The following is a 57,671-nucleotide window of genomic DNA, read 5'->3' on the forward strand; positions in this document are numbered from 1 at the left end:
TGGAATTTGGAATTTTAATATTTTGAAATAATTATGCGTGTTTCGGGAATGCTCTTTTATTAAAGACTAATAATATTCCGACTCCTGTAGAAATAGCCATATCGGCAACATTAAAAATGGCATTAAAAAACATAAAATGCTTTCCGCCAAAAACAGGTATCCAAGAAGGAAGATTACCTTCCCAAATTGGAAAATAAAACATATCAACCACTAAACCATGAAACCATGTTCCGTATGGTTCAGGCGAAAAAATTGTTGCCAAACTATGCGTGCTGTCGTCAAAAATTACTCCATAAAATACAGAATCAATAATATTACCAGCTGCTCCAGCAAATATTAATGCGATAGAAACAATCAAATAAGTAGAATGACGTTTTTTTATAGCATCTGAAAGCCACCATCCAATTCCGAATACAGCAAAAATTCTAAAAATTGTTAAGATTAGTTTTCCGTATTCTCCTGGTATTTTTGTTCCCCATGCCATTCCTTCATTTTCTATAAAATGAATTCTAAACCAATCAAAAATCACAACTTCTTCACCTAAAACAAAGTTTGTTTTTACATAGATTTTTGAAAGCTGATCGACAATTAAAACTAAAAATATAAGGAAATACGCTTTTCGTAATGACATTTTAAGAAATTTTGATGGGCAAAAATAGTAATTAAATCAAAAAAAACGTCCCTAAAGGAACGTTAATTCTTTGCAGTAAATCTAAACCTCATCAGTTTTCATTAAACGCAGTCCGAAAATCTACTTTTTTGCTGTTGCAGGGCTATCAGCAAAAAAATTAGAAATAGATTTAAGCAGTCCTTTTCCTTCTGCTCCTGCGGTACTTTTTTTTGCCGCAGCTTTGCTCAAATCAGATTTAAATTTTGTTCTTAACTTCTCAAATTCCTTCATTCTGCTCTCGACGTCAGAATTTACATCTTTGAATTTCAATACTTTAGCCATACTGTAAGTTTTATAAGTAAAAAAAATAAAATATTAACGATTTGATATTACAATGATACATATTTTAATTTATATTTGTTAATAAAATTAACAATTGTTTAGTTATTACATTAAAAAAATTGCCGAACCAATGTGAAATACCACCTATTTTTAACAACATCCCTAATCCTACAAAAATATGAACGAAATCACTTCTGCATTAAATGACTTTTTAACCAGCACCAAAGCAACTGCGGCTTTAATTTTAAACGGAAAAGGAAAACTCATCACCTCCCTGAATTTAGATTATGGAGACAGCGTTGCCGCTATGAGTGCAGCAATTTTATCGATGAGCGAAAAGTTTCTTCTTGATCTAGAAAAAGGACTACTCAAACAACTTTACCTAAAAACCTCCGAAGGTGTAGTTATTGGAAACAAAATCAGTGGCACAAATTTCGTCATTGTGTTTTCAAAAGAAGGAAGCAATCTTGCCTTATTAATGCGTTCAACTGACGAACTTTCATCAGAACTTAGTAAAAATTCCCTATTGAAATAACATAAATCTATTAACCACAAACCCAAAAACTATGAGCAACGATTTTTTAAACGTGTTTTTAAATGAAATGAAAACTAATGTAAATGGCTTTATTGCAGTATCTGTTACTGAAATTGAATCAGGATTAAGCTTTGGCAATTTAACTGTTGATCCGGCTTTTGATCCAGAATTAGCTGCTGCTTACAACCTAGAAGTTGTAAAAGCTAAACTAAATGCTGTAAAAGCTTTAAACTTAAATCAAGACATTGAAGATATCTTGATCACACTTTCAAATCAAATTCACGTTATTGACATTTCTCCTAACAAAAAATTCATGATTTATTTGGCTGCTGATGCACAAAAAGCAAATCTTGGAATGACAAGAGCGGTTCTAAGAAAACACAAAGCAGACTTAGAAAAAAATCTTGCTTAATTTTCATTATTCTTAAAATTAGAACTGTTCCTAAACTGGGCAGTTCTAATTTAAATACTCTTCCTTTACCACTTCAACTACAATTCTTACAAAAAATAAGTCCAAAAAGCAGCGGTGAGCTATTGTTTTGAAAATAAATTCTTTCAAAAAAGACTTAATCGCCGCATTACTCCTTCTTAAAAACATTAAACAAAAAAAACGCCCCTAAAAGGAGCGTTATTTCTTTGGATAGATATATTTATTATCTCTGCAAATTTTTAGCTTCGATACTCATTGTTGCATGAGGAACGATTTTAAGCCTTTCTTTGCTGATTAATTTACCTGTTACTTTGCAAATACCATATGTTTTGTTTTCAACACGGAATAACGCGTTTTTTAAATCGCGAATGAACTTTTCTTGTCTGATAGCCAACTGAGAGTTTGCTTCTTTAGACATTGTTTCACTTCCTTCTTCAAAAGCTTTAAAAGTTGGAGAAGTATCGTCTGTTCCGTTATTCAAATCATTCATATAGGCACTTTTGATCAAGTCAAGATCTTCTTGTGCTTTTTTTATTTTGCTTTGTATTATTTCTTTGAACTCCGCCAAATCAGCGTCAGAGTATCTTGTAATTTCATCTATCATGGTATTTATCTTATTTTGAAATTAATATCACTGTTTTAATATCATCAAACTCAATTTCTGTGCCGTTTTCTAAAGCGTCTACAAAAACCAAGTCGTCTGTTAATGTCTCAGACTTAATATAGTCTTCATTTTTCAAAATAGCTTCTTCTAAAAGTCCATTTCGTTTAATTTGAACTTTGATCTTATCAGTAACTTCAAATCCTGAATCTTTACGGATATTCTGAATTCTATTTACTAATTCTCTCGCGATTCCTTCATTTTTCAATTCTTCAGATATTGTAATGTCAAGCGCAACTGTAATTCCATTTGAATTTGCAACCAGCCAACCTTCGATATCTTGCGATGTTATTTCGACGTCTTCTAGTGATAAAGTTACATTATTTCCAGAAATAACAATATCCAGCGTTCCCTGCTTATCTAACTGATTAATTTGTTCTGCTGAAAAAGCTTGTATTTCTTTGGAAATCAGACCCATATCTTTTCCAAAACGTGGTCCTAATGCCTTAAAATTAGGCTTAATTTGTTTCACTAAAATACCTGAATCATCATCTAAAAGTACGATTTCTTTCACGTTTACTTCAGCTTTTACAAGCTCAGATATAGCTTCAATTTCAGCTCTCTGATTCTCGTCAAGTACTGGTATCATTACCTTTTGCAGCGGTTGACGCACTTTAATCATTTCCTTTTTACGAAGTGATAAAACCAATGATGATATGGTTTGCGCCTTCTGCATTTTGCTTTCTAACGTTTTATTAACAAAGTTTTCGACAAATTTCGGGAATTCAGCCAAGTGAACACTGGCAAATTCCTCAGTTTGCGTTGAGCTTGTCAAATCTCGGTACAATTTATCCATGAAAAAAGGAGCGACCGGAGCGCTTAATTTGCTTATCGTCAATAAACAAGTATAAAGCGTTTGGTAAGCTGCGATTTTATCATGAGCATATTCACCTTTCCAGAAACGACGACGACATAAACGAACGTACCAGTTACTCAAATTCTCCTGAACGAATTCAGAAATAGCTCTTGTAGCTTTTGTTGGCTCATAATCTTCGTAACATTCATCAACAAACTTCACTAAAGTATTCAGCTCAGATATAATCCACTGATCGATTTCTGGTCTTTCGTTTAACGGAATTTCCGCTTCAGCGTATTTAAATCCATCGATATTAGCATATAATGAGAAGAACGAATACGTGTTATATAAAGTTCCGAAGAATTTACGGCGAACCTCAGCAATTCCTTCGATATCAAATTTCAGGTTATCCCAAGGATTTGCATTTGAAATCATGTACCAACGCGTAGCATCTGGACCATATTCTGCAATTGTTTCAAAAGGATCTGTTGCATTGCCTAAACGTTTCGACATTTTTTGTCCGTTTTTATCCAAAACCAAACCATTCGAAACTACATTTTTATAGGCAACTTTATCAAAAACCAAAGTTCCAATAGCGTGTAAAGTATAAAACCATCCACGAGTTTGATCAACTCCTTCTGCAATAAAATTCGCTGGAAAATCTTTATTATCGTCAATTTTATCTTTGTTTTCAAAAGGATAATGCCATTGTGCATAAGGCATTGCTCCAGAATCGAACCAAACATCAATTAAATCGCTTTCACGTTTCATTGGCTGTCCTGAAGCTGAAACCAACGTAATTTGATCAACCACATTTTTATGCAAGTCAATTAAATCATAATTAGATTCAGACATATTTCCAATTTCAAAACCTTTGAATGGGTTTTCTTTTTGAAAACCTGCTTCGATAGATTTCTCGATCGCATTGTACAATTCTTCTACAGAACCAATAAGAACTTCTTCTTTTTTGTCTTCAGTTCTCCAAATTGGCAACGGAATTCCCCAATATCTAGAACGAGATAAGTTCCAGTCGTTAGCATTTTTAAGCCAATTTCCAAAACGTCCTTCACCAGTAGACTTAGGTTTCCAATTGATAGTTTCGTTCAGGTCGAACATTCTATCTTTTACATCGGTTACTTTAATGAACCAAGAGTCTAGAGGATAATATAATAACGGCTCATCAGTTCTCCAGCTGTGTGGATAACTGTGCACGTATTTTTCAACCTTAAAGGCTTTATTTTCTTCTTTTAATCGAATAGCAATTTCAACATCGACAGAACGCTCTGGCGCTTGTCCTGCATCATAATATTCGTTTTTCACGTATTTACCAGCAAGTTCACCTACATGCGAAGTGAATTTTCCTTGTAAATCTACTAAAGGAACAGCCGTTCCATTTTCGTCCAATACTAACATTGGCGGTACTTCCGGTTTTGCTTCTTTTGCTACTTTAGCATCATCAGCACCAAAAGTTGGAGCGGTATGTACAACTCCTGTTCCGTCTTCGGTAGTAACGAAATCTCCTGCGATTACTCTAAATGCATTTTCTGCATTTTGGTATGGCAATACGTAAGGCAATAATTGTTCGTAACGGATTTCTACTAAATCAGCTCCTTTTGCTTCGGTTAAGATTTTATATGGAAGTTTTTTATCGCCGTTTTTAACATTATCAAAATCAGCGTCGTCTTCACTTAAGAAAAATCCTTTTCCGAATTGCTTTCCAACTAAGTTTTTAGCCAAAACAACATTGATTGGCTCAAAAGTGTATTGATTGAATGTTTTTACTAAAACATAATCGATTTTTGGTCCAACTGTCAAAGCTGTATTTGATGGAAGTGTCCAAGGCGTTGTCGTCCATGCTAAGATGTGAATATCTCCAAAACCTTGTAAAAAGCTTGGAAGCGTTTCTGGCAAAGTTTTAAACTGCGCTACAATCGTAGTATCTGTAACATCTCTATAAGCTCCAGGCTGATTTACTTCGTGAGAAGATAATCCTGTTCCCGCTTTTGGAGAGTATGGCTGAATCGTGTAACCTTTGTACAACAAACCTTTATCGTAGATTTGTTTTAAAAGCCACCAAACAGATTCCATATATTTTGGTTTATAAGTTACATATGGATCTTCCATATCTACCCAATATCCCATTTTTTCGGTCAAATCATTCCATACGTCAGTATAACGCATAACGGTTTTTTTACACGCTTCGTTATATTCTTCGATAGAAATTGTCTTGCCAATATCTTCTTTTGTAATTCCTAATTCTTTCTCAGTACCTAATTCTACAGGCAAACCGTGAGTATCCCATCCGGCTTTTCTTTTTACCTGAAAACCTTTTTGAGTTTTATATCTGCAAAAAATATCTTTAATCGCACGTGCCATTACGTGGTGAATTCCCGGTAATCCATTTGCTGAAGGCGGACCTTCAAAAAATACGTAAGGTTCTGCACCTTCGCGAGTAGTTACACTCTTTTCAAATATATTTTCTTTCTTCCAAAAATCAAGAACTTCAGACGCTACAGTTGGTAAGTCAAGTCCTTTGTATTCAGTAAATTTTGTGCTCATTTTATCCTTTTCTTAAACGAGGTGCGAAAGTAAGGAATTTTGAGGGAAATAGATAAAAGATGACGGAAAAAAGACCAATAACAGGTAATTTCACGTGGATTCCGCAAAAAAAAACAGCCTTTTAGCTGATTTAAGAGAAAACTTCCTTTAAAATCTCTAAAGATTTCGGCTTTTTGAATCCATCTAAATGAAAACTATAGTAATCAATAATAATTTTTAGCAGAATTTGTCTTTCTAAAACATGAAAAACTTTTTGATCGTTATCAAATTTTAAATCGAGTAATTTTTTCAGCAAATTGGTTTCGTGCTCGGAAAGTGTATTTCCGCCTGAAAAAAGTGTAAAAACCCCATCATTCATCTCAAAATGCGGCAAATCTACCTCTGAAACATCTGGATAAAACCCTAGATATTTTGTGATTTCTAAAAGTAAAATTAAATGAAAATTCGAAATTTCATCATGATGATCCAGCCAAGTCAATGCGGTTTCTAAAAACACAAATAGTGACTCGTTTTTTTCTTCTTCTTGAATGGAATAATGAAGCATTTCTGAAAGAAACATTACCATTGTACTTTTTACAAGATCTGTGTGAATGCTTTGAAAAGGAACTGCAGTTTTTATCTCTTTGAAATTTTCTAAAGTACCTTTGTTTTTATGAATGGCTTCTATTTCTAAAATCGACAACGGCTGAAAATAAGCAATCTTCTGACTCGCTTTTCGACTTGAAAAAGCATCACGTACAAAATAAGACTTCAGTCCGTTTGAAAGCGTAAAACATTTTACGATCAGACTTTTTTCCTGAAATTTTAAAGAGGAGATTACTATTGCTTTTGTTTTGACTTGCACGAAATGATTTTAGATTTTTCAACTTTTGACTTTTGACTTTCGACTTTCAGACTATCGCCTTTCAGACTATCGAATAATCATCACTTTCTTAACTTTAGTTTCTCCTCCGTCTTGCGCCGAAATAAAAACCATATACACACCAGAGGCCACTTTATATTTACCAAAAGCGGTTGTATCCCATTCTATGGTTCCGCCTTCTGAAGTCGTTTCGAAAACAAGATTTCCTTCAATATCAGTGATTTTAATATTGGCTTTATCTAACAATCCAGCCACTTTTACAGTTCCAGAATAGGTTGGACGAACTGGATTTGGATAAACATAAACGTTACTCAAATCATCATTAGCTCCAGTTGCAACTCCTTTAAACGAAATCATTCCTTTGTTTGTCGCTATAAAAACTTCGCCAGTTGTACTGTTGATCTTAATATCATTTACCATATTACTTGGCATTGGAGAATTATTTATGGTAAAATGGTATTTGGTTTCCTGCCCATTAGGCGAAACCATAAAAATTCCAGAATCAGCCGTTCCAATCCATTTATTATTTGATCCATCTACTGCAATAGAAGTAATAAACTGTTCGTACATTAATTCCTGAGCCAAATTATCTTCCATGATAATAATTGGATTTGCTTTTAATTGGCTGTCAGATTGAAAACTTCCCACGTTCGACAAAACTCTTAATCCCTTTGTAGTTCCTATCCAAAGTTGATTTTTAGTATCTATCACTACAGATCTCACATCTGGAGCTGGTAAATTTCCTGCGTCAACTCCAAATGTCATTTTCTTAAATGTATTTGTACTCTCATTAAAAGCAATCACACCTTCGTTACTGGTCGAAATCCATTTGGTATTATTTCTATCAATAACAATATTAGCATAACTGGTTGTTTCTGCATTATTCAAAATTGAACTGGTTGCGTAACTTTGCCATTGTCCGTTGGCTTTCAAAACTTTCAATCCGTTTTTAATCCTGCTGTTTGTTATCCAGAGATTTCCAGTTTTATCGAATGCGGTTCCATTTATACGAACATCTTTATAATTTGGCCCTTCGTAAGTTATACTTTCTAAACCGCTGTTTTTTTCGTTATACAAAAAGTTAGGAATATCGTTCTCCACTCGCAGCAAACCTGAAAAAAAAGAACTTGCATAAACTTGTTTTTCATTTCTAGGATTCACAATAATTCTTGTAATAGATTTTGCATCATATACTTCAGAGTACGGAATATTCAGCCAGGCAGAAGAAGCGTATTTACTAATTCCGTAACTATCTAAATCATACGGATTATAATAGGTATCATAATCTCCGTAAACTGCCCAAAGTACATTTGGCGTAACGTCTAACGAAAAAATATTATTCCTAAAAGGTCCTGCTGGTGTACTATTTACAAAAGTTCCCGCACTGCTGAGCGAAGAAGTAACTAATCCTTTATCTTTTGTTCCGATGTATAATAAATCTCCAACTGCTGAGGCGCAAGTAAAAACCAAGCTGTTATCTAAAACCTGAGTATTTGAAATCTGACGATTTAAAACCATCTGATTATTATAAATATAAACTGCATTGGGAGTGGTAATAAACAAATTGCGGTTCACTGTCCGCATATCAGAAGAAGGCTGTGAAAGCTGTAAAAAACCAATAAAATTAATTGAATTATAGCGGTGAATATTACCCGAAGCGTTAATTGCTATTAATTCTGAATCTAAAGCTTCAACACTTGACCAATCGCCGGTATTCACAACAGTCCATTGACTAAAATCGTTTAGATTAGCATTTGTAATATCTGCTTTTCTAATTCCAGACGAAGTGGCCGCAAAAATAAATCCGTTAAAAAAAGCAGTTTGTTTAACACTTATTTCAGCACCATTATCACCTATAAAATAAGTATCTCCAAACTGTAATGCTGTTAAATTGAACTGAACAATTCCAAAATCGCAGGAAATATAGAGCAATCCGTTATGCTCCATTATATGATTGATCTTTTTAATATTTGAAGGAAGCTGTTTGTTTATTACATCAACTTTCTTAGTTATACTTCCGTCAGTTTCATTAATAATAATCATCAAACCATTTTCATAACCAATGATCGTTTTTTTGAAAGCTTCACTATGATAAACAGCAGAAATTGTCTGTCCAGAAAGACCATCGACGGTTGTTTTAGTTTTTAGTAAATTTGATGTGGTGTTTTTAAAAAACAACGCGTTTTCTGACGCAGCAAAAACTGTATTTGGTGACTCTGAAATATCTTTAATTTCATTGAAGGAAAAATAACCCTGCCATGACAATTGACTTTGAGCAAAACCAAATTGAAACAAAGTCAAAAACAAGATATAGAGCGATTTTCTGGTCATTTTTAATATATTCGGATAGACAAATATACTATAAACAAATACATTTAATTTTTGTTGATACATAAAAAAAATGCTCTCGATTCATCCTGAAAGACAAATGAGAGCATTTTTCAATTGTAATTAATCTTACACTACACCTTGTGCAAGCATAGCATCGGCAACTTTAACAAATCCGGCAATGTTAGCTCCTTTTACGTAGTTTACATAACCATCTTCTTCTGCACCGTATTTTTTACATTGGTTGTGAATTCCAACCATGATATCTTTCAATCTTAAATCTACTTCTTCGCTTGTCCAGTTTAAACGAATTGAGTTTTGTGTCATCTCTAATCCAGATGCCGCAACTCCACCAGCGTTAGCTGCTTTTCCTGGAGCAAAAAGTACTTTATTATCTAAAAACAATTTAATAGCATCTAAAGTTGAAGGCATGTTTGCCGCTTCAGTTACACATAAAACGCCATTATCAATAAGTTTTTGAGCATCTTCTCCATTCAACTCATTTTGAGTCGCACAAGGAATAGCAATATCTACTTTTACTTCCCAAGGGCTTTTTCCTTTATGGAAAACAGCATTTGGATATTTCTCCAAATATCTTTCAGCTCTGTTATCTCCACTTGCTCTCATTTCGACCATATGCTCGATTTTTTCGCCAGAGATTCCTTCTTCATCATAAATATAACCATCAGGACCAGAAATAGTAACTAGTTTACCTCCTAATTCGTTTATCTTAAGAGCCACTCCCCAAGCTACATTTCCAAATCCAGAAATAGCAACTCTTTTACCTTTAATATCATGTCCAATAGTACGAAGCATTTGATCTGTAAAGTAAACAACTCCATAACCTGTAGCTTCTGGTCTAATCAAAGAACCACCGTAAGCAATTCCTTTTCCTGTTAAAACTCCAGTAAACTCATTTCTAATTCTTTTGTATTGACCAAATAAGTAACCAATTTCTCTAGCACCAACACCAATATCTCCAGCAGGAACATCCAAATCTGGACCAATATGACGACATAATTCTGTCATAAATGATTGACAGAAACGCATGATCTCTCCATCAGATTTTCCTTCAGGATCAAAATCAGAACCACCTTTTCCACCACCCATTGGCAATGTTGTCAAACTATTTTTAAAAACTTGTTCGAAAGCTAAGAATTTCAAAACAGATAAATTTACTGTATGATGAAATCTAATTCCTCCTTTATAAGGTCCAATAGCAGAATTCATTTGAATTCTAAAACCTCTATTTACAATTATTTCTCCTTTGTCATCAACCCATGGAACTCTAAAAATTATAGATCTTTCCGGCTCAGCAATTCTAAGAAGTAAATTTTTTCCATCATACTTCTTACGTTCTGCGATAAATGGTATTACAGTTTCTGCAAATTCTCTAACCGCTTGAAGAAATTCTGGTTCATTTGGATTTTTTGACTCAACTTGAGCCATAAATTCATTTATTTTTTGTTCCATTTTTAAATAAATTATTCAAATAATAGTTTAACTTTTAATCCCTTAAATAAGAAAATACGTTTTAAGAAAACGTTTTCGTTACAACAGACAAAGATACATCAAAATGATCATGCATTGTTATTTTTTTTCGTTTTTGAAGCAGAATTGTGTTATTTCTAAACAAACAATCAAATACAATTTTACCCTTCCGAATTTACATCTAATTACCACACTTAAAGTCAGAAAATTAAGTATTTCGTTATTAATTTTCTATTAGAAGTTCATAATATTTTGAATAGATCACGTTTTTTATATATTTGCGCGATATTTGAAAGCCTCAAAAATGTGTAAGAACCTATATTTCATTATTTTCGCCTTGTTTGGCATCTCAACAATAAACGCTCAATCGTCTCTTGCGCATGAAATAGGAATCATGTTTGGTCCCGTAACTTTTCAGTCTGACTATGGTGAAAGAAATAACTTTGACACCAATGTTGGTAATACGGGTTTTAGCATTGGAATTATTCACTTTACCAACTTTTCTGCAAATAATAATGGAGAAAGTTTTTTTACAGAACATTTCAAAGTACGCACCGAGTTTTCATTCACGAAAACCAATCTGCATCATTTTGGAAAATGGGTCAGCAAAAACCCTCCAACACCAGCAGTACAAAGACTTAAAGCTATGAGTGGAAGTACAACGATGGTAAATCTTGGTCCGCAATTAGAATTTTCTCCATTCATGAAAATACACGATTACGAAAATATTCCCGGAAGTTTAAGCCCTTATGTAAGTTTAGGTTTTCTGGTAAGTTATTATTCTACTAAAACAAAATCAAGTCTAGGTGAATTGGGAGTTCCTGAAACGACACCAATAAAATACTTGACTCCTTCTGATGGCCGTGAACACGGCTATTCAAGCGAAAGTAATTTAGCTTTATCAGCAACTGCAGGCGCAGGTGTTCACTATAAACTAACCAGTATGAGTGACTTAATGCTTGAAGCCCGTTTTCAAGTCTTTAATTCTGATTGGGTTGATGGTTTAAATCCAAACAAAGACATTTACAAAGAAAACAAATCAAACGATTGGCAAGTCTGGTTTAATGTAGGATATATTTATTACTTAGACTTTTAAAGAAATTTCAAAATAAAAATCCCAAATTCCAATTTTACTCATTTTGGAATTTGGGATTTTATATGTCTAGGCTAAAGCTTGTTCTAAATCTGCAATTAAATCTTCGGCATCTTCAATACCTACACTCAATCGAACTAAATCATCTGTAATACCAACTTCGGCTCTTTTATCAGCAGGAATAGAAGCGTGTGTCATTAAAGCTGGATGATTTGCCAAAGATTCTACTCCACCCAAAGATTCAGCCAAAGTGAAAACTTTTAATTTCTCTAGAAAAGCAATAGAATCTTCTTTTTTACCTGATTTAAAAGTAAAAGAAACCATTCCGCCGAAAGCCTTCATTTGTTTCTTAGCAATTTCATGAAACGGATGACTTTTTAATCCTGGATAATAAACAGTATCAATTTTTGGATGTTTAGTTAAAAAATCCACCACTTTTTCTCCGTTTTCACAATGTCTTTGTACTCTTAATGAAAGTGTTTTGATTCCTCTTAAAACTAAAAAACTATCCATTGGTCCTAATGTAGCACCGGTTGCAAATTGTTGAAAATGCAATTGATCTCCCAAAGCTTCATCTTTTACAATTAAAGCGCCGGCAATAACGTCAGAATGTCCGCCTAAATATTTTGTAGCAGAGTGCATAACAATATCTGCTCCTAAATCAAGAGGTTTTTGCAAATAAGGTGTTGCAAAAGTATTATCAACAGCAAATAAAATTTTGTTCTCTTTTGTGATTTTGGCTACCTCTTCAATATCTGCCAATTTCATCAACGGATTTGTAGGTGTTTCTACCCAAACCAATTTCGTGTTTTCATTAATTAACGACTTCAATTTTTCAATATCTGTCATATCAACAAAATGAAACTTAATTCCAGAATCTTTATAAATACGAGAAAACATTCTGTATGTTCCTCCATATAAATCATCCATTGCTATAATTTCATCACCAGCTTTAAACGATCTCAAAATACAATCTGTCGCTGCTAAACCTGATGAAAATGCTAAACCTCGAGTACCATTTTCAATACTTGCTAAAGCATTTTCTAAAGCGCTTCGAGTTGGATTTGATGCTCGGCTGTATTCGTAATCAGCCAACGGTTTTCCTGGGCTTGTTTGAATAAAAGTTGAAGTTTGATACACCGGAGGCATAACAGCTCCCGTACTTGGATCATGATGCTGACCACCGTGAATTACCTTAGTATTGAATTTCATATCGTTATAATTTTTATATCTTTATTTACAGGACAAATTTACCGTTTAATTTATTTTATCGAGACACAACTTCTTACCTTTGTATTTAATTAACACTTATTGATATGAAACATTATTCTTTTTTAATCTTTTTGTGTTTGATTTTTATAAGCTGTAATAAAGAACTTTCATTTGAAAATGAAACGTTTGAAGAAAAATCAACTATTCCGTGCAAAAATGACTGCCCAAAAATCAGCATCGATATTCCGATAGCAAAAAATAGTTCACTAGCAGCCGATAGTATCAACAAGAAAGTTTTTGCGGTGGTAAAAGAAATCATTTATTTTGGAGATGACTCAACAAAAGTGAATGACTATAAATCATTGTCAAAATCTTTTATTACATCGTATGAAGAAATGCATCAAAAATTTCCAAATGACACTTTTGGCTGGGAAGGAAAAATAACTGGAAATATAGAATTTGAATCAGATCAAATTTTAAATATTAAGATCGATCATTATACTTTTACCGGAGGAGCTCATGGTTATCAAGGATTTCGATCTTTACTTTTTAATTTAAAAACGGGAAAAACCATTTTTAATAATCAGCTTTTTAAAAATGAAAAAGATTTTCTGGCTTTCGCCGAAAAAGAATTCAGAACCCAATATAATATTCCACAAAAATCAAATATAAATGCAACGGGATTAATGTTTGAAAATGACAAATTTCATTTACCTCAGAACATTTTCTATACAGATAAAGGTTTACTTCTGTACTATAATGCATATGAAGCAGCATCTTACGCCGACGGACCAAAAAAGATTTTATTCCCTTATGATAAAGTCAGTAAATATTTAAGGTTTCAATAATTTATGCTAACACGCTTTTAAGTTAGAGGTACTGCGGTGTGTCTCTACAGAGAAAACTTAGTGCCTTATCTACTGAACGTCGTACTTCATTTTACGCAAAACACGTAAAGCTTCTTTAAAAGACAAATACACTTGCCCAAAAGGTTTCAATAATAATTTAGCATCTATCAGTTTTTGCTTGGCTTCTTCGAAACCATTCAGATAACAAATCATAAAAGTCGAAGGAAGATTCTCCAGATCTTTTAATTCACGCTCTGATAAAGCAATGCCTTTTTGCAATTTTTGAAGCAATGCCATATTTGAATTATAAATATGATAAAGCATTTTCCTGTTGAATTCTGGAGGCTGAAAAAGTATTTCACGATCAATTTTATAGTAACCATTATCAAAAAAATGGATCGTTTGTTTCTCCAAAGGATAATAACTCGTTTTATCGTTTAACCCAAGCGGCACATACTCAGTTATTGTAAAACTATCATCGTCGTAAACAATTGTAACAACGTCTTGTGCTGAATAAAACAGCTTAATTTGTTCGTTGATTAATTCAATATCAACTCGAGATAAGAATGTTTTATCACGAGATTTTTTAGGAACACCAGCCCAGCAAATCACAAATAATTCTTTAAAAACATGATATTTAGGCGACATGTCTTTGTGCCTGAAATTCATAAAATCAATTACACCATCCAGTGTATATTGAATGCTGTTTCGGGAACTATTTTCAATTCCAATTACCGTTTCAGTATTCTGATAATTTTTCTCGATTTCACCTTCAACAGGAACAGAATTACTGCCGCGTCTCACAAAAACACTGTTGGCCGTGATAGTATGAATACCTTTTTTAAAATATGAAATTTTGCTTTTAGGTTTAATTGTGACCAATCCAATTACTTTATCTTTTGGAAGATTTGGAAACGGCACATTCTCATACTGAATTTTAGGAGGATTTTCTAAGAAAGCATTTACAAGATTTTGAATACGGCTATCATCAAAAAAGTCGTCTCCTACAATCTCATTATCATGATCTTCAACTCCAACAACGATATAAGAATTATTGGTTGGATTTGAGTTTGACAAAGCGCAAATATGCTTCAGAAACTTGCCTTTTCCTTCTCTGGAATGTAAATTCAGCTGCCTTTTTTTATCATAAAAACTGCTCTCGTCATTGTGAGCAAGTAGATTCTTTATTAAAAGGCGTTTATTGATCATATCGTTATATTATTTTCACAATTCGAGCGATAGCGAATAAGCAAAGTAATTTTACTAATTCGCACTAATTTAATCTATTAAAACTTAAAATTAAAAAAAAGACGCACTACTGTGCGCCTCTGCATTCAATTTTATTTAAATATTTTTCTTGACAATTGTTGAAGATGCCTGCGCTGTACTCATCACAACCAAATCGGCAATATTTACATGATAAGGTCTTGAAACTACAAAATGAATAATATCTGCGATATCTTCTGCCTGCAGTGGATCAAAACCTTTGTAAACGTTTGAAGCTCTTTCTGCATCTCCCTTAAAACGTACTTCGCTAAATTCCGTTTCTACCATTCCGGGATGAATGGCTCCCACTCTAATTCCAAACGGATTCAAATCAATTCGCATTCCTGCAGTAATAGCATCAACAGCATGTTTAGTTCCGCAATACACATTCCCATTCGGATAAACTTCTTTTGCAGCGGTTGAACCAATATTTATGATATGTCCGGATTGTTTTGCTGTCATTTTAGGAATTACAGCTTTTGAAACATACAAAAGTCCTTTAACATTTATATCGATCATAGCATCCCAATCGTCTAAATCTCCTGTTTGAATCGGATCTAAACCATGTGCATTTCCTGCATTGTTAATCAAAACATCAATATCTGAAAAATCTGCAGGAAGAGATTCTATTTTTTGAAGAACATCATTTTTATCACGAACATCAAAAGAAAGCGAATGTACTTCGGTAAAAGCAGAAAGTTCTTTTTCTAATTCTTCTAAACGCTCTTTACGTCTTCCGCAAAGAATAACTTTATAGTTGCTTTTTGCCAGAATTTGAGCAGTTGCTTTTCCTATTCCGCTTGTCGCACCAGTAATTAAAACTGTTTTTTTCATTATTAAATTTTGTTTTTAACACATAGAGACATCGTTTTAAAAATTCAAAAAAGGCGCTTCACTTGCATTAACAAACATAGCTATATGTAAATGCTTGTCATTTATTTTTACCTTCTTAAAAACAATAAAATTCTATGTTTCTATGTCTTTATTTTTCAAGCCAACGATTCAACTAATTTTGTCCATTTTTATTTTTCCAAATTTCCAAATTCAACACCATATTGAGCGCCGTCCAAGTTTCACCTTCTACTTCTCTTATTAGTTTTTTATCTGGATTTATATTGAACCCAACTTTTTCATAACATTTTATAGCGCCAATATTAAAATCAAAAACATTCAATTCGATATGTCGCTCTTTTCGGTTTTCAAAAATGAACTTCAACAATAAAAACACCATTTGCTCACCAACACCTCTTCCTCTTTGATTTTCATCAATAATAAGAATTCGTCCAAGTTTTGCAGAATCATCTTTAAAATAAATTTCAGAATGTCCTATCGTAGTATCATTTGAAGTATTTACAACTCTAAAAGCAATTCTATTTTTATCAGAAAGTGTTTTATCTATTTGCTCTTCCGTTAATGGAAAAGTAAATTCTGGCCCGCCAAATTGCATTAATTCTTTTGCATTTTTGATGGAATTAATCAATTCTGGATAAAACTCTTTATCGAATTTTTCTAATCGTATCATTTCAGAATTTATCTTTTAGAATATTAATTTTTAGAAGTAATTGTTTTTAACTCCAATCAAAATACTGAAACACCTCACCTTTTTCATTATTTACAAATAACAGAATTTTATCTTCACCTAATTCCGAATAATTATATCCTGTAACACTTCCCACAAAATTCAAGCTATCAATATTAATTTCTAACTCGTCTAATAATTGTTGCAAATATTCAAGTCCATATTCATCATCATATACTCCTCCTAAAGATTCATATACTTCTCTTTCATGGTCGCTATATCCGCCAGAATATTTATTACCCTGAATAAACTTACCTGTTTTTAAAAACATATCTCTAGTTAACCAATAATTAATCACTCCTTTTATATAAAAATAGTAATCAAAATCAATTTTCTCTCTTCGTTTATCCTCTGTTTTTGTAAATTCTGTTTTAGTTAAATACTTATCTTTATGTTCCTTGTAAATATCTTCAGCCTCTTTATACCGTTCAAGAGCTTTTTCAAATTTAGGCATTTGCTTGAAATCACCTTCAAACCTATACTTATCACCTACTCTTTTGAACTTGATAAAATTGTAACCAAAATTTTTATCTAAAATTTCTACTTCTGGATCGCCATTACCATATACTGTAATAAAATGCACCTTGCCAATACCTTTGTTTATCGAATCTAATTCAACTGTTAGTAGTGGAAAAAACATTGTTTTATGAAAATTTGTCGGATCTACAAAAACCTCCTCAATTGCAGGAAATAATCTAATATTTGCCATTTTATTACTATTTTAAAACTGTTATGTGTTACAAATATTATCGAGTAACACATAACAGCAAAAATATAGTTTTTTCTTACAGTAAATAAACAAGAATTAACTTAAATACTATGCGACATCGTCACCCATACTTTCAGTCCAAATTGCAAACCAGTCTTCTTTATCCATTTCCAGTTCAACCGCTTTCATTAACGCCTGAATTCTGGCAATGTTTACTGTTCCAGCAATTGGAATAACTCCTGATGGATGTTTTAAAATCCAGGCAAGTAAAAGTGTATCTGAACCAAAACCGTATTTTTGAACCAGATCCGCCAATAATTTTTTCAAACGACGCGTTTTTTTAGTGTCTTCTCTAAATACAGTTCCAAGCGGATTCCATGATAACGGACGGATTCCGTGCGTTTGCATATAATCTAAACTTCCATCAACCATTGCTTCATAATGAGTTGCCGAAAATTGTACTTGATTGTAACTCACTTCTGTTTTCTGACGAATCAATTCAGTTTGAGAACTGGTGAAATTTGAAAGTCCAAAATCAACAATTTTCCCTTCTGATTTTAATTTCTCAACAGCTTCAGCAATTTCGTCAGCCTGCATCAATGGACTTGGTCTGTGCAATAAAAACACATCAACGAAATCTGTTTTTAATTTTTTAAGAGATTCTTCGACAGACCAAATAATATATTCTTTAGAATAATCGTAATGCTTGATTTTGTTAGTACGGCTTTCAGCAATCATCTGAATTCCGCATTTTGTAATTAATTGTAGTTTTTCGCGCGAAATTTTACTGGCTTTAAAAGCCTTTCCAAAATCGGCTTCAGTGGTGTAGCCTCCATAAATATCGGCATGATCAAAAGTGGTGATTTTATTTTCGACACAAATTTGTATCATATTCTCCATCTCTTTAGTTGTTAGGTTTTTATCCCAAACTCCCCAATTCATAGTGCCCGAAATAATAGGCGATAATGCTGTTTTACTCATGGTTTTATTATATTATTTTTGCTAATATGTATGCTTTTTAAAAGCATAATCATCAAAGTTCTTAAAAATATAAAAATAGATTCACAATTCGTCCTTAAAATTAGAACTTTGGTCGAAGTTTTAACCATTCTTTAACATCTTACTTCTCAAAAAATAGTCAATTTGCACTCTCAAAATTCAGGCATAAAAATCAAGGTTTTAAAAATATTTATATGGAAGAAAATACAACGACTTTAGACATTAGAGCGATAAATGAAAAAATTGAGAGAGAAAGCGCTTTTATAGACCTTCTTACAATGGAAATGAACAAAGTTATTGTGGGTCAGAAACATATGGTCGAGCGTTTGTTGATTGGTCTTTTAGGTCAAGGACATATTTTGCTTGAAGGAGTACCTGGATTAGCAAAGACATTAGCAATAAACACTTTGTCACAAGCAGTTCAAGGATCTTTCAGCCGTATCCAGTTTACCCCTGACTTATTGCCTGCCGATGTTGTTGGAACGATGATTTACAACATCAAAGCAAACGAATTTTCTATTAAAAAAGGACCAATCTTTGCTAATTTCGTACTTGCCGATGAGATTAACCGTGCTCCTGCAAAAGTACAATCTGCTCTTTTAGAAGCGATGCAGGAAAAGCAAGTGACTATTGGTGACACCACTTTCAAACTAGACCGTCCGTTTTTAGTATTAGCGACTCAAAACCCTGTTGAACAAGAAGGAACTTATCAGCTTCCTGAAGCACAGGTTGACCGTTTTATGCTGAAAACTGTAATTGATTATCCAAAAATCGACGAAGAGCGTTTTGTAATTCGTCAAAACTTAAAAGGATCTTACGAAAAAGTAAATCCTGTAGTCTCTGTAGAACAAATTTTACGTGCGCAAGAAGCGGTTCGTGAAGTTTATATGGATGAAAAAATCGAAAAATACATCTTAGATATCATCTTTGCTACTCGTTATCCAGAGAAATACAAACTTGCCGATTTAAAACCTCTTATCAGTTTTGGAGCATCTCCACGTGGAAGTATCAATTTAGCTAATGCAGCAAAATGTTACGCTTTCATTAAACGTCGTGGATATGTAATTCCAGAAGATGTTCGTGCAGTTGTACATGATGTTTTACGTCATAGAGTTGGAATAACTTATGAAGCTGAAGCTGAAAACATTACTTCTGTAGACATTATCAACAAAATCGTAAACGAGATTGAAGTACCTTAAAAATTTGTTTCAAGTTTCAGGTTTCAAGTTGTTGCAAAACAAACTTGAAACTTTTAAACTTTAAACTTTAAACAAATAAAATGGATACAAAAGAGCTTTTAAAAAAAGTACGGAAAATAGAAATCAAAACCAAAAGACTGAGTAATCATATCTTTTCGGGAGAGTACCATTCTTCATTTAAAGGGCGCGGAATGACTTTTAGCGAGGTGCGCCAATACCAATATGGCGATGATATTCGTAATATAGATTGGAATGTTACCGCACGCTACAATGAAGCCCACGTAAAAGTTTTTGAAGAAGAACGCGAATTAACCATGGTTTTAATGGTTGATATTTCGGGCTCTGAGGGTTTTGGCTCAAAAAGTCAGTTTAAAAAAGACATCGTCACCGAAATTGCGGCAACGATGGCTTTTTCGGCTACACAAAATAATGACAAAATTGGTTTAATCCTTTTTTCTGATAATGTAGAATTGTATATTCCGCCAAAAAAAGGACGCTCGCACGTATTGAGAATCATCCGTGAGTTGATCGAGTTTGAACCAAAAAGTCAAAAAACTGATATTGCTCAAGCTTTAAAATTTTTATCGGGAACTCAGAAAAAGAAAGCAATTGTTTTTATGATTTCTGATTTCATGTCTGAAAATTATGAGCAGACTTTAAAAATTGCTTCTAAAAAACATGACATTACAGGAGTTAGAGTATATGACATACGTGAAGAAAAAATTCCAAATTTAGGAATGGTCACAATGCTTGATGCCGAAACTGGTAAAATTCAATTAGTCGATACAGGTTCAAAAACCGTGCGAATGAATTACGAGAAACATTACCTTGAAAGAGTTAATTATTTCAAAGAAATTTTTAGTAAATCTGGGGCTGGCGTTGTAAACACAAGGGTTGACGAAAATTATGTAACCAAATTATTAGGCTATTTTAAATCAAGATAAATGTAATTTTAGATTGCAGATTTTAGATTTTAGATTTTTTAAAACTGATATATTTAATCTTCTGCTAAACAATCCAAATAAAAATCCGCTCAAATCTGTGCCATCTGCGTACCATTTTTAAGCTTTCGTTTTAGACTAAAATCTGAAATCAAAAATCAAATGAAATTAAAGTTTTACATATTTTTATTTTTACTTACTTCGACTGTTTTCGCTCAGCAAAAACAAGTTGAAACAAGCATTGATACTACAAAAAATAAAATTGGAGCCGAATTTAAGCTGACACTTAAAACAACTGTTAATTCGAACTCGAAAGTAGTTTTTCCTAAACTGAAAAAAATTGGTGCTTTAGAAGTAATTCAATCGTACCCAATTGATACTGTTAAGAAAAACGACACTTACGAGTTAATCAAAAAATATGGCTTAACACAATTTGATTCAGGAAAATATGTAATTCCGAGTGTTCAGATTCTAATCGACAAAAAACCTTACTTATCAGATTCTATTAAAGTAGAAGTTGCCAATGTAAAAGTGGACACGCTGCAGCAAAAAATGTATGACATTAAAGACATTTCGACTGTTGACAACGGTATTGGCGATTGGTGGAAATATGTTTTAGCATTGATTATCATTTTAGGAATTGGTGCTTTTGTATACTGGTATGTTAAAAAACATCAGAAAAAGAAAATCGAAGAGGAAGTTTATAAAACTCCAATCGAAAAAGCAACTAGTTTATTAAACAATCTGGAACAAAAGGAATTAGTTCAAAAAGGAGAGATTAAAGAATATTATAGTGAACTAACTGATATTGCTCGTAATTATATTGAAGAAGCCATTCATATTCCTGCAATGGAAAGCACAACTTCTGAATTAATTGAGGCAATTAGAACTGCTTCTACTAAGAAGAAAATGGCTTTAACGCCAGAAACAGTTGAAAATCTAGAACGCGTATTGCGTCAGGCCGATTTAGTGAAATTTGCAAAATCTAAACCGTTGGATTTTGAAATTACTGACGACCGAAATAAAATTCAAAAAGTAATTCTAACACTGGACAATGCTATTCCAACAGAAGTTCCAGCTGAAGAAGAAGATCAATTATTAAATGAAGCTCAAAAGCAGAAACAAATTCAGCTTCAATTAAAGAAACAAAGAAACAAACGTATTGCAATTGCTGCTGGTTCAGTTGTTTTTTTACTATTTGCAACAACAACTTTCTTTATTGCAACAAAAGGATTTGCATACGTAAAAGACAATATTATTGGGCATCCGTCTAAAGAATTATTAGAAGGAGAATGGGTAAAAAGTGAATACGGAAATCCAGGCGTTATTATTGAAACTCCAAAGGTTTTAAAACGTATGGATGCTTTAAAAGCACTTCCGAAGGAAACGATGGCTTTGATAAAGGAAATGCAGCTTTTTGCTTATGGCAGTATGATTGATAATTTTTATGTTGCCGTTTCTACAACTCAATTTAAAACGCCGACTGAAATCGATTTATCAAAAGCTTTAGAAGGAAGCCTAAAAGTAATCGAACTTCAAGGAGGTCAAAACATCATCGTTAAACAAGAAGATTTCCAAACTAATCAAGGAATTCAAGGCGTAAAAGGTTACGGAACAATGAGCATTTTAAATCCAACGACTAAAACTAGCACAAAAGCATATTACGAAATCTTGTTGTTTAAACAAGATCAAGGATTACAGCAGATAGTTATTTTACACGAGGAGGGCGATACGTATGCTAACGATATCACAACCCGAATTTTAAATTCTGTTGAACTTAAAAAGGCAAGTAACTAATGAATAATAAGATCACTTTTTTAAATCCAGAATTTTTTTGGTTGTTTCTATTAATTCCAATCGCTATTGCTTGGTTTTTTTGGAAAAGAAATCAGCAGTCGGCTACATTAAAAATGAGCTCGACGGCAGGTTTTAAAAACAGCGAATCGTTATTAACAAAACTAAAACCTTTTCTATACGTTTTTAGAATCATTGCTTTATGTTCTTTAATTATTGCTCTCGCAAGACCTAGAACGGTAGATATTAGCAATCAAACAAAAACGACAAAAGGAATTGATATTGTAATGGCAATTGACGTATCTGGAAGTATGCTTGCAAAAGATTTAAAGCCAAACCGTATGGAAGCTTTAAAAAGAGTTGCTGCAGATTTTGTTGAAGAAAGACCAAACGACAGAATTGGTTTAGTTTTATATGCTTCTGAAGCGTATACTAAAACACCTGTTACAAGCGATAAACCAATTATTCTTGAGGCAATAAAAGGAATTCGATATGACACCGTTCTGCAAGACGGAACTGGAATTGGAATGGGTTTAGCAACTGCCGTAAATCGTCTTAAAGATAGTAAAGCAAAAAGCAGAGTTGTTATTTTAATGACTGATGGTGTTAATAATGCCGGTTTTATTGAACCAGAAACTGCTGCAGATATTGCCAAACAATACGGTATAAAAGTATACACGATTGGTATTGGAACAAACGGAATGGCAGAATCTCCTTATGCATACGCACCAAACGGAGGTTTTTTATTCAAAATGCAAAAGGTTGAAATCGACGAAAGATTAATGAAAAATATTGCTAGAAAAACGGATGGAACTTATTTTAGAGCAACAAGCAACGACAAGTTAGCTGAAATATACAATGCAATTAACAAATTAGAAACAACAGAAATCCAAGAATTAAAATTCTATGATTACGACGAAAAATACAGAGGTTTTGTTTTACTAGCTGCCTTTTTACTATTGTTAGAAGTTGGTTTAAGAAACACGGTTTATAGAAGCTTTATTTAAAGAAATTCGAATAAAGATCTCGATAACACAGGGATTGGAATTTTAAAAATTATATGGAATTAGACGAAAAAAAATATTTATATCTCTTATTACTACTCCCAATTGTGGCGTGTATATTTCTTTTCAATATGTATTGGAAAAGAAAAAAACAACTTGAGTTTGGTGATTTAGAAATGGTGAAGAAACTAAGCCCGGAGCGATCTGTTTTTAAACCTGTATTAAAAATATCGATCTTGCTTTTGGCATTAGCGTTCTTAATTATCGGTTTGGTAAATCCAAAAATAGGAACCAAAATGGAAACCGTAAAACGCGAAGGAATTGATATTGTTTTTGCTGTTGACGTTTCTAAAAGTATGCTTGCAGAAGACGTTGCGCCAAATCGTTTAGACAAAAGTAAACAACTCGTTTCGCAGATTATTAATTCTCTAGGAAACGACAGAATCGGTATTGTTGCTTATGCTGGAAGCGCCTTCCCAGTTTTACCAATCACATCTGATTACAGTGTTGCAAAAATGTTCTTGCAAAGCATGAGTCCTGACATGGTTTCATCACAAGGAACATCTCTTGACGAAGCAATTCGATTATCAGCTAAATATTTTGATGAAAAGAGCAAAACCAGCAAGCTTTTGATTTTAATTTCTGATGGTGAAGATCATTCCGAAGGAGCTTCACTTGCTGCTGAAGAAGCCAACAAAATAGGAATGAAAATCATTACTGTTGGTGTTGGAACAGAAAAAGGAGGAACAATTCCGTTAAAAGAAAACGGCGTAGTTCGCAGTTATCAAAAAGATCAAAACGGAGAAACTGTTATTACTAAACTTAACCAAGAAGGCTTAAAGACTATTGCAAAAGCAACAAAAGGAGGCTATGTTTACGGCGGTAATACTAAAGAGGTTTTAGAATATATCAAAAATGCTTTAAATAACATTCAAAAAACAGAGTTTGAATCTACACAAATGGCGGATTTTCAATCACAGTTTCAATGGTTCATCGGATTTGCTTTCTTATTATTGTTTATCGATATTTTCCTTTTAGAAAGAAAAACCAATTGGATTAAAGAGTTGAATTTATTTAACGAGAAAAAATAAAGATTCCGTTTAAAAGCGGGAACAAAAAATAAAAAAATTAGAATGAAAAATTTACTTCTTTATATTTTACTAACGTTTTCTTTGGCAGTTTCTGCTCAGGAAAAAGATAAGACATTGCCTAGTGCCAATGAGGAATATAAGCAGAATAAATTTGTTGATGCTGAGGCTAATTATAGAATTTCTGCATCAAAATTTCCTAAGCGCGCAGCAGCTCCTTATAATCTTGGAAACTCAATTTACAAACAAAATCAGGTTTCTGAAGCCAAATATGCTTTTGCGAATGCTATAAAAAATGCCAAAACAAGACCAGAAAAACATAAAGCTTTTCATAATCTTGGAAACGTTTTCATGAAAGAGAAAAATTATACGCAGGCAGTTGAAGCTTACAAAGAAGCTTTACGCAACGATCCTACAGACGATGAAACGCGTTATAATTATGCATTGGCGAAGCAAAAATTAAAAGAAAATCCGCCTAAAAACGATAAGAACAAAGACAAGGACAAGGATAAAAAGAACGACAAGAAAGACGATCAAAAGAAAGACGGCGACAATAAAGACAAAAAGGACGGTAAAGACGATCAGAAAAAAGACGATAAAGGAGATAAAGACAAGGATAAAAAAGACGGCAAAAACGATCCGAAGAAAGATGACAAATCTGACAATAACGGAGAACCAAAACCAATGCCGGGCGGAATCTCAAAAGAACGTGTTCAAAATTTATTAGATGCTGTAAACAATGAAGAAAAGAAAATTCAAGATAAAGTTAACGCACAAAAAGTAAAATCAAATCCTAAAAAACCGGAGAAAGACTGGTAGAATTTTTAGTTCAATCGTTTAATCGTCGAATCGTTTAGTAATAAAACGAGCAAACGAATAAACGATTTAACAGTTAAACAAACAACGATTAAAAAATTAAATGAAAAGATATTTAATTCTATTACTATTCACTTTTCAAGGGCTTTTGGCTCAAGTTCAATTTGAAGCCAGAGTAAGCAAAAATACACTTGGACTAAACGAAAGACTTCGCGTTGATTTCATCATGAATGTTGACGGAGATAATTTCGACCAGCCTTCTTTTGACGGTTTTAAACTTGTTGCGGGACCTAGTCAGCAAATAAGCCAATCGTGGGTAAACGGACGAAGTTCTTTTCAAAAAATATACTCTTACATTTTACAGCCGGCTCAAAAAGGATCGGTTATAATCAAGCAGGCTGCGATCGAATACAATGGGCAGATTTACAAAACTAATCCCATAAAAGTTACGGTAACCAATGCAGTTGCACAAGAAAGAGATCCTAACGACAGACCTCAAGGTTCTGGAAACGAATTATTGCAATTAGTTGCGGAGACTTCTAAAACAAATCCGTACTTAAACGAACCAATAACTGTAGTTTATAAACTATACTTTAACGGAATTGGTGTTACTGGTTTTAAAGAAGTTGCAAAACCTAAATACAATGATTTCTGGAATCAGAATATAGAAGTTAAACAATTGGCTATTGAAGAAGGTAATTTTCAAGGACAAAGATGCTATTTTGTTGTTTTAAAGAAAACCATTTTATATCCTCAAAAATCTGGAAAATTAACGATCGAACCTTTTTCGCTAGATATTGGTGTTCAATTACCAACAAATCGTCGTGACATGTTTGGTCAAATGATTATAACCGAAGATAATAAAATTGTCTCTGCGGGAGCAAGAACTATAAATGTAAAACCACTTCCTGAAACTGGTAAACCTGAAAGTTTTACTGGTGCAGTAGGTAAATTTAATTTTACAGTTACTCCAACAAAAACAACTTTGAAAAGTGGCGAAAGTCTTGATTTAATGGTAAGCGCGACCGGAAATGGAAACATGAAATTGTTTACTTTGCCTAAACCAGTTGTACCAAATGCATTAGAAATGTACGATCCGGTTCATGATGAAAAAGTTACAACATCATTATCTGGCATGTCTGGAAAAATATCAGACAAATACACCATAGTTCCTCAATACAAAGGGAAATATGCTATTAAACCAATGTCATTCTCTTATTTTGATCTTAGTTCTGGTTCTTATAGAACGATAACTACAAAAGAAATTATGATTGACGTTTTAGACGGTCCAACATTAGCAGAAGCAAATCCATCTACAGCTTCTAAAAATGTTATTGCAGAAAAAGAGCAGTTTAAATACAACAAAACAAAAACCATATTAGTACCAATTGCTAAAAATGATTTTTACGGTTCAAACTTGTATTATACTTTGTTATTCCTTCCTTTTGCCATTATACCAATTATTATTCTTGCTAAGAAAAGAAAAGAAGCAATAGACGGCGACATAACAGGAAACAGAATTAGAATGAACAATAAGCTTGCTAAAAAATACTTATCGCAAGCCAAGAAACAGCTTAACAACAAAGAAGCTTTCTATATCGCATTAGAAAAAGCAATGCATAATTTCTTAAAGGCGAAACTGCATATTGAAACCTCAGAAATGAGCAAGGCCAATATTCAAGAATTGCTGTTGTCTAGAAATGCAAATCCAGAAGCGGTTCAAGATTTCATTAACTTGACCGAGAACTGTGAATTTGCTCGTTATGCGCCAGCATCAAGCGCTTCTATCCAGCAAGATTATGATAAAGCAGTTTTAATTATTTCGGCACTAGAAAAGCAGATTGTTTAAATATAACATCAAACTCGAAAGGTTTTAAAACCAATTCAGGTTCAAAGAAAACAAAAATGAAAAATATAGTATATCTATTTTTATTAATCACGCAGGTCTTTTTTGCTCAAAGCGCCTTTGATAAAGGAAACGCTTTGTATCAAAAAGGACAATATCAGCAAGCAGCTGACGTTTTCGAAAGCATCGTTAAAGAAGACAAACAAGAATCTGCAGAGGTTTATTATAACCTTGCAAATTGTTATTACAAACTAAATAAAGTAGCGCCTTCTATATACAACTACGAAAAAGCATTAGTATTAAATCCTCATCATCCAGAAGCTTTAAACAACTTAAAGTTTGCTAAAAAAAGAACAATTGATGAAATTAAAGAAGTGCCAAAAGTTGGTTTCGCAAAACTAATTCAAAACTTTACTGGAATTTTTGATTATGATACTTGGGCAAAAATTTCTGTTGTCATTTCATTTGTATTCCTACTATGCTTTATTGGATACTACTTTTCGCAGCTCACAATTAGCAAAAGAATTTATTTTATTGGAATGTTTATTTTTTTAGTTGCATTACTTCTAAGTGTTTCAGCAGGAATGTCTGAGAAGAATCACTTTGACAACGATCGTCCTGCAATTGTTTTTGCAGAATTAAGCGAAGTTCGAAGCGAGCCTCAAAAAGCAGGATCTCCAGTAATTTTACTGCATGAAGGAGCAAAAGTTTATGTAATAGAAACTGTTGGAAAATGGAAAAAAATCGAATTAACAGATGGTCAAGAAGGCTGGATTGATGCTTCGACTATCAAGGAAGTGAAGTAGAATCTTTTACCTTTAAAATAAAAAAATCCCAAATTCCAATTATCATTAAATTGGAATTTGGGATTTTCATTTCACATCAAATTGATTAACAAAAATATTATTCGATCATCTCTGAATCAAATACTATTAAAGCATGGAGAAGCACTGCAGTTCGTCTCTACGAGAATTTATAAACTTTATCAGGCGTAATACAGTAATCCAATCTCACATCAGATTCAAAAATATCATCAATCTGATCTGCTGCTTCAAAAAACGAAAGCCCTATTTTAATCGTATCAGCTTTACAAGCCGCAAGGAATTTATCATAAAACCCTTTTCCATAACCTATTCGGTTTCCAAAATTATCAAAAGCTAAAAGCGGCACAAAAACCACATCAATGGTTTGAGTTGGAACCTCAAGTCCATTTACAGGTTCAGGAATATTATATTCGTTTTTTTTAATTTTAGTATTATCCGTCAATAAAAAATGAGTCATTCCACGGGTTTCAAAATCGCTTTTAGAAACCACGATTTCCTTGTCTTTTCCCGAAAGCAAATGCAGAATAAATTCCGTATCAACTTCTTTATGTTCCACAATTGGAAGAAAAACATGATAATATGTTTTATCCCAAATAGGCAATTGGATCAAATTATTGGCAATAGCCAGACTTTTTTCTTCAATATCATCTGCCGAAAGTTCTTTTCGAAGATTTTTATAATGTATGCGTAGTTCCTTTTTATTCGTCGGCATTTTCAGGTAAAGTTTTAGACATATGATAAATAGCATCACCTTCGTATACAATTGGCGAATGATTGGCGTTTATAACAAATCCTTCGTGGGGAGCTTTTACCTTTTGTTCAAATTTACCAAACGGATCTGTAATTATAGCCAAAATTGTTCCCTTAGTCACAAACTTTCCAATCAGGTTATAATCATGAAGTAAACCTGAGCATTTGGCTCTAAGCCAAACTGAATTTTTAATATAAATGGATGGCTCTTCGGCTTTTTCAACAATATGTTTAGAATCAAGCATTTTTAGGTAATGCAAAAGACGCTTCACTCCCATTACACCTTCATTTGCAATAGCATCATTTATATCGAGCGATTTCCCGCCTTCAAAAAGCAGCATTTTAATATTGGCTTTTTCGCAGGTATTTCTAAAAGAACCGTTGATATTTTTAGAATATAAAGTAAAAGGCGCATTAAAAACATCTGCCAAAATTTTCAACTCAGGATTATTCTCTGTAACTCTAATTTGCGGCGCATTAAAACGACTGGCGCCGCCTGCATGAAAATCGACCGCATAATCAATAATAGGCAAAATTTCGGCAACAATATGATAGGCAAATCGGCTTGCGAGAGATCCTTTTTTACTACCGGGGAAAACTCTGTTTAAATCCCTGCCGTCAGGAAACTCACGAGATTTATTTACAAAACCGTACATATTGATAATCGGAATACAAATAATGGTGCCTCTTGCTGGACGATTAATTTTTTTGCTGATAATCTGACGGACAACTTCAACTCCGTTTATTTCATCGCCATGAATTCCTGCCGAAAATAAAACAACAGGTCCTTCAAGTTTTGAACGGCGAACAATAACTGGAATATTAAGTTTTGTGGTAGTATGTAATCGAGCAATCTCAACATTTATGGTTCTGCTTTCTCCCGGTAGAATTGCTTCACCAAAAATCACCAAAGGCTTACTATTTTTCATATTTAATAATAAAAGCTAAATATAGAAATTATATTTTAAATTTATATCTTTGATTTTTAACACTTAAATTCTTAAACATACAATCTATTCAAAACCTAAAAAAAAGAAATGAAAAAAGTATTAATTTTATTTAGTGCATTAGCCATATTGGTTTCCTGCCAAAGTAAAGAAGAGAAAATGAAAGAAGCAGAAGCGGATGGAAATGAAGCTGTTGCTGTTAAATCAAAACTAATAGAAGGTGCAGGAAAAGCACTTCAAGAAGAAGGAAAAGAAGCTGCCAAAAGTGCATCAAAAGGAATTGGAGATGTAATAAAAGGCATAAATTCAGGAATGAGCGAAAGCATCAACACATCAAAAGTAATTTCTGATCCTGCTTTTAAAACCAATTTCGAAGAATGCAAAGCGGAGAAAATTTACGCATCTGACAGTGATAAGCAAAAGAAAGTAACGATTTATCTGATTGCTAAAAAAGACTTTAAAGGCGATATTTTACTAAAAGCTTTTGATGCTGATAAAAAAGAAATCGGAAGAAGTAAATTAGAAGTTTCTATAAAAAAAGATGATGCAAAATATGTAGATTTTTCATTTGATGAAAGAACACATTTACTGCAAACAGAATACTTTACAATTAAGTAATAGTAACACCATAAAAAAGGCGTCCGTTTCTTAAAGAAAACGGGCGTTTTTTCTTTAAGAAAACTAAAAGAATTATTTAATTTGAGCGCAAAAGTTTAAATTTGTTCTATGCAGACTCCTCTCGAACTTCAAATTCTAACTTTACCAGATAATCCGGGCGTTTATCAATATTATGATAAGGACGGAAAGATTTTATATGTTGGCAAAGCCAAAAACTTAAAAAAAAGAGTTTCATCTTATTTCAATAAAGTTCACGATACAGCCAAAACAAATGTTTTAGTTAAAAAAATCGTTACCATAAAACACATTGTGGTTCCTACTGAAACCGATGCTCTTTTATTAGAAAATAATCTAATAAAGACATTGCAGCCAAGATATAATGTCTTACTTCGTGATGATAAAAGTTATCCTTGGATTTGTATAAAAAGAGAACCTTTTTCGAGAATATTTTCGACTAGAAGAATGGTCAAAGATGGTTCTGAATATTTTGGACCTTATACAAGTTTCAAAACAGTACACACGATTCTTGATCTAATTAAAGAATTGTATCCGCTTCGAACCTGCAATTACGACTTAAGTAAATCTAATATTGATTCCGGCAAATTTAAAGTCTGCCTTGAATATCATATTGGCAATTGCAAAGGTCCTTGCGAAGGTTTAGAATCATTAGAAGAATATCAAAAACAAGTCGACGCAATCCGCGAAATCCTAAAAGGAAATTTTAAGGAAAGCATCAAAGGTTTTAAACGCTTGATGATTGAATATGCGCAGGAACTGCGTTTTGAAGAAGCTCAGAAAATAAAAGAGAAAATAGAAATCCTTGAAAATTATCAATCAAAATCAACAATCATAAATCCAAAGATTACCAATATCGATGTATTTTCGATTGTGTCTGATGAAAGCGCCGCTTTTGTGAACTTTCTACAAATTTCTCACGGATCGATTATTCGTTCGCATACGTTAGAAATGAAAAAGAAACTGGACGAAAGCGACGAGGAACTTTTAGAACTTGCTATTATTGAACTTCGGGAACGTTTTCAGCTTCTATCGAAAGAAATAATTGTTCCGTTTAAAATAGATTTAGGAGAAAACATCAAAACAACAGTTCCGCAGCTTGGCGATAAAAAACAGATTTTAGATTTATCAATTCGAAATGCAAAATTCTACCGAATTGAACAATTAAAGCAATTGCAAATTGTAGATCCTGACCGACATACAAATCGAATTATGGCGCAAATGCAAAAAGATTTACGTCTTCCGTCAGAACCTCGACATATCGAATGTTTTGATAACTCGAATATTCAGGGAACAAATCCTGTTGCTGCCTGCGTAGTATTTAAAGACGGAAAACCAAGCAAAAAAGATTATCGCCATTTTAATGTAAAAACAGTCGAAGGTCCAGATGATTTTGCCTCAATGACCGAAATTGTATATCGTCGTTACAAAAGAGTATTAGAGGAGAATGAACCGCTGCCGCAATTAATTATTATTGACGGTGGAAAAGGTCAGTTATCAGCCGCACTAAAAAGCATTGACGAATTAGGTTTACGCGGAAAAGTTGCCATTATCGGGATTGCAAAACGTTTAGAAGAACTATTTTATCCCGGAGATTCAATTCCGTTATACCTTGATAAAAAATCGGAAACACTCAAAGTGATTCAGCAATTACGAAACGAAGCGCATCGATTTGGAATTACTTTTCACAGAGACAAACGCAGCAAAGCGGCGCTCAATTCTTCAGTCGAAAGTATTCCTGGTATTGGCGAAAAAACCATGCTTACGTTAATACAACATTTTAAAAGTGTTAAAAGATTGAAATTAGCATCAGAAAAAGAAATATCTGCAGTTGTAGGGGTTTCTAAAGCCAAAAAAATTGTCGACTTTTACAAAACGAACTAGTAAATTCTTATGCGCCCAAACCAGCTGTCAATTTTAAATACTCGGTTAAAAAGATTTTTTTCCGATTCCAACAAGGGAGCTTCTTGGGCCGCTCTTTTTTGGCAGGAAAAAAAATTCTTTTCTTTCTCGCCGTTTTCTATTTCCTTCTGGAGTACGACAGCATTAATTTTTACATTTTTATTATTAACTCCACAAAAATCTTTTTCACAAGAAAATAAAAGAGACAGTATTAAAAAACCAAAAATTGGATTGGTATTAAGCGGCGGCGGTGCCAAAGGTTTTGCACATATTGGAGTTTTAAAAGTTCTTGAAGAAGCTGGAATTAAAATTGATTATATTGGCGGAACGAGTATGGGATCTGTAATTGGCGGACTTTATGCTTCTGGTTACAATGCTTCGCAAATTGATTCTATTTTCAAGAAAACGAATTTCGATGAATTAATAAACGATTATATTCCACGTTCTTCAAAAAATTTCTACGGAAAGAAAAACGACGAATTGTATGCTATTGTTTTACCGTTCAGTAATTTTAAAATTGGTATTCCTGAAGCACTTTCAAAAGGAATGTACAATTACAATTTACTGAGCAGTCTAACACGTAATGTTCGTCATGTTCGTGATTTCAACAAACTTCCAACTCCGTTTTTATGTATTGGAACTAATATTGAAACCGGCGAAGAAGTATTGCTTAACAAAGGAAATCTAGTTCAAGCAATGATGGCGAGTGCCGCATTCCCTTCGTTATTTACACCTGTCGAAATCGACGGAAATTTATTAGTAGACGGAGGTGTTGTAAACAATTATCCCATAAAAGAAGTTCGTAATCTTGGTGCCGACATTATTATTGGTGTTGATGTTCAGGATGATTTGTTGAATAGAAAAAACCTAAAGAACGCCACTCGAATCTTGGTTCAGATTACCAATCTGCAATCAATTGAAAAAATGAAAAGTAAAGTAAAAGATACTGACATTTATATCAAACCTGATATTCGTGATTATGGTGTAATTTCATTTGACAAGGGAGAAGAAATTATCCGAAAAGGAGAAGAAGCTTCTTTTGCGGTTTACGAAAAAATTAAATCGCTGGTAAACGAAGATAATTTTTATAAAAAGCCAAAACTAAAACTTGCTTCAGATACACTTCAAATTGCAAAGATAAATAGTGAGAATCTCGAAAATTATACAAAAGAATATATTCGCGGAAAACTTCGCTTCAAACCAGGAAGCACAATCACCTATGCTGATCTTAAAACTGGAATCAACAATTTAAATGCTACTCAAAACTTTAGTACTATATCCTACTGTTTAGAGCCAGACGGAGAAAACGACGATTTAGATCTTGTATTAAAAGAGAACCCAACACAGACTTATTTAAAACTTGGTCTTCATTATGATGGTTTGTACAAAAGCGGTATACTATTAAATCTTACTCATAAAAAAACATTCTTAAAAAATGACATTACTTCACTGGATGTTATTTTAGGAGATAATTTTAGATACGATTTCAACTATTATGTCGAAAACGGATTTAATATAAGTTTTGGATTTCGCTCTAGATTAAATCAGTTTAACCGAAATGTAACGACCAACATAAGTACTTTAACGGCACAAAATCCAAATGTAAACCTTATCAATGTTGATTTTATGGATATAAGCAATCAAGCTTATTTTCAAACCATCTTTGTACAGAAATTTTTAATGGGCGGCGGACTAGATTATAAATATCTTAGAATAAGCTCTCCAACTCTGGCAAATATTGATAATATTATTGACAAAAGCAGTTATTTAAGCGCATTTGCCTACTTAAAATACGATTCGTTTGATGACAAGTATTACCCAAACTCAGGATTGTATTTCTCAACAGATCTTCAAACCTACTTAGCATCTTCAGACTATACCAATACTTTTAAACCATTTTCGATGGCAAAAGCTCAGGTTTCGTATGTAAATACAATCTTCAAAAAGCTTACTTTTAAAATAGATGCCGATGCTGGTTTAACGTTTGGAAATGACAGCGTACCGTTTTTCGATTATATTTTAGGAGGATATGGTTATAACAAAATAAATAATTTCAATTATTTTTACGGCTATGATTTTCTTAGTATTGCAGGAAACAGCTTTATAAAAACTGGAATCACACTTGATTACGAGATTTTCAAGAAGAATCACGTAAATCTTTCGGCCAATTATGCCAATTTGGGCGATGATATATTTAGTACAGTCGACTGGATTTCAATGCCAAAATATTCCGGTTATGCAGTAGGTTACGGACTAGAAACCATTATTGGTCCAATTGAAATTAAACAATCATGGTCGCCAGAAATGTCAAAAAGTTTCACTTGGTTTAGTATAGGTTTTTTATTTTAATTTCGATTTTTTCGAAATATTTTATGTTATAAATAATATAATATGTAATTTTGATCAATAAAAATTACGACATTTGTTATAATGAAAACTAAATGGACAGGTTTATTAGAGTATCTTCAATTCCTTATCAAGAGAAATCCTGAATGAAGCTATCGAATTGAGATAATTAGTCAAAACTAAAGTTGACTTGATTATCTGTTCACACAATTCAAAATTTTCGAATTATCTAATTAATTTTAAAATTATCTAATTGAAAAGCCATGCCATTATATCATAAACTTGGAGATTTTCCTCAAAAGAGACACACCCAATTCGAAAAACCAAACGGAGGTTTTTACTATGAACAATTATTTGGAACCGAAGGTTTTCACGGACATTCGTCACTATCTTATCATGTTCACAGACCAACGCAGGTAAAAGAAATTTTAAATTCCTATTCGGTTGAACCAAAAATCGCAATCGGAAAAAACATAAAATCACTTCTTTTTAAAGGTTTTGAATTAAAACCTGAAAACGACTTTTTAGACAGCCGAAAAGCAATGTTGGTCAACAAAGACTGCATCATTGGTCTTGCTGCGCCAAAAGAATCGCTTCGTAATTATTTCTATAAAAATGCCGATGCCGATGAAATGCTTTTCATCCATAAAGGAAAAGGAAAATTAAGAACCATGTTAGGAAATATTCCGTTTGAATATGGTGACTATTTAATTATTCCACGTGGTATCATTTATCAAATTGATTTTGAAACAGAAGACAACCGACTATTTTATGTAGAATCTTATTCTCCATTTTATACTCCAAAACGATATAAAAACCAATCAGGTCAGCATTTAGAGCATTCTCCATTTTGTGAGCGTGATTTTATTTTGCCAAACGAATTGGAAACCTACGACGAAAAAGGAGATTTTTTAATTAAGATTAAAAAAGAAGGCATGATTCACGAAGTGGTTTATGCTACACATCCATTTGATGTTGTGGGCTGGGACGGATACAACTTCCCTTACGGATTTTCAATTCACAATTTCGAACCTATAACTGGGCGTGTTCACCAACCGCCGCCGGTACATCAAACTTTTGAAACAGCAACTTTTGTTGTTTGTTCATTCTGCCCAAGACTTTACGATTATCACCCAAAAGCCATTCCAGCACCATATAATCACAGCAATATAGATTCAGACGAAGTACTCTATTATGTTGATGGTGACTTTATGAGCCGCAACAATATCGAACAAGGTCACATCACTTTACATCCAAAAGGAATTCCGCACGGCCCAGCACCAGGTGCTATGGAACGCAGTATTGGTCATAAAGAAACTCAGGAATTAGCCGTTATGGTTGACACCTTCAGACCATTAATGGTAACTGAAGAAGCTATGGGTCTTGATGATGGTCAATACTACAAATCCTGGACGGAGTAATTTTTTAATGTGACAATATGTCAATTAGATAATTAGAAAATGGTTTTAAAACCGCACAAATGAGAAAATTCAAATAATTATTTTGTAAATTTAAACTTACAATTAAAATTGTCTAATTATCACATTTTCTAATTAACTAATTCAAAAAATGACTTTTAACGAAAAATATAAAGACAACACTCTTTTAATAAAAACCTTCAATTTTGCATAAAACATTATTGACTATACAACCGAACTTCAAGATCAAAAGAAATTCGTAATTGCAAATCAGTTATTAAAAAGTGGAACATCAATTGGAGCAAACTCAAAAGAATCACAAAACGCAGAAAGTAAAGCAGATTTTATTCATAAATTAAAAATTGCGATTAAAGAAGCTGATGAAACAGAATATTGGTTGTTTTTATGCGATGCTCATAGAGAATATCCAAATTGCAAACGTCTATTAAATGATCTTTCAGAAATTTTAAAAATTTTAAACAAAATAATATCAACATCGAAGAGGAATTAGAAAATTAGGAAATGTGTCAATTAGAAAATTAAAGCATTTCAAAAATTATCTCATTTTCTCATTATCAAATTATCTAATTATGAGCAAAGAAGTAAAATCAGTAGAATACGGATTAGAGAAAATATTTGAAGGAGCACAAGATTTCCTTCCATTATTAGGAACAGATTACGTAGAGTTTTATGTAGGGAATGCAAAACAATCTGCACATTATTATAAAACTGCCTTCGGATATCAGTCATTGGCTTATGCCGGATTAGAAACTGGAGTAAAAGACAAAGCATCTTACGTTTTAAAACAAGATAAAATCAGAATCGTTTTAACTACGCCATTAACGGCAGATTCTCCAATAAACGAACATCTTAAAAAACATGGTGACGGTGTAAAAGTTGCGGCACTTTGGGTTGAAGATGCTACAAAATCTTACGAAGAAACGATGAAACGCGGTGCACGTTCTTTTATGGAACCAACTGTCGAAGAAGATGAATTTGGTCAAGTGGTTCGTTCTGGAATTTATACGTACGGAGAAACTGTTCACATTTTTGTAGAAAGAAAAAACTACAACGGTGTTTTCTTGCCAGGTTATAAAGAATGGAAATCAGATTACAACCCAGAACCAACGGGATTAAAATATATTGATCACATGGTTGGAAATGTGGGATGGAATGAAATGAATACTTGGGTAAAATTCTACGAAGATGTTATGGGATTCGTAAACTTCTTATCTTTTGACGACAAACAAATTACTACAGAATATTCTGCATTGATGAGTAAGGTAATGTCAAACGGAAACGGAAGAATCAAATTTCCAATAAACGAACCTGCTGAAGGAAAGAAAAAATCTCAAATTGAAGAATATTTAGATTTTTATGGCGGACCTGGAATTCAGCATATCGCTATTGCTACAGATGACATTATCAAAACGGTATCACAATTAAGAGCACGCGGTGTTGAATTTTTATCAGCTCCTCCGCATACTTATTACCAAGCAATTCCTGAAAGATTAGGTGTTCATATGGATATGATGAAAGAGGATATTAACGAAATTGAAAAGTTAGCGATCATGGTCGATGCCGATGAAGATGGTTACCTTTTACAAATATTTACGAAGCCTGTTCAAGACAGACCGACACTTTTCTTCGAAATTATTCAAAGAATGGGTGCAAAAGGGTTTGGCGCAGGTAACTTTAAGGCTCTTTTTGAGTCAATTGAGAGAGAGCAGGAATTGAGAGGAACTTTGTAAAATTGCATTATTTTTACATTATGCAAAAAAATTCTCTGTAAAATGATGATTTTTATGCAAATGTTATGTTAAACTTACTATTTGCTATTTTTTTTATGCACTTTGTATCTATCTTTGCACTCGCAAATCAAGAAGGGGTGGTTTCCTTCTAATTTGATATAAATTTCATAATTTATAGTTTTTTGGTTAGTTAATAGCATAAAAACTCAGTCATTCCTTGACTGAGTTTTTTTGTTTTGGTACATTTGGAATAGAATTTGCATTTATTTACCTTTATTATGAAATGTAAAAATTGTACTATGAAAAAATTCGTCCTCATTATATTGATTCTAACGACATTTAGTTTTGACACTCAAAAAGAAGACGCTTTTGATACTGGAGAATACTTCAAATTCAGAATTCATTACGGAATTGTAAATGCTGGATACGCGACTCTTGAGATTAAAGATGCTACAATAAATAATAAAAAAGTTCATCACGCAATAGGAAAAGGCTACACAACTGGAATGTCGAAATTCTTTTTTAAAGTCGAAGATTTGTACGAAAGCTATTTTGACAAAGAAACCGGGAGCCCATATCGTTATGTTCGCAAAATTGACGAAGGCGGTTATACTAAAAACCAAGAAGGTTTTTTTAATCAGTCTGAGAACAAAGTTTTAGTGAAAGATTACAAACGAAAAACCGAAAAAACGATTGTAATCACTGACAATGTGCAAGATATTGTTTCGTCTTTTTATTATTTAAGAAACCATCCAAATATTGACAAGCTAAAATCAGGCGAAGCCATTACAATTGATATGTTTTTTGACGATGAAATCACAAAATTTAAGTTAAAATATGTAGGCCGTCAAGATATTACGACTAAATTTGGAACCGTTTCAACAATGGTCTTCAAACCTCTTGTACAAACCGGAAGAGTCTTTAAAGAAAAAGAAAGCTTAACACTCTGGATAACAGACGACGACAACAAAGTACCTATCAGAATCAAAGCAGATCTTGCCGTTGGATCTCTAAAAGCAGATCTTGATGAATATAAAGGATTGAAAAATCCGCTTAAAGTTAAAAAGAAATGAACCTAACTGATCATTCAGAATCAATTTTAAAAGAAATTGACCTTAAATTTCAAGCAATAAATCAAAAAACTGATGTTCAGTTAGAAGGTTTGCTTTGGTCAAAACCAATAACATATTGGGACTATATACAAACTGACGCTCTTTTAAATTTACAAATACAACGCACCACACTTCCTGATGAAATGGTTTTTATTATGTACCATCAGGTAAACGAATTAATCTTTAAAATGATTTTGTGGGAAATCGATCAAATTGCCGAAACACAAAACATTCAGGCTGATTTTTTCAACGAAAGACTTTCAAGAATCACACGTTATTTTGACATGCTTACAAATTCGTTCAGTATTATGGAGAACGGCATGGAAGTAGATCAATACATGAAATTTAGAAATACACTTACTCCTGCAAGCGGTTTTCAAAGTGCACAATATAGAATGATCGAATTTGCATCTACAGATGTTATTAATTTAACTGACCGCAGATACAAAGCAAACTTTGATGAAAACACAGATCTTGAAACAAGTTTTGAGCATTTGTATTGGCAAGCCGCAGGAAAAGATTACCAAACTGGCGAAAAATCTTATTTGCTAAACGAGTTTGAAAAAAAATATAAAGATCAGTTTTTAAGACAAATGACTTCGTTTAAAACGAAAAACATTTGGCAGAAATTCTCTCAACTGCCTGTTGAAGATCAGCAAAATAGTGATTTAATCGCAGCAATGCGTCACTACGATAAAACGGTAAATATTACTTGGGTAATGCAGCATTTAAATACTGCAAGAAAATACATCTTAGAGAGTGGAAAAGGAACGGGAGAAGCAACAGGCGGAAGCGACTGGCAAAAATATATGCACCCAAAATACCAACGACGCATCTTTTTTCCTAAATTGTGGACCGAAGATGAATTGTCTAACTGGGGGAACGAATAAACTACTTTAGTTTCCCAAAAAATTTAAAAGTTTGAAAAAAGCATTCGTAATTATAATAGTATTATTTTCAATATTTTCATGCAATAAAACCGCCGAAAAGGTTGAAACAAAAACTATTAAACCAAAAACCAAAAAAGTAGAATTTGGTTTTAATTATGCTGACTTCAATGTAGTTAACGATACTATCGAAAAAGGAGATTCTTTTGGCTCAATAATTCAAGGCCAAAATATTGGCGACAAACAAGTTCATAATATTGTAGAACAAGTAAAAGATTCTTTTAACGTAAGATCGATTCGCTACAATAAACCGTTTACTTTACTTAGAGCTAAAAATAAAACTAACAAATTACAAGTATTTATCTATCAGCCAGACGCATTGTCTTATTATGTAGTTGACTTAAGAGACAGCATCGCAAAAGCATATAAAAAAGTAAAACCTGTTACTTTAAAACGTAAAATTATTGGAGGCGTTTTAAAAAGCTCTTTATCTGAAACTCTTGGAAATGAGAGTGTCGAAACAGCACTTGCCAGCAGAATTACAAAAGTATTCTCTTGGTCTATTGACTTCTTTAAACTAAAAAAAGGAGATCGCTATGGATTAATTTTTACAGAACGATTTATCAATGGTAAAACTTATGATGGTGTTGAAGAACTAGAAGCTGCTTTTTTTGAATATAAAGGTAAAATCATTTATGCATTTCCATTTGAAAGAGATACGACATCAGGAAAAGTTGAATATTATGATGACGAAGGAAAAACGTTAAAAAACTTTTTCTTAAAAACACCAATCAAATTCAGCCGAATCACTTCTCGCTTTACTGCGAATAGATTCCATCCTGTACAACATACTTGGAAAGCACACAAAGGAACAGATTATGCCGCGCCAACAGGAACTCCAATTTCAACAACTGCATCTGGAGTTGTAGAAGCAACAGGATATACAGCAGGAAACGGAAATTTTGTAAAAGTAAAACACAACGGAACTTATTCTACTCAATACTTACACATGTCGCGAATTTTAGTTCGACGCGGACAGCGTGTTACACAAGGACAAACTATTGGATTAGTAGGAAGTACAGGACTTGCGACTGGACCTCACGTTTGTTACCGATTCTGGAAAAATGGCGTTCAGGTAGATGCACTTCGACTTAATTTACCAACTGGAGAATCTTTGACCGGAAGTGACAGAACTCGTTTCATGAAACAAATCGAACCTTTGAAAAGAGAATTGGACAGTATTGGTAATTTGTAAATTTATCAAATAGAAACATGAAAAACGCTCGGATTAAAGCAATTTACAATGAAACTTTTTCAGGTTTAAAACTATTTTACAGAGATACTAATCTATCCGAAAACTTAATTTCGAATTACAAAATCGGACAGATTATTCAAGAAAAAGGTTTTACAGATATGACTTCAATTGGCGGTGGTCTTTCAGGAAATTTTAGATATTTAATTGCCAGCGCTGATCCTAAAGATTTATCAAAATTCAATCCTGATTCAGCAAAAATTGGACATTTTCTATTAGATTCGATTGCTTATTTTAAAGTTTTGGACATTCAGAAAATCGGCGATAAAACACAGGTTTTTCTTTTAAACATTCCTGATACTTCGATCTCACTTTTTAAAAACTCTTCATCAAATCTTGAAGAAGAAATTATCGAAAAGGCAAGAAAAAAATTCAGCACCAAAATTAATTCACCTTTAATCCCAGAGTTACAAGCCGAAAACTGGAAAGAAAGAACAAAATCTCCAATTGGAATGAGTGATAATGGCGAACTATTTTTTGATGATTCTAAGATTAAAATAGAACCTATAAAAAGAATAGAAATTAATACAGTCGAAAAAACGATAACGGTTAACAAAAAACCATGGTGGAAGATTTGGTAAAACTTTAATTTAAAAACATCATTTTATCCAATCACAAAATCAATTAATGAAAAGAATCCTATTTGCATTCTCATCGACAATAATACTCGGATGTTCTAATCCAAAGATTTTCATTTTAAAGAATACAAATGAAAACAAATATTACGCATCAGAATTAATCGTTAATGCTTTTGAAAAAGATCAAATTGATGAATCTCCTTTAATCGTAATAAACGGAATTCCATTTAAATACGACAAACAGCAAGACACAATTTTATTACCCTTGAAAAAATCGGAGATCATAAATCTGGATTTTTTAAACAAGAACAGCAGTCGTATAATGTATAACGAAAAAGAAAATGATGGCGCTGTCATAATAACAGCAAAAATTAGAAATTGAAAGCAATAATCTCATAAAACGTTTTCGTAACTAATTGTTATATAATCCCGAACCACTGCCCTTTTAAAAGTTATTTCAGTATTTTTGTGTTTCTAAAAAAAACTAAACTTCAATAAAAATACAAATGGCTTTAAACACAACAAACCCAACTGGGACTGAAGCGTGGAAAAATCTGCAAAACCACTATAACGCAATTCACGAAACTACCATACAAGAACTTTTTCAGCAAGATAATGCTCGTGCTGCAAAATTCAACTTACAATGGAATGATTTTTTAGTTGACTATTCTAAAAACAATATCAGCCAAGAAACCATTTCGCTATTATTAGAATTAGCAAATTCTATTGGATTAAAAGACGCAATCTCTCAATATTTTGGCGGAGCAATCATCAATCAAACTGAAAATAGAGCTGTTTTACATACTGCTTTGCGTGCTCCAGAAACGGCAGTCATAAAAGTTGATGGAGAAAATGTAATTCCAGAAGTTTATGAGGTAAAAAACAAAATCAAAAACTTTACAGAAGAAGTAATTTCTGGACAAAGAAAAGGTTTTACTGGAAAAGCTTTTACTGACATTGTAAATATTGGAATTGGAGGCTCAGATCTTGGGCCTGTTATGGCTGTTGAAGCTTTACAATTTTACAAAAATCACCTAAAAACGCATTTCGTTTCAAATGTTGACGGAGATCACGTAAACGAGATAATCAAAAAATTAAACCCAGAAACTACGCTTTTCTTAATCGTTTCTAAAACTTTTACAACGCAAGAAACTTTATCAAATTCTGAAACTATTAAAGAGTGGTTTTTAAAATCAGGTTCACAAGAAGATATTGCAAAACACTTCGTAGCAGTTTCAACAAATATTCAAAAGGTAACAGAATTTGGAATTAATCCTGACAATATTTTTCCAATGTGGGATTGGGTTGGAGGAAGATTTTCTTTATGGAGTGCAGTAGGTTTGAGTATTGCCTTAGCAATTGGTTTTGATAACTACAACCAATTATTAGTTGGCGCAAATGAAATGGACGATCATTTCAAATCAACAGAATTTGACGAGAACATTCCAGTAATTTTAGGTTTATTGAGTGTTTGGTACAACAACTTCTTTGGCGCCGAAAGCGAAGCTTTGATTCCATATACACAATATTTATCAAAACTAGCTCCATACTTGCAGCAAGCAACTATGGAAAGCAACGGAAAAAGTGTTGGTCGTGACGGAAAACCTGTTAACTACCAAACTGGAACAATTATTTGGGGAGAACCAGGAACAAATTCGCAACATGCCTTCTTTCAATTAATTCACCAAGGAACAAAATTAATCCCGACGGATTTTATTGGATTCGTAAAACCACTTTACGGAAACGAGGATCATCATGATAAATTAATGTCGAACTTTTTTGCGCAAACGGAAGCATTATTAAACGGAAAAACTCCTGCACAAGTTCAAGCTGAATTTGATAAACAAGGACTTTCTGCTGAAAAAGCTGCTTACTTATTGCCTTTTAAAGTTTTTACAGGCAACAAACCAACCAATACAATCTTAATTCAAAAATTAACTCCTAAAAGCTTAGGTTCATTAATTGCCTTATACGAACATAAGATTTTCGTTCAGGGTGTAATCTGGAATATTTTCAGTTTTGACCAATGGGGAGTTGAATTAGGAAAACAACTAGCGAACTCTATTTTAGATGAAATTAATTCTAAAACAGTCAAAAATCACGACAGTTCAACTACATTTTTACTGAATCACTTTTTAAAGAACAAGTAAGAACTTAAAAATATCGAGTTTTGTAACCTCCTGAAACGCCTTAAATTAACAAAATTTAAGGCGTTTTTTCGCATAAAGAAGCCGCAAAACGGCAGTTAGTCGCAAAAATTTGCAAGTTTAGAACTACAGCACACAACACATTCTTACGATTTTAACAAAAAACCGGCAAGTAAAATCAAAAAAACGTCGTTTTATGTAAACAAAAAAGAAAAAATCATTTTAATGCGCAACAAATTTTATAAAACTTACTTTTCTTAACATTTTGATAACACTATCTGATTTAATTGTTATAATTTTGCCAAAAACAAATAACAAAAACAACAAATGAAGAAAATGAAAAATTGGTTACTTACAGGACTATTTTTTATGGTAGTTTCAACTGTATTTTCTCAGGGAAAAATTACTGGTACTATTACTGATGGTATAGTTTCATTACCAGGAGCTAATGTAGTTATCAAAGGTTCTACTACATCAACATCAACAGATTTTGATGGAAAATTTACTATTGATTCACCTACTACTGCTGGAGAATTATACATCACTTACCTAGGTTACAACAACTTAACGGTAAAATTCACAGTTTCTAAAGGAGCTACAACTAATTTAGGAAAAATTGTTTTAGAATCTGATTCTAATCAATTAGAGGAAATTGTAGTAATGGGTAAAGGAATTATCGATTTAGCTAAGGACAGAAAAACTCCTATTGCAGTTTCTACTATTAAATCAGCAGAAATTCAAGCTAAAGTTGGTACTTCAGACATTACACAAACAATGGTAAATACACCATCTGTTTACGTTGCTGGTCAAGCTGGAGGTTACGGAGATTCAAGAATCAGCGTTCGTGGATTCGCTCAAGATAACACTGCTTTCTTATTAAACGGTCAACCAATCAATGGTATGGAAGATGGTAAAGTATACTGGTCTAACTGGTCTGGTTTATCTGATATTGCAAATGCAGTACAAATCCAAAGAGGTTTAGGATCTTCAAAATTAGCAATCTCTTCTGTAGGAGGAACTGTTAACTTTATTACAAAAGCTACTGACAAAAACGAAGGTGGTTTTGTTTCTTTAGGAGTTGCAAATGATAATTACTTCAAAACTACTGCTGCTTACAACACAGGTATGAGCAAAAGCGGATGGGGAACAAGTGTAATGTTATCTCACTGGCAAGGTGATGGATACAATGATGGAACAAGAGGTGAAGGTCAAACTTACTTTATTTCTGTTGGATACAAAGCAAATGACAAACACAGTTTCAACTTCTTGTTAACTGGTGCTCCACAATGGCACGATCAAAACTTTACAAAAGCGATCAGCACTTACCTTCAATACGGAAGAAAATACAACAACAACTGGGGATTATTAAATGGTGAGTATGTTTCTGAAAGAACAAACTACTACCACAAACCAGTAATGAACCTTAACTGGGATTATGATATTAGCGATAAAACTCAATTATCTACTGTATTATATGCATCTTGGGGAAGAGGTGGAGGAACTGGAAGTTACGGTTCTAAATTACCTAACCTAGCAAATGGACAAATTAACTTTGACGGTATATATGCTAAAAATGCTGGTATCGGTCAAGGTATCGGAGATAGTAACGGAAGAAGTTTAAATGGAGCTTATTTAATTAGAGCTAGTGCAAACAACCACTCATGGTATGGTGCTGTATCTAACTTAAAACACCAAATTACTGATAACTTAGCTTTAAATGCAGGTTTAGACTTAAGAACTTACAAAGGAACTCACTTTAGAGAAGTTGCAAACTTCATGGGATTAACAAGCTGGAAAGAATCAAGAAACTTAAAAGGTGATAATGACCAAGGAAGTGGTACAATTGCTACAAATGTTGTTACTGAAACAGCTTCAGCAAAACCATGGCCTGCAACTTTCAATACAATTGCAGAAAACCAAAGAATTGATTACGATTACGGAGAAACTATTTCTTACGGTGGTGTATTTAGCCAATTAGAGTATTCAAATGACAATTTCTCAGCATTCTTCCAAGGATCTCTTTCAAACCAGTCTCATACAAGAACTGATAGATACGATTACTTACCACAATACAAAGATGCTGAAAAAGTAAACAATGTTGGGTACAACGTAAAAGGAGGAACTAGCTACAAAATTGCTGATCAACATACAGTTTATGCAAATGCTGGATATTATTCTCGTCAACCATACCACGATAACATCTATTTGAATTTTACAAATGCTGTTAACCCACTTTCTGAAAATGAGAAAATCTTAGGATTAGAGGCTGGATATACTTTTTCTTCAAAAGTAGTAACTGCAAGTGTTAATGCTTACAGAACTTCTTGGAAAGATAGAGTTACAACTACTTCAAATGCTGCTGCTGCTGCTGATATTATTAAATATCCATCTTTACAGTTAGGAGATTTAATTTACAAAACTAACGAAGGTGTTGAGCAAGTTCACACTGGTGTAGAGTTAGATTTCGTTGCAAAACCAACTCACAACCTTAACTTAACAGGATTCTTATCTATTGGAGACTGGCAATATAACGGTAATGTTGTTACTACATACAGAGACGAAGGTTTAAATACTTTAGACAAAACTGTTGAAGATGTTGATGGTGGAAAAGTTGGAGATGCTGCTCAAGTAACTTACGGTTTAGGATTTAGATATGAGTTTGTTAAAAACTTATCTATCGATGCTGACTGGAGATATTACGATAAATTATACGCTAACGTAGGAGCTGTAAAAAGCAACTTAGAATTACCTAGTTATGATTTAGTAGATTCTGGTATTTCTTATAAATTATTTATCGGAAAACAAAAAAGCAACTCAATTGCTTTCAGAGTTAACGTTAACAACGTTTTTGATGAAGTTTACTTCTCTGAATTAACTTCTGCTAAAACAGCTGGAGCAACAGATGTAACTTACAAAGGAATCAACGTTACAAATAATGGTTTCTTCGGAATAGGAAGAACTTGGAACTTTAGCTTACGCTACAATTTCTAATAAAGAACCAAACTAAATAAGAAAAAACGGCATTGACTTTTAAGTTTAATGCCGTTTTTTATTGCCCATTTTTGTTATATTTGTTTCAATAAAAATTTAATTTATGTACCATTTTTTACAAAAATTTCACTCAGGTTGGGCCTATTTAGCACTATTGCTTTTAGCAATTGCAGTAATAAATGCTATTATCGGCTTCTCTTCTAAAAAAGAGTTTACAGCAAAAGATCGCAAGATTTCTTTATTTGCTTTAATCGGAACTCATACACAATTATTGATTGGTTTAATCCTTTATTTTGTGTCTCCGTTAGGAAAAGCAGCTTTTGGACAAATGTCTAATGCAGAACTTAGACTAACTTCTTTAGAACACCCGCTGATCAATATTATCGCCATCGTTTTAATTACTATTGGATGGTCAAAACATAAAAAGCTAATCAACAGCGAAGCAAAATTTAAAACATTTGCTATATTTTACGGATTAGGATTATTACTTATTTTAAGTAGAATTCCATGGAACCTTTGGTTCTAAAAACACCAATTAAAGCCCTAGAAAAATAGGGCTTTTTTTATCTCGGCATATTATTTGTACAAACTCCCCCAAGTCTGAAAAAAAATAAATCATGAGTAAAAAAAATATCATACTTACCACATTTGCAATAACTTTTTTAAGTTGCTTTACCTACATTATAAGCCAAACAAAACCAGTAATTGAACAAAAATCAACTCAAGACACTGTAAAGAATAACAGACCGAGCATAATTGCTATGCCAACCGACTCTATTTTTACAGACAAAGGCTTGAAATTAAAACTATATAAAAAAACAGCTCACGCATCCTACTATGCAGATCGTTTTAATGGTAGAAAAACAGCTGACGGAAGCAGATTCAGCAACAGTAAATATACCGCTGCTCATAAAAAACTTCCTTTTGGAACAAGAGTTAAAGTAACTAATGAAGCCAACGGAAAATTTGTAATTGTAAAAATCACTGACCGCGGTCCATTCGTAAAAACTCGTGAAATTGACCTTTCAAAACGAGCTTTTATGGAAATCACCAAAAATAAAGGTGCCGGCGCGATGAAAGTTACAATCGAAACAATAATAGAATAAAAAAATCCCGCTGTGAGCGGGATTTTTTATTATACAAACTTCTTAATACTCATCATAACTCCCGTGTGGAGTCCTTCGTGATAATTATTAAAATCCAAAGCTCCTTCAATATCCTTTAAAGTGTAACCTATACTTGTACTATATTCCATATAGTTAACAAAAATACCATTCTCAAAATCACTTTCAACTTGTTTTAGAGTAGACAAAAGAAGCCTTTTAATCTCATCAACTTCATCTTGAGAAACATCACCCTCTGGCTTGGTTCCTTTTTTATATTTTGCCATAAACTCTTCAGAAATATTTGTTGGCAAACCTGACAACTTATAAATTAAAGCTTGTTGAACAGATAAGCAATGCCCCGCATTCCAAATTATATTATTACTAAATCCTTCTGGAATTTTGTTTAATTGCTCTAATGAATAATTATCTAAAATCTTCAAAATAACTTCTCTAATGGTTTTCTGTACATTAAAAACTGATTTCATAAATATATTTTTTTTATAAAATTAGTCATTTTTAAGTTTTAAATGATTTTTCTTTGCAGTCTAACAAACTTGTAAAAAAATGAACAAAATATATTATTTAGCATCTTGCGACACTTGTAGAAAAATTATTAAAAGTTTACCTGAAAATCATAATTTAGTTTTTCAAGACATCAGACAAAATCCAATTACAGAGGCTGAACTTGAAGAAATGTATCAACTTTCTGGAAGCTACGAGGCACTATTTAGTAAAAAAGCGCAATTGTACAAATCAATGGATTTAAAAAACAAATCGTTGACTGAAGCCGATTTTAAAAAGTACATTTTAGAACACTACACTTTCTTAAGTCGTCCGGTTTTTATTATTGACGGAAAAATTTACATCGGCAACAGCCAAAAAAATATTGCGGAGGTTATAAAAGTTTTGAGTTAGTTTTTTTTCCTCGATTATACAATTACACAGATTATTGAATTACAGCGCAACACTACAAACTTTTAGTTATCTTTGCGCCTTTATACTCAATTATATGATACAATCTATGACAGGGTTTGGCAAAGCTTCTTTGCAATTGCCTACAAAAAAAATTACCGTTGAAGTAAAGTCCTTAAATAGCAAAGGTTTAGATTTAAACGTAAGAATGCCGTCGCTTTATCGCGAAATGGAACTAGGTTTAAGAACTCAAATCGCAGCAAAACTGGAAAGAGGCAAAATTGATTTCGGAATTTACATCGAAAGCACCTCTGAACAAACTTCAACAAAAGTAAATGTACCTGTCGTAAAAAACTACATTGCCCAATTAAAAGAGGTTTATCCAGACGCAGATGAAACTGAGTTAATGAAAATGGCTGTTCGTATGCCTGATACATTAAAAACAGAACGCGAAGAAATCGACGAAAATGATTGGGAGCAAATTCAAGTTATTATTGAAGAAGCGCTTCAAAACATTTTAGGTTTTAGAAAAGACGAAGGAGAATCTCTAGAAAAGGAATTCAACTTAAGAATTGGTAATATTCGTCAATATATGAACGACGCTTTGGCATTAGATCCAGAACGTGTTCAAGCCATTAAAGATCGTTTACAGACTGCAATATCAGAATTACAAGTTAATGTTGACGAAAATCGTTTTGAGCAGGAATTAATCTACTACTTAGAAAAGTTAGATATAACGGAAGAAAAAGTGCGTTTAACGAACCATTTAGACTATTTCTTAGAGACTTTGAATGGAAATGAAGCAAACGGTAGAAAACTAGGCTTTATTACTCAAGAAATGGGTCGTGAAATCAACACTATGGGTTCAAAATCAAATCATGCTCAAATGCAGAAATTGGTTGTGATGATGAAAGATGAGTTGGAAAAAATTAAAGAACAGGTTTTGAATGTGCTTTAACAGCTTTAAGACCATATAATAAAAAAGATCAACAAAAGCTTAAGGTATACAGCCTAAAGCTTAAAGCATAAATAATGAACAAAGGAAAATTAATTGTTTTTTCAGCACCTTCAGGATCAGGAAAAACAACTATAGTAAAACATTTACTAGGGAAAGAAGATTTAAACTTAGAATTTTCGATCTCAGCAGCTTCTCGCGAACCACGCGGAGAAGAAGAACACGGAAAAGATTATTATTTTATTTCGTTAGAACAATTCAAAAAACATATTAAGGCCGAAGAATTCCTGGAATGGGAAGAGGTTTATCGCGATAATTTTTACGGCACATTAAAGTCGGAAATTGAGCGTATTTGGGCTTTAGGAAAAAATGTAATATTTGACATTGATGTTGCGGGTGGTTTACGTATAAAGCACAAATTTCCAGAACAGACCTTAGCCGTTTTCGTAAAACCTCCAAGTGTTGATGAACTAAAACGAAGATTAAAACAACGTTCTACCGAAAGTGACGATAAAATTAATATGCGAATTGCAAAAGCATCTGTCGAATTAGCGACAGCGCCTCAATTTGACACTATTATAAAAAATTACGATTTAGATACTGCAAAAGAAGAAGCTTATCAATTGGTAAAAGAATTCATTAATAAGTAATTTTATTCCGCTAAAATTCAAAAAGCAAAAACACAAAGATTCACAAAGTACCTTTAAAACTTTGTGAATCTTTGTGCTATCTTAGCGAATCTCTGTGAAACTCTAAAAAATGAAAATAGGACTTTACTTCGGAACGTATAACCCCATTCATGTTGGTCATTTGATCATTGCCAATCACATGGCTGAGTTTGCAGATTTAGATCAGATTTGGATGGTTGTTACGCCTCATAATCCGCTAAAAAAGAAAGCAACCCTACTCGATGATCATCACCGTTTGCAAATGGTCTTTCTAGCGACGGAAAATTATCCGAAAATCAAACCTTCAGATATTGAGTTTAAATTGCCGCAGCCAAATTACACAATAGTCACGTTAGCGCATTTGCAGGAAAAATATCCAAGTCATGAATTCTCTTTGATTATGGGTGAAGATAATTTGAAAACGCTTCATAAATGGAAAAACTATGAAGTAATTCTCGAAAACCATGATATCTATGTTTATCCGCGTATTTCTGATGAACCAGAAAATACTGAGCTAAAATCACATCCAAAAATTCATGTAATTGATGCTCCTATTGTAGAAATTTCATCAACTTTTATCCGAAACAACATTAAAGAAGGCAAAAACATTCAGCCATTACTGCCTCCTAAAGTTTGGGAATATATCGATCACAATAATTTATATAAAAAGTAAAAAATCATTTTACATACGATCTCGTCATTTCGAGGAACAAGAAATCGCAATTAGAAATAAAAAAGAAAGCCTGAATTTAAAATTCAGGCTTTCTTTTTTATTTTTCAGATTCTAATTCACTGTAACAGTTCGCTTCTTAATCGAACCACATTTTGAACCATCTTTTTCAACTGTAACATTTGCTGTGGCTTCGTAAGTACCAGCAGCAGTATAAGCATGAGTAACAACGGCACCAGATCCTGTCGTCCCATCTCCAAATGTCCATATCACACTAAGCAAAGTACCAGACCCGGTATACTCAACTGAATAGTTCATTAATTTAGGATTAGTGGCATCTGTAGAATTATGTATCTTTGAATTAGCAGTTTCGAAAGCACAATCTACTATAGATTCTTCCGCTTTACTACAAGAATTAGCAATGAAGATTGCTGTTATAAGAATTAAAATTGATACAATCTTTTTCATTTTTGAAAATTTTAGTAATTTATGACATCAAAATTATTCTTTTAAACAATAAAAACAAATGATTTAAATCATAATCTGTTACCAAAAAACAATTTTAGCTCTTTAGAAATAATCTCAAAAAGGGCATTTAAATTATTATTCTTTGGCGCCATTAAAAACACAAATTCTTCAGGAACGTGAAAACTATTCCATACTAACTGCAGTTTATTCTCTTTAATAAAACTTCTCGCGTTGCAATTCCATGTTACCGCCACTCCTTCATTCTTGGATAGAAGTCTCAACATCTCAGACTCAGAGGGAATAATATAATTAGGAACCATTGATGGCCTTTTTTTATTAAAAGCATGCAACCAGAATAACTTTATGTGCGGAATTCGGGCATCATGGCTGTACCATTTTTGACCATTCAACCATTGTTCTATCTCGACAAAATTGTCTGCCTTTAATCTCTGACGAAATTCTGTTATATCTAAAGTTGTTGGTGCAACCACTATTAATTTAATTTTCCCAACAATCTCATAAGTAGTATCAAAAGTATCAAACCTTTTTGTGGTAATTGCAAAATCCAGTTTCTTAGAATCGACTAATGCAAAAAGTTCATCATTCTCTGCAAAAGTAAAATCGATTAAATCAAATTTTGAAATTAATAGATTTCCGATACATTCAAAAAGATGTTTAGAAATTCCAACAGAAATTAATCGATTAGCATCTTCGGCTTTAGCTCTAAAACCCGCTTCGACACTTTCAAGTCTGTCCAGCGCATCTATAATCAAATTATTCAGTAACTTAGCGTATTCCGTTGGCTCTACTCCTTTTGATTTTCGATTAAATAATTTATTTCCAACGTGAGCTTCGAGCATAGAAATTTGCTGACTAACGGCGGGCTGACTCATAAATAATTCCTTTGCGGCCACCGAAAAATTGCCGTTTTTATAAACTGCTTTAAAGGTTCTGTACCATTCTAGATTTACCATGACATAAATTTATTTATAACAAACATAGTTTATTTTATTTTTACTAATATCACTTAAGCTGTAAATTTGTTCAAAATTTAATATTATGAAGAAAATAACTTTACTCGCAATAATTGCATTTACAGCTGTAAGCATTTCGGCTGTTGCTCAAAAATCAAATAAAAAAGAGATGAAAAAAGTATTATTTGTTGTTACCAGTAATGATAAGCTGGGCAATACAGGAGAAAAAACTGGATTTTGGTCAGAAGAATTTGCTGCACCATATTATGAGCTATTAGACCAGGGAGTGGAAATTACAATTGCTTCTCCTCTTGGCGGACAACCTCCAATTGATCCTAAAAGTGCCGATCCGTCATCAGCGACAGAAGACACTAAACGTTTTGATGCCGATAAGGTTCTACAAGAAAAACTAAAAAACACTTTAAAACTTTCAACTGTTAATCAAAAAGATTATGATGCCGTTTTTTATCCTGGAGGTCATGGGCCGCTTTGGGATTTAGTTGAAGATAAAAATTCTATTGCCTTAATCGAATCATTTTACACACATAACAAACCTGTTGCTTTTGTATGTCATGCACCAGCTGTTTTGAAAAATGTTAAAATAAACGGTGCATATCTCGTAAAAGGTAAAAAGATAACTGGATTCACCAATGATGAAGAAGAAGCAGTTGGCTTAACTAAAGTTGTTCCGTTTTTATTGGAAGATGCTTTATCATCTAATGGCGGAATTTTTTCAAAAGGACCAAACTGGCAGCCTTATGCTGTTGAGGACGGACTTTTAATTACGGGTCAAAATCCAGCATCGTCTAAATTAGTAGCTGGTAAATTATTACAAAAAATTAAATAAATAAAGCGCTAAAGGACTTAGACGCAAGGATTCTTCTCTTACGAACTAAAAAAAACTAATGTCCGATAAGCCAATTGATGAGTAACAAAATTAAAAAAACAACCTTGCTAAGTCTATTATATAAGTTCAAAAAAAACTTAGTCCCGAAGCTTCGGGATAGTAGCTTAACATCTTAGAACCTTAAAAAAAATGCTAAACTTTGAATTATACAATCCGACGAATTTAATTTTCGGAAAAGGACAAATTGAGAAACTTTCTACTCTAGTTCCAAAAGAAGCTAAAATTCTTTTGGCTTATGGAGGCGGAAGTATTTTTAAAAATGGGATTTACGATCAAGTAATCGCAAACTTAAAGGGTTTTGAAATTGTAGAATTTGGCGGAATCGAGCCAAATCCTAGATTTGAAACTTTAATGAAAGCAGTTGACGTTATTAAAGCTGAAAAAATCAATTTTATTCTTGCCGTTGGTGGAGGATCAGTAATTGATGGTGTGAAATTTATTTCGGCAGCTGTAAATTTTGAAGGAAATCCGATTGATATTCTGCAAAAAAGAATCTTAATTACAGAAAACGCAATGCCTTTTGGAACTGTTTTGACGCTGCCAGCAACGGGAAGCGAAATGAATTCAGGTTCTGTTGTAACTATCGAATCTACTCAGGAGAAACTTGCTTTTGGCGGAAGCGCAATGTTCCCCAAATTCTCTATTTGCGACCCAACGGTTATTGCTTCTTTACCAAAAAGACAAATTCAAAACGGTGTCGTTGATGCTTACACGCATGTAATGGAACAATATCTAACCTATCCGCATGAAGGTTTTCTACAAGACCGAATTGCTGAGGGAATTTTACAAACTTTAATTGAAATAGGTCCAAAAGTTGTTGAAAATCCAACTGATTATGCTTTAGCTTCAAATTTTATGTGGAGCTGTACAATGGCGTTGAACGGATTAATTCAAAAAGGTGTTCCTCAAGATTGGGCAACTCACATGATTGGTCATGAATTAACTGCACTTTATGGAATTGATCATGCTAGAACTTTAGCCATTATTGGCCCAAGTTTATACAATGTAATGTTTGAAACTAAAAAAGGCAAACTGGCACAATATGGCCGACGCATTTTTAATCTTTCAGGATCTGATGATGAAGTGGCAAAAGAAGCTATTAATAAAACTGTGGAATTTTTCCATACAATGGGAATGGACACAAAGCTATCTCAGTACACAGAAAACTATAGTAATACTGCCGATTTTATCGTAAATCGTTTTGACGAAAGAGGCTGGAAAGGTTTGGGGGAAAATCAATTAATAACTTTAGACAAAGTAAAATCTATCGTTGAACTTAGTTATTAAGTAAAAATTAAAAAACTGAGCACTGCCAACTAATGAAAAAAGGCGTTCTTAACTAGTTTAAGAGCGCCTTTTTAAAATACTAAAACAAAACTAACTAACTCAATTCTTGCTAAACTCATTAAATTCTAATTTATAAACACTTACAACGCAAGGATTTTATTTTTATTGTGTATCTAAAAAAATATTTTTTACTTTATTGAAAGCTGCTGAAAACCATTGTTATTAATAGACGTAAATAAATTTCTTAAATTAGATTTTGTATTATTACTACTTTATTAAGTACTTTTGTTTTAAATTATTAAAATAATGAGTGAAAAGTTAAAATTTGCAGTAATTGGAGGAGGAAGCTGGGCAACGGCAATTGCAAAAATGTTGTGCGTTAATCTTTCAGAAATTGCGTGGTATATGCGTAATGAATCTGCGATCGAACATATTCAGAAATACAAACACAACCCAAATTATCTAAGCTCTGTTGAGTTTGACACTAACAAGCTTAAACTAACCAGCAATATAAATGAAGCGATCGAATATGCCGATTATATCATTTTTGCTATCCCATCTGCTTTTTTAGATGCCGAATTAAAAAACATGACGGTTTCTTTATCTGATAAAATTATTTTCTCAGCGATTAAAGGTATCGTTCCTGAAACAAGTTTAATTGTTGGCGAGCATTTTCATATTCAATACGATATTCCATATTACAACATAGGAGTTATTACAGGTCCTTGTCACGCCGAAGAAGTTGCATTAGAAAGACTTTCTTACCTGACAATTGCTTGCGGTGATCCAGAAAAAGCTTCTATTGTAGCAAAATCTCTTTCAGGAAATTATATTAAAGCAAAAATTTCAGATGATATTATTGGAACTGAATATGCTGCAATGCTTAAAAACATTTACGCAATTGCAGCCGGAATTGCACATGGTTTAGGCTATGGCGACAATTTCCAATCGGTTATGATGAGTAACGGAATTCGCGAAATGAAAAAATTCATTCGTAAAGTTCATAAAATGAAACGTAACATTAATGATTCTGCTTATTTGGGTGATTTATTAGTTACAGGATATTCTGTTTTTTCAAGAAATAGAATGTTCGGAAATATGATTGGAAAAGGATACACGGTAAAAAGTGCTATGATGGAAATGAGCATGGTTGCCGAAGGTTATTACGCCACAAAAAGTGCTTATAAGCTAAATCAAGGCTACGGAGCAAAAACACCTATTATAGACGCTGTTTATGCTGTTTTATACGAAGGAAAAGACGCTAAAACGGTTTTCAAGAAATTGACTGAGTCTTTGGATTAATTCTCTTTGTCTTCAGAGGCAAGATTAGTAGATGCAAGAAGAAAGACTGGATCTAAATTTTTGTTTACCATATAAAAAAAGAGTCAAGACTTATTTAATTTGTCTTGACTCTTTTTCTTTATTCTATTTTCTAAATTCTTACTTCACCATAATTCCATCCACAAACAAAATTGGCACTTCTTCAGTATCATTTTCGTTGATTAAATTAGATTTGAAAGTAAATTTCTTATCGTACAAAGTATTTCCGATGAAGAAAGTCACCATAAATTCGTTATTCATAACTAGAAGACTTTTCTCAATCATCTCAATTTTTACTACAGAAACTGCAGGAACTTCAACAAAAGCATGACGTAAAATAGAGGTTTTTTTCATTTCGCCATCAATAGTTCCAAATGCTTTTGAAACCACCATTACGCTGTCTAAATTAAAATCGCTGTCATTTACTAGATAAGCATACCATACTTTTTCCATAAAATCATCGCTCCATTCCTGAACGGCAGCAAGAAACACGTTTTCAACTATCGGAATTATTATATCTTTTTTCATATGAGTCAGAAGTTTAAAAATCGAAAGTCATAAAGTCGAAAGTCAAAAGCCATTACTTTGTGACTTTTAACTTTCGACTTTATGACTTTTAAATTTAAATTAAATATTTGCTTTGAATTGCTCTAAGAAACGAACATCGTTTTCATAAAACATACGGATATCGCCAATTTGGTATAAAAGCATTGCAATACGCTCTACTCCCATTCCAAATGCAAAACCGTTATATTCATCTGGATTTATATCACAATTTTTCAAAACATTAGGATCTACCATCCCGCATCCTCCAATTTCTAACCATCCAGTACCTTTTGTAATACGATAATCAGTTTCGGTTTTTAAACCCCAATAGATATCGATTTCAGCACTTGGTTCTGTAAATGGGAAATATGACGGACGAAGACGAATCTTAGATTTTCCGAACATTTCTTTTGTAAAATAAAGTAATGTTTGTTTCAAATCTGCAAAAGAAACATCTTTATCAATGTACAATCCTTCTACCTGATGAAAAATACAGTGCGAACGAGACGAAATTGCTTCGTTACGAAAAACACGTCCTGGAGAAATTGTACGAATTGGCGGTTTATGATTTTCCATATAACGCACCTGAACAGATGATGTATGCGTACGCAATAACACATCTGGATTTGTCTGGATAAAAAATGTATCCTGCATATCACGCGCTGGATGATATTCTGGCAAGTTCAATGCTGTAAAATTATGCCAATCGTCTTCTATTTCCGGACCTTCGGAAACATTGAATCCAATATTGGCAAAAATATCAATAATCTGATTTTTAACGATTGAAATCGGGTGGCGAGAACCAATAATTACCGGCTCTGCTGCACGTGTTAAATCACCAAAAACTCCTTTTGTTTCTTGTTTGCTTTCCAGTTCTTCCTGAATAACGCGAACTTTCTCTTCAGCAACAGCTTTTAGTGTATTAATTACCTGTCCAAAGTCTTTTTTCTGGTCGTTTGGAATGTTCTTGAACTCTGTAAAAAGTTCTTTCAACAATCCTTTACTGCCTAAATATTTAATACGGAATTGCTCTAAGGATTCTTTATTTTTATCATTAAAGGCTTTTGCTTCCTCTATATGTTCTTTTATCTTGTCTATCATTTTCCTTCAATAATTGAGAATACAAATTTAGTAAAAAAGTGAGATGTTAAGAGTGAGATATTTGAAGTATTTTCGAAACTTCTATCATATTTCTAATCTCAAATCTAAAACTTGTAATCTAATCCCGAAGCATCGGGATAAAATTTCTATT

At 33.0% G+C, this 57,671-nt stretch carries 55 protein-coding genes (1 of these 55 only partly in view); 34 read left to right on the forward strand and 21 right to left on the reverse strand.

Annotated elements, in window-relative coordinates; genetic code table 11:
• Positions 1–31: 31 nt before the first annotated feature.
• Both B0A81_RS05565 and B0A81_RS05570 read right to left on the reverse strand, forming a co-directional pair.
• A complete protein-coding gene (locus B0A81_RS05565) occupies positions 32–631 on the reverse strand; it encodes a lipoprotein signal peptidase (RefSeq protein WP_089057099.1) in 600 nt (199 codons plus the stop codon).
• Between the two features lie 120 nt (positions 632–751).
• On the reverse strand, positions 752–952 hold the full coding sequence (locus B0A81_RS05570) for a hypothetical protein (protein WP_089057100.1): 201 nt from the start codon (positions 950–952) through the stop codon (positions 752–754).
• Between the two features lie 178 nt (positions 953–1,130).
• On the opposite strand from B0A81_RS05570, the gene B0A81_RS05575 reads away from it, so the two are divergent.
• Both B0A81_RS05575 and B0A81_RS05580 read left to right on the forward strand, forming a co-directional pair.
• Entirely contained in the window at positions 1,131–1,487 is a 357-nt protein-coding gene (locus tag B0A81_RS05575) for a roadblock/LC7 domain-containing protein (RefSeq protein WP_089057101.1), read from the forward strand.
• A gap of 31 nt (positions 1,488–1,518) precedes the next feature.
• The gene (locus B0A81_RS05580) at positions 1,519–1,899 is read left to right on the forward strand and encodes a hypothetical protein (RefSeq protein WP_089057102.1); all 381 of its coding nucleotides are present in this window, start codon (positions 1,519–1,521) and stop codon (positions 1,897–1,899) included.
• 241 nt (positions 1,900–2,140) lie between these two features.
• Here the strand turns inward: B0A81_RS05580 and B0A81_RS05585 are convergent, their stop codons facing one another.
• From B0A81_RS05585 to gdhA, 5 genes are all read right to left on the reverse strand, one after another.
• Positions 2,141–2,521: a TraR/DksA family transcriptional regulator gene (locus B0A81_RS05585; protein ID WP_089053287.1), complete on the reverse strand. Its 381-nt coding sequence runs from the start codon at positions 2,519–2,521 to the stop codon at positions 2,141–2,143.
• A gap of 10 nt (positions 2,522–2,531) precedes the next feature.
• The gene (ileS, locus tag B0A81_RS05590; protein WP_089057103.1) at positions 2,532–5,933 is read right to left on the reverse strand and encodes an isoleucine--tRNA ligase; all 3,402 of its coding nucleotides are present in this window, start codon (positions 5,931–5,933) and stop codon (positions 2,532–2,534) included.
• 130 nt (positions 5,934–6,063) lie between these two features.
• Positions 6,064–6,777: a DNA repair protein RecO gene (gene recO / locus B0A81_RS05595; protein WP_089057104.1), complete on the reverse strand. Its 714-nt coding sequence runs from the start codon at positions 6,775–6,777 to the stop codon at positions 6,064–6,066.
• 66 nt (positions 6,778–6,843) lie between these two features.
• A complete protein-coding gene (gene porZ, locus B0A81_RS05600; protein WP_089057105.1) occupies positions 6,844–9,126 on the reverse strand; it encodes a type IX secretion system anionic LPS delivery protein PorZ in 2,283 nt (760 codons plus the stop codon).
• 126 nt (positions 9,127–9,252) lie between these two features.
• The gene (gene gdhA, locus B0A81_RS05605; RefSeq protein WP_089057106.1) at positions 9,253–10,596 is read right to left on the reverse strand and encodes an NADP-specific glutamate dehydrogenase; all 1,344 of its coding nucleotides are present in this window, start codon (positions 10,594–10,596) and stop codon (positions 9,253–9,255) included.
• Positions 10,597–10,918: 322 nt separating this feature from the next.
• On the opposite strand from gdhA, the gene B0A81_RS05610 reads away from it, so the two are divergent.
• Positions 10,919–11,710, forward strand: a complete 792-nt coding sequence (locus tag B0A81_RS05610; protein ID WP_089057107.1) for a THC0290_0291 family protein — start codon at positions 10,919–10,921, stop codon at positions 11,708–11,710.
• Positions 11,711–11,776: 66 nt separating this feature from the next.
• Here B0A81_RS05610 and B0A81_RS05615 read toward each other — a convergent pair whose 3' ends face one another.
• Positions 11,777–12,919, reverse strand: coding sequence for a cystathionine gamma-synthase (locus tag B0A81_RS05615; protein WP_089057108.1), 1,143 nt, complete (start codon positions 12,917–12,919; stop codon positions 11,777–11,779).
• A 104-nt stretch (positions 12,920–13,023) separates the two neighbouring features.
• Between B0A81_RS05615 and B0A81_RS05620 the strand changes: the two genes are divergently transcribed.
• Positions 13,024–13,767: a DUF3298 and DUF4163 domain-containing protein gene (locus B0A81_RS05620; protein WP_089057109.1), complete on the forward strand. Its 744-nt coding sequence runs from the start codon at positions 13,024–13,026 to the stop codon at positions 13,765–13,767.
• A gap of 69 nt (positions 13,768–13,836) precedes the next feature.
• Here B0A81_RS05620 and B0A81_RS05625 read toward each other — a convergent pair whose 3' ends face one another.
• The 5 genes from B0A81_RS05625 to B0A81_RS05645 all read right to left on the reverse strand — a co-directional run bounded on the left by B0A81_RS05625 (position 13,837) and on the right by B0A81_RS05645 (position 18,302).
• The gene (locus tag B0A81_RS05625) at positions 13,837–14,976 is read right to left on the reverse strand and encodes an ATP-binding protein (RefSeq protein WP_089057110.1); all 1,140 of its coding nucleotides are present in this window, start codon (positions 14,974–14,976) and stop codon (positions 13,837–13,839) included.
• A 135-nt stretch (positions 14,977–15,111) separates the two neighbouring features.
• Positions 15,112–15,867, reverse strand: coding sequence for an SDR family NAD(P)-dependent oxidoreductase (locus B0A81_RS05630; protein ID WP_089057111.1), 756 nt, complete (start codon positions 15,865–15,867; stop codon positions 15,112–15,114).
• A 172-nt stretch (positions 15,868–16,039) separates the two neighbouring features.
• A complete protein-coding gene (locus B0A81_RS05635) occupies positions 16,040–16,555 on the reverse strand; it encodes a GNAT family N-acetyltransferase (RefSeq protein WP_089057112.1) in 516 nt (171 codons plus the stop codon).
• A gap of 46 nt (positions 16,556–16,601) precedes the next feature.
• On the reverse strand, positions 16,602–17,321 hold the full coding sequence (locus B0A81_RS05640) for a hypothetical protein (protein WP_089057113.1): 720 nt from the start codon (positions 17,319–17,321) through the stop codon (positions 16,602–16,604).
• A gap of 108 nt (positions 17,322–17,429) precedes the next feature.
• Positions 17,430–18,302 carry an aldo/keto reductase gene (locus B0A81_RS05645; protein ID WP_089057114.1) on the reverse strand — a complete coding sequence of 291 codons (873 nt, stop codon included), beginning with the start codon at positions 18,300–18,302 and terminating at the stop codon, positions 17,430–17,432.
• Positions 18,303–18,514: 212 nt separating this feature from the next.
• Here B0A81_RS05645 and B0A81_RS05650 point away from each other — a divergent pair, with 212 nt between their 5' ends.
• The 8 genes from B0A81_RS05650 (at position 18,515) to B0A81_RS05685 (ending at position 27,814) form a co-directional block, all read left to right on the forward strand.
• Positions 18,515–19,519 carry an AAA family ATPase gene (locus B0A81_RS05650; protein ID WP_007807095.1) on the forward strand — a complete coding sequence of 335 codons (1,005 nt, stop codon included), beginning with the start codon at positions 18,515–18,517 and terminating at the stop codon, positions 19,517–19,519.
• 80 nt (positions 19,520–19,599) lie between these two features.
• Positions 19,600–20,463, forward strand: coding sequence for a DUF58 domain-containing protein (locus B0A81_RS05655; RefSeq protein ID WP_089057115.1), 864 nt, complete (start codon positions 19,600–19,602; stop codon positions 20,461–20,463).
• Positions 20,464–20,622: 159 nt separating this feature from the next.
• Positions 20,623–22,257 carry a BatD family protein gene (locus B0A81_RS05660; RefSeq protein ID WP_089057116.1) on the forward strand — a complete coding sequence of 545 codons (1,635 nt, stop codon included), beginning with the start codon at positions 20,623–20,625 and terminating at the stop codon, positions 22,255–22,257.
• A complete protein-coding gene (locus tag B0A81_RS05665) occupies positions 22,257–23,261 on the forward strand; it encodes a vWA domain-containing protein (RefSeq protein ID WP_089053301.1) in 1,005 nt (334 codons plus the stop codon). The genes B0A81_RS05660 and B0A81_RS05665 overlap by 1 nt, the downstream gene beginning before the upstream one ends.
• A 53-nt stretch (positions 23,262–23,314) precedes the next feature.
• On the forward strand, positions 23,315–24,349 hold the full coding sequence (locus B0A81_RS05670) for a VWA domain-containing protein (RefSeq protein ID WP_089057117.1): 1,035 nt from the start codon (positions 23,315–23,317) through the stop codon (positions 24,347–24,349).
• Between the two features lie 42 nt (positions 24,350–24,391).
• A complete protein-coding gene (locus B0A81_RS05675) occupies positions 24,392–25,165 on the forward strand; it encodes a tetratricopeptide repeat protein (RefSeq protein WP_089053303.1) in 774 nt (257 codons plus the stop codon).
• A gap of 100 nt (positions 25,166–25,265) precedes the next feature.
• Complete coding sequence (locus tag B0A81_RS05680) at positions 25,266–27,011, forward strand: BatD family protein (protein WP_089057118.1); 1,746 nt, start codon at positions 25,266–25,268, stop codon at positions 27,009–27,011.
• Between the two features lie 56 nt (positions 27,012–27,067).
• Positions 27,068–27,814 (forward strand): tetratricopeptide repeat protein, encoded by a 747-nt coding sequence (locus B0A81_RS05685; protein WP_089057119.1) that lies wholly within the window; start codon positions 27,068–27,070, stop codon positions 27,812–27,814.
• A gap of 157 nt (positions 27,815–27,971) precedes the next feature.
• On the opposite strand, the gene B0A81_RS05690 is transcribed toward B0A81_RS05685, so the two are convergent.
• Complete coding sequence (locus B0A81_RS05690; protein WP_089057120.1) at positions 27,972–28,544, reverse strand: 5-formyltetrahydrofolate cyclo-ligase; 573 nt, start codon at positions 28,542–28,544, stop codon at positions 27,972–27,974.
• Positions 28,531–29,511 (reverse strand): succinylglutamate desuccinylase/aspartoacylase family protein, encoded by a 981-nt coding sequence (locus B0A81_RS05695; RefSeq protein WP_089057121.1) that lies wholly within the window; start codon positions 29,509–29,511, stop codon positions 28,531–28,533. Before B0A81_RS05695 ends, B0A81_RS05690 begins: the two co-directional genes overlap by 14 nt.
• A 108-nt stretch (positions 29,512–29,619) precedes the next feature.
• Here B0A81_RS05695 and B0A81_RS05700 point away from each other — a divergent pair, with 108 nt between their 5' ends.
• The 15 genes from B0A81_RS05700 (at position 29,620) to B0A81_RS05770 (ending at position 47,712) form a co-directional block, all read left to right on the forward strand.
• A complete protein-coding gene (locus B0A81_RS05700; RefSeq protein WP_089057122.1) occupies positions 29,620–30,147 on the forward strand; it encodes a hypothetical protein in 528 nt (175 codons plus the stop codon).
• 108 nt (positions 30,148–30,255) lie between these two features.
• On the forward strand, positions 30,256–32,046 hold the full coding sequence (gene uvrC / locus B0A81_RS05705; protein ID WP_089057123.1) for an excinuclease ABC subunit UvrC: 1,791 nt from the start codon (positions 30,256–30,258) through the stop codon (positions 32,044–32,046).
• Positions 32,047–32,055: 9 nt separating this feature from the next.
• Positions 32,056–34,413 (forward strand): patatin-like phospholipase family protein, encoded by a 2,358-nt coding sequence (locus B0A81_RS05710; protein WP_089057124.1) that lies wholly within the window; start codon positions 32,056–32,058, stop codon positions 34,411–34,413.
• Positions 34,414–34,673: 260 nt separating this feature from the next.
• Positions 34,674–35,831, forward strand: coding sequence for a homogentisate 1,2-dioxygenase (locus tag B0A81_RS05715; RefSeq protein WP_089057125.1), 1,158 nt, complete (start codon positions 34,674–34,676; stop codon positions 35,829–35,831).
• A gap of 217 nt (positions 35,832–36,048) precedes the next feature.
• Positions 36,049–36,339 carry a four helix bundle protein gene (locus B0A81_RS05720; RefSeq protein ID WP_317044406.1) on the forward strand — a complete coding sequence of 97 codons (291 nt, stop codon included), beginning with the start codon at positions 36,049–36,051 and terminating at the stop codon, positions 36,337–36,339.
• A 79-nt stretch (positions 36,340–36,418) separates the two neighbouring features.
• On the forward strand, positions 36,419–37,579 hold the full coding sequence (gene hppD, locus B0A81_RS05725; RefSeq protein ID WP_089057126.1) for a 4-hydroxyphenylpyruvate dioxygenase: 1,161 nt from the start codon (positions 36,419–36,421) through the stop codon (positions 37,577–37,579).
• A gap of 299 nt (positions 37,580–37,878) precedes the next feature.
• Entirely contained in the window at positions 37,879–38,652 is a 774-nt protein-coding gene (locus tag B0A81_RS05730) for a DUF3108 domain-containing protein (RefSeq protein WP_089057222.1), read from the forward strand.
• Positions 38,649–39,581, forward strand: coding sequence for a tryptophan 2,3-dioxygenase family protein (locus tag B0A81_RS05735; protein ID WP_089057127.1), 933 nt, complete (start codon positions 38,649–38,651; stop codon positions 39,579–39,581). Before B0A81_RS05730 ends, B0A81_RS05735 begins: the two co-directional genes overlap by 4 nt.
• Before the next feature lie 31 nt (positions 39,582–39,612).
• The gene (locus B0A81_RS05740) at positions 39,613–40,833 is read left to right on the forward strand and encodes a peptidoglycan DD-metalloendopeptidase family protein (RefSeq protein WP_089057128.1); all 1,221 of its coding nucleotides are present in this window, start codon (positions 39,613–39,615) and stop codon (positions 40,831–40,833) included.
• Between the two features lie 17 nt (positions 40,834–40,850).
• Positions 40,851–41,471 carry a hypothetical protein gene (locus B0A81_RS05745; RefSeq protein ID WP_089057129.1) on the forward strand — a complete coding sequence of 207 codons (621 nt, stop codon included), beginning with the start codon at positions 40,851–40,853 and terminating at the stop codon, positions 41,469–41,471.
• A gap of 46 nt (positions 41,472–41,517) precedes the next feature.
• Positions 41,518–41,850 carry a hypothetical protein gene (locus tag B0A81_RS05750; RefSeq protein WP_089057130.1) on the forward strand — a complete coding sequence of 111 codons (333 nt, stop codon included), beginning with the start codon at positions 41,518–41,520 and terminating at the stop codon, positions 41,848–41,850.
• A 124-nt stretch (positions 41,851–41,974) separates the two neighbouring features.
• Complete coding sequence (gene pgi / locus B0A81_RS05755) at positions 41,975–43,618, forward strand: glucose-6-phosphate isomerase (protein ID WP_089057131.1); 1,644 nt, start codon at positions 41,975–41,977, stop codon at positions 43,616–43,618.
• 333 nt (positions 43,619–43,951) lie between these two features.
• Positions 43,952–46,606 carry a TonB-dependent receptor gene (locus B0A81_RS05760; protein WP_317044405.1) on the forward strand — a complete coding sequence of 885 codons (2,655 nt, stop codon included), beginning with the start codon at positions 43,952–43,954 and terminating at the stop codon, positions 46,604–46,606.
• Between the two features lie 103 nt (positions 46,607–46,709).
• Positions 46,710–47,132 carry a hypothetical protein gene (locus B0A81_RS05765; protein ID WP_089057133.1) on the forward strand — a complete coding sequence of 141 codons (423 nt, stop codon included), beginning with the start codon at positions 46,710–46,712 and terminating at the stop codon, positions 47,130–47,132.
• A 91-nt stretch (positions 47,133–47,223) separates the two neighbouring features.
• On the forward strand, positions 47,224–47,712 hold the full coding sequence (locus tag B0A81_RS05770; RefSeq protein ID WP_089057134.1) for a septal ring lytic transglycosylase RlpA family protein: 489 nt from the start codon (positions 47,224–47,226) through the stop codon (positions 47,710–47,712).
• Positions 47,713–47,741: 29 nt separating this feature from the next.
• On the opposite strand, the gene B0A81_RS05775 is transcribed toward B0A81_RS05770, so the two are convergent.
• Positions 47,742–48,197, reverse strand: a complete 456-nt coding sequence (locus B0A81_RS05775; protein ID WP_089057135.1) for a DinB family protein — start codon at positions 48,195–48,197, stop codon at positions 47,742–47,744.
• 79 nt (positions 48,198–48,276) lie between these two features.
• Between B0A81_RS05775 and B0A81_RS05780 the strand changes: the two genes are divergently transcribed.
• From B0A81_RS05780 to nadD, 4 genes are all read left to right on the forward strand, one after another.
• Positions 48,277–48,627: an arsenate reductase family protein gene (locus B0A81_RS05780; protein WP_089057136.1), complete on the forward strand. Its 351-nt coding sequence runs from the start codon at positions 48,277–48,279 to the stop codon at positions 48,625–48,627.
• A gap of 94 nt (positions 48,628–48,721) precedes the next feature.
• A complete protein-coding gene (locus tag B0A81_RS05785) occupies positions 48,722–49,582 on the forward strand; it encodes a YicC/YloC family endoribonuclease (RefSeq protein WP_089057137.1) in 861 nt (286 codons plus the stop codon).
• Positions 49,583–49,656: 74 nt separating this feature from the next.
• Complete coding sequence (gene gmk / locus B0A81_RS05790; protein WP_089057138.1) at positions 49,657–50,229, forward strand: guanylate kinase; 573 nt, start codon at positions 49,657–49,659, stop codon at positions 50,227–50,229.
• A gap of 109 nt (positions 50,230–50,338) precedes the next feature.
• A complete protein-coding gene (nadD, locus tag B0A81_RS05795; RefSeq protein WP_089057139.1) occupies positions 50,339–50,920 on the forward strand; it encodes a nicotinate (nicotinamide) nucleotide adenylyltransferase in 582 nt (193 codons plus the stop codon).
• Between the two features lie 111 nt (positions 50,921–51,031).
• On the opposite strand, the gene B0A81_RS21795 is transcribed toward nadD, so the two are convergent.
• Both B0A81_RS21795 and B0A81_RS05805 read right to left on the reverse strand, forming a co-directional pair.
• The gene (locus tag B0A81_RS21795; protein ID WP_244281302.1) at positions 51,032–51,235 is read right to left on the reverse strand and encodes a PKD domain-containing protein; all 204 of its coding nucleotides are present in this window, start codon (positions 51,233–51,235) and stop codon (positions 51,032–51,034) included.
• A gap of 218 nt (positions 51,236–51,453) precedes the next feature.
• Positions 51,454–52,359: a LysR family transcriptional regulator gene (locus B0A81_RS05805; RefSeq protein ID WP_089057141.1), complete on the reverse strand. Its 906-nt coding sequence runs from the start codon at positions 52,357–52,359 to the stop codon at positions 51,454–51,456.
• Positions 52,360–52,444: 85 nt separating this feature from the next.
• Here B0A81_RS05805 and B0A81_RS05810 point away from each other — a divergent pair, with 85 nt between their 5' ends.
• The 3 genes from B0A81_RS05810 (at position 52,445) to B0A81_RS05820 (ending at position 55,855) form a co-directional block, all read left to right on the forward strand.
• On the forward strand, positions 52,445–53,206 hold the full coding sequence (locus B0A81_RS05810) for a type 1 glutamine amidotransferase domain-containing protein (RefSeq protein ID WP_165768041.1): 762 nt from the start codon (positions 52,445–52,447) through the stop codon (positions 53,204–53,206).
• Positions 53,207–53,395: 189 nt separating this feature from the next.
• Positions 53,396–54,553: an iron-containing alcohol dehydrogenase gene (locus tag B0A81_RS05815; protein WP_089057142.1), complete on the forward strand. Its 1,158-nt coding sequence runs from the start codon at positions 53,396–53,398 to the stop codon at positions 54,551–54,553.
• Between the two features lie 306 nt (positions 54,554–54,859).
• Positions 54,860–55,855, forward strand: coding sequence for an NAD(P)H-dependent glycerol-3-phosphate dehydrogenase (locus B0A81_RS05820; protein WP_089057143.1), 996 nt, complete (start codon positions 54,860–54,862; stop codon positions 55,853–55,855).
• Between the two features lie 138 nt (positions 55,856–55,993).
• Here B0A81_RS05820 and B0A81_RS05825 read toward each other — a convergent pair whose 3' ends face one another.
• From B0A81_RS05825 to B0A81_RS05835, 3 genes are all read right to left on the reverse strand, one after another.
• Positions 55,994–56,401, reverse strand: coding sequence for a hypothetical protein (locus B0A81_RS05825; protein WP_089057144.1), 408 nt, complete (start codon positions 56,399–56,401; stop codon positions 55,994–55,996).
• A 99-nt stretch (positions 56,402–56,500) separates the two neighbouring features.
• Positions 56,501–57,520, reverse strand: coding sequence for a phenylalanine--tRNA ligase subunit alpha (locus B0A81_RS05830; RefSeq protein ID WP_089053332.1), 1,020 nt, complete (start codon positions 57,518–57,520; stop codon positions 56,501–56,503).
• Positions 57,521–57,666: 146 nt separating this feature from the next.
• A protein-coding gene (locus B0A81_RS05835; RefSeq protein WP_089057145.1) for a hypothetical protein crosses the window boundary here: on the reverse strand, positions 57,667–57,671 show its end. 352 nt of this gene lie beyond the right edge of the window; only the last 5 of its 357 coding nucleotides appear in the window; its start codon lies beyond the right edge, outside the window; the stop codon is at positions 57,667–57,669.

Origin of the sequence: Flavobacterium plurextorum, assembly GCF_002217395.1 — a bacterium.
GTDB lineage: Bacteria > Bacteroidota > Bacteroidia > Flavobacteriales > Flavobacteriaceae > Flavobacterium > Flavobacterium plurextorum.

Bases quoted from the DNA above. Each gene is read 5' to 3' on its own strand.
- B0A81_RS05785 (WP_089057137.1), top strand. From the start codon at position 48,722: ATGATACAATCTATGACAGGGTTTGGCAAAGCTTCTTTGCAATTGCCT.
- B0A81_RS05625 (WP_089057110.1), bottom strand. From the start codon at position 14,976: ATGATCAATAAACGCCTTTTAATAAAGAATCTACTTGCTCACAATGAC.
- gdhA (WP_089057106.1), bottom strand. From the start codon at position 10,596: ATGGAACAAAAAATAAATGAATTTATGGCTCAAGTTGAGTCAAAAAAT.
- B0A81_RS05670 (WP_089057117.1), top strand. From the start codon at position 23,315: ATGGAATTAGACGAAAAAAAATATTTATATCTCTTATTACTACTCCCA.
- gmk (WP_089057138.1), top strand. From the start codon at position 49,657: ATGAACAAAGGAAAATTAATTGTTTTTTCAGCACCTTCAGGATCAGGA.
- B0A81_RS05660 (WP_089057116.1), top strand. From the start codon at position 20,623: ATGAAATTAAAGTTTTACATATTTTTATTTTTACTTACTTCGACTGTT.
- B0A81_RS05820 (WP_089057143.1), top strand. From the start codon at position 54,860: ATGAGTGAAAAGTTAAAATTTGCAGTAATTGGAGGAGGAAGCTGGGCA.
- B0A81_RS05620 (WP_089057109.1), top strand. From the start codon at position 13,024: ATGAAACATTATTCTTTTTTAATCTTTTTGTGTTTGATTTTTATAAGC.
- porZ (WP_089057105.1), bottom strand. From the start codon at position 9,126: ATGACCAGAAAATCGCTCTATATCTTGTTTTTGACTTTGTTTCAATTT.
- ileS (WP_089057103.1), bottom strand. From the start codon at position 5,933: ATGAGCACAAAATTTACTGAATACAAAGGACTTGACTTACCAACTGTA.
- B0A81_RS05680 (WP_089057118.1), top strand. From the start codon at position 25,266: ATGAAAAGATATTTAATTCTATTACTATTCACTTTTCAAGGGCTTTTG.
- B0A81_RS05690 (WP_089057120.1), bottom strand. From the start codon at position 28,544: ATGCCGACGAATAAAAAGGAACTACGCATACATTATAAAAATCTTCGA.
- B0A81_RS05645 (WP_089057114.1), bottom strand. From the start codon at position 18,302: ATGAGTAAAACAGCATTATCGCCTATTATTTCGGGCACTATGAATTGG.
- uvrC (WP_089057123.1), top strand. From the start codon at position 30,256: ATGCAGACTCCTCTCGAACTTCAAATTCTAACTTTACCAGATAATCCG.
- B0A81_RS05630 (WP_089057111.1), bottom strand. From the start codon at position 15,867: ATGAAAAAAACAGTTTTAATTACTGGTGCGACAAGCGGAATAGGAAAA.
- B0A81_RS05815 (WP_089057142.1), top strand. From the start codon at position 53,396: ATGCTAAACTTTGAATTATACAATCCGACGAATTTAATTTTCGGAAAA.
- B0A81_RS05675 (WP_089053303.1), top strand. From the start codon at position 24,392: ATGAAAAATTTACTTCTTTATATTTTACTAACGTTTTCTTTGGCAGTT.
- B0A81_RS05810 (WP_165768041.1), top strand. From the start codon at position 52,445: ATGAAGAAAATAACTTTACTCGCAATAATTGCATTTACAGCTGTAAGC.
- B0A81_RS05715 (WP_089057125.1), top strand. From the start codon at position 34,674: ATGCCATTATATCATAAACTTGGAGATTTTCCTCAAAAGAGACACACC.
- nadD (WP_089057139.1), top strand. From the start codon at position 50,339: ATGAAAATAGGACTTTACTTCGGAACGTATAACCCCATTCATGTTGGT.
- B0A81_RS05775 (WP_089057135.1), bottom strand. From the start codon at position 48,197: ATGAAATCAGTTTTTAATGTACAGAAAACCATTAGAGAAGTTATTTTG.
- B0A81_RS05585 (WP_089053287.1), bottom strand. From the start codon at position 2,521: ATGATAGATGAAATTACAAGATACTCTGACGCTGATTTGGCGGAGTTC.
- B0A81_RS05695 (WP_089057121.1), bottom strand. From the start codon at position 29,511: ATGAAAAATAGTAAGCCTTTGGTGATTTTTGGTGAAGCAATTCTACCG.
- B0A81_RS05805 (WP_089057141.1), bottom strand. From the start codon at position 52,359: ATGGTAAATCTAGAATGGTACAGAACCTTTAAAGCAGTTTATAAAAAC.
- B0A81_RS05570 (WP_089057100.1), bottom strand. From the start codon at position 952: ATGGCTAAAGTATTGAAATTCAAAGATGTAAATTCTGACGTCGAGAGC.
- B0A81_RS05760 (WP_317044405.1), top strand. From the start codon at position 43,952: ATGAAAAATTGGTTACTTACAGGACTATTTTTTATGGTAGTTTCAACT.
- hppD (WP_089057126.1), top strand. From the start codon at position 36,419: ATGAGCAAAGAAGTAAAATCAGTAGAATACGGATTAGAGAAAATATTT.
- B0A81_RS05575 (WP_089057101.1), top strand. From the start codon at position 1,131: ATGAACGAAATCACTTCTGCATTAAATGACTTTTTAACCAGCACCAAA.
- B0A81_RS05665 (WP_089053301.1), top strand. From the start codon at position 22,257: ATGAATAATAAGATCACTTTTTTAAATCCAGAATTTTTTTGGTTGTTT.
- B0A81_RS05565 (WP_089057099.1), bottom strand. From the start codon at position 631: ATGTCATTACGAAAAGCGTATTTCCTTATATTTTTAGTTTTAATTGTC.
- B0A81_RS05825 (WP_089057144.1), bottom strand. From the start codon at position 56,401: ATGAAAAAAGATATAATAATTCCGATAGTTGAAAACGTGTTTCTTGCT.
- B0A81_RS05730 (WP_089057222.1), top strand. From the start codon at position 37,879: ATGAAAAAATTCGTCCTCATTATATTGATTCTAACGACATTTAGTTTT.
- B0A81_RS05750 (WP_089057130.1), top strand. From the start codon at position 41,518: ATGAAAAGAATCCTATTTGCATTCTCATCGACAATAATACTCGGATGT.
- B0A81_RS05685 (WP_089057119.1), top strand. From the start codon at position 27,068: ATGAAAAATATAGTATATCTATTTTTATTAATCACGCAGGTCTTTTTT.
- B0A81_RS05610 (WP_089057107.1), top strand. From the start codon at position 10,919: ATGTGTAAGAACCTATATTTCATTATTTTCGCCTTGTTTGGCATCTCA.
- B0A81_RS05700 (WP_089057122.1), top strand. From the start codon at position 29,620: ATGAAAAAAGTATTAATTTTATTTAGTGCATTAGCCATATTGGTTTCC.
- B0A81_RS05640 (WP_089057113.1), bottom strand. From the start codon at position 17,321: ATGGCAAATATTAGATTATTTCCTGCAATTGAGGAGGTTTTTGTAGAT.
- B0A81_RS05765 (WP_089057133.1), top strand. From the start codon at position 46,710: ATGTACCATTTTTTACAAAAATTTCACTCAGGTTGGGCCTATTTAGCA.
- B0A81_RS05635 (WP_089057112.1), bottom strand. From the start codon at position 16,555: ATGATACGATTAGAAAAATTCGATAAAGAGTTTTATCCAGAATTGATT.
- pgi (WP_089057131.1), top strand. From the start codon at position 41,975: ATGGCTTTAAACACAACAAACCCAACTGGGACTGAAGCGTGGAAAAAT.
- B0A81_RS05650 (WP_007807095.1), top strand. From the start codon at position 18,515: ATGGAAGAAAATACAACGACTTTAGACATTAGAGCGATAAATGAAAAA.
- B0A81_RS05745 (WP_089057129.1), top strand. From the start codon at position 40,851: ATGAAAAACGCTCGGATTAAAGCAATTTACAATGAAACTTTTTCAGGT.
- B0A81_RS05710 (WP_089057124.1), top strand. From the start codon at position 32,056: ATGCGCCCAAACCAGCTGTCAATTTTAAATACTCGGTTAAAAAGATTT.
- B0A81_RS05615 (WP_089057108.1), bottom strand. From the start codon at position 12,919: ATGAAATTCAATACTAAGGTAATTCACGGTGGTCAGCATCATGATCCA.
- B0A81_RS05780 (WP_089057136.1), top strand. From the start codon at position 48,277: ATGAACAAAATATATTATTTAGCATCTTGCGACACTTGTAGAAAAATT.
- B0A81_RS05580 (WP_089057102.1), top strand. From the start codon at position 1,519: ATGAGCAACGATTTTTTAAACGTGTTTTTAAATGAAATGAAAACTAAT.
- B0A81_RS21795 (WP_244281302.1), bottom strand. From the start codon at position 51,235: ATGAACTATTCAGTTGAGTATACCGGGTCTGGTACTTTGCTTAGTGTG.
- B0A81_RS05830 (WP_089053332.1), bottom strand. From the start codon at position 57,520: ATGATAGACAAGATAAAAGAACATATAGAGGAAGCAAAAGCCTTTAAT.
- B0A81_RS05655 (WP_089057115.1), top strand. From the start codon at position 19,600: ATGGATACAAAAGAGCTTTTAAAAAAAGTACGGAAAATAGAAATCAAA.
- B0A81_RS05770 (WP_089057134.1), top strand. From the start codon at position 47,224: ATGAGTAAAAAAAATATCATACTTACCACATTTGCAATAACTTTTTTA.
- B0A81_RS05735 (WP_089057127.1), top strand. From the start codon at position 38,649: ATGAACCTAACTGATCATTCAGAATCAATTTTAAAAGAAATTGACCTT.